The 57,671-nt window shown below is 42.8% G+C and carries 54 protein-coding genes, 1 tRNA gene, 1 rRNA gene and 1 other RNA gene (1 of these 57 running past the window's edge); 10 read left to right on the forward strand and 47 right to left on the reverse strand.

Going from position 1 to position 57,671, the window contains the following annotated elements:
- The 4 genes from H8Z82_RS06030 to H8Z82_RS06045 form a co-directional block, all read right to left on the reverse strand.
- Nucleotides 1–225 (reverse strand): 16S ribosomal RNA (locus H8Z82_RS06030); the annotation flags it as partial.
- Between the two features lie 465 nt (nucleotides 226–690).
- Nucleotides 691–1,398 carry a CvpA family protein gene (locus H8Z82_RS06035; protein WP_186994580.1) on the reverse strand — a complete coding sequence of 236 codons (708 nt, stop codon included), beginning with the start codon at nucleotides 1,396–1,398 and terminating at the stop codon, nucleotides 691–693.
- A 10-nt stretch (nucleotides 1,399–1,408) separates the two neighbouring features.
- Nucleotides 1,409–2,623 carry a DUF5711 family protein gene (locus H8Z82_RS06040; protein WP_243176405.1) on the reverse strand — a complete coding sequence of 405 codons (1,215 nt, stop codon included), beginning with the start codon at nucleotides 2,621–2,623 and terminating at the stop codon, nucleotides 1,409–1,411.
- A 141-nt stretch (nucleotides 2,624–2,764) separates the two neighbouring features.
- Entirely contained in the window at nucleotides 2,765–4,021 is a 1,257-nt protein-coding gene (locus H8Z82_RS06045; RefSeq protein ID WP_186994581.1) for a LysM peptidoglycan-binding domain-containing protein, read from the reverse strand.
- 220 nt (nucleotides 4,022–4,241) lie between these two features.
- Between H8Z82_RS06045 and yyaC the strand changes: the two genes are divergently transcribed.
- Nucleotides 4,242–4,787 (forward strand): spore protease YyaC, encoded by a 546-nt coding sequence (gene yyaC / locus H8Z82_RS06050; protein WP_186994582.1) that lies wholly within the window; start codon nucleotides 4,242–4,244, stop codon nucleotides 4,785–4,787.
- On the opposite strand, the gene H8Z82_RS06055 is transcribed toward yyaC, so the two are convergent.
- From H8Z82_RS06055 to H8Z82_RS06090, 8 genes are all read right to left on the reverse strand, one after another.
- Nucleotides 4,760–5,698, reverse strand: coding sequence for a transketolase family protein (locus H8Z82_RS06055; protein WP_019160571.1), 939 nt, complete (start codon nucleotides 5,696–5,698; stop codon nucleotides 4,760–4,762). The genes yyaC and H8Z82_RS06055 overlap by 28 nt on opposite strands.
- Nucleotides 5,686–6,525 carry a transketolase gene (locus H8Z82_RS06060; RefSeq protein WP_186994583.1) on the reverse strand — a complete coding sequence of 280 codons (840 nt, stop codon included), beginning with the start codon at nucleotides 6,523–6,525 and terminating at the stop codon, nucleotides 5,686–5,688. The genes H8Z82_RS06055 and H8Z82_RS06060 overlap by 13 nt, the downstream gene beginning before the upstream one ends.
- 15 nt (nucleotides 6,526–6,540) lie before the next feature.
- Nucleotides 6,541–7,194 carry a fructose-6-phosphate aldolase gene (gene fsa, locus H8Z82_RS06065; protein WP_019160569.1) on the reverse strand — a complete coding sequence of 218 codons (654 nt, stop codon included), beginning with the start codon at nucleotides 7,192–7,194 and terminating at the stop codon, nucleotides 6,541–6,543.
- A 299-nt stretch (nucleotides 7,195–7,493) separates the two neighbouring features.
- The gene (locus tag H8Z82_RS06070) at nucleotides 7,494–8,606 is read right to left on the reverse strand and encodes a LacI family DNA-binding transcriptional regulator (RefSeq protein ID WP_173742616.1); all 1,113 of its coding nucleotides are present in this window, start codon (nucleotides 8,604–8,606) and stop codon (nucleotides 7,494–7,496) included.
- A gap of 18 nt (nucleotides 8,607–8,624) precedes the next feature.
- Nucleotides 8,625–9,224 (reverse strand): recombination mediator RecR, encoded by a 600-nt coding sequence (gene recR, locus H8Z82_RS06075; RefSeq protein WP_019160567.1) that lies wholly within the window; start codon nucleotides 9,222–9,224, stop codon nucleotides 8,625–8,627.
- A complete protein-coding gene (locus H8Z82_RS06080) occupies nucleotides 9,224–9,580 on the reverse strand; it encodes a YbaB/EbfC family nucleoid-associated protein (protein ID WP_026076869.1) in 357 nt (118 codons plus the stop codon). The genes recR and H8Z82_RS06080 overlap by 1 nt, the downstream gene beginning before the upstream one ends.
- A gap of 35 nt (nucleotides 9,581–9,615) precedes the next feature.
- On the reverse strand, nucleotides 9,616–11,226 hold the full coding sequence (gene dnaX / locus H8Z82_RS06085) for a DNA polymerase III subunit gamma/tau (protein ID WP_186994584.1): 1,611 nt from the start codon (nucleotides 11,224–11,226) through the stop codon (nucleotides 9,616–9,618).
- A 48-nt stretch (nucleotides 11,227–11,274) separates the two neighbouring features.
- Entirely contained in the window at nucleotides 11,275–12,357 is a 1,083-nt protein-coding gene (locus H8Z82_RS06090; RefSeq protein ID WP_019160564.1) for a 6-phosphofructokinase, read from the reverse strand.
- Between the two features lie 219 nt (nucleotides 12,358–12,576).
- Here H8Z82_RS06090 and ffs point away from each other — a divergent pair.
- Nucleotides 12,577–12,831, forward strand: an RNA gene (gene ffs / locus H8Z82_RS06095) — signal recognition particle sRNA large type.
- 95 nt (nucleotides 12,832–12,926) lie between these two features.
- Here the strand turns inward: ffs and H8Z82_RS06100 are convergent.
- From H8Z82_RS06100 to H8Z82_RS06110, 3 genes are all read right to left on the reverse strand, one after another.
- Complete coding sequence (locus H8Z82_RS06100; protein WP_019160563.1) at nucleotides 12,927–14,294, reverse strand: MATE family efflux transporter; 1,368 nt, start codon at nucleotides 14,292–14,294, stop codon at nucleotides 12,927–12,929.
- Nucleotides 14,291–14,869 carry a tRNA adenosine(34) deaminase TadA gene (gene tadA, locus H8Z82_RS06105; protein ID WP_081584334.1) on the reverse strand — a complete coding sequence of 193 codons (579 nt, stop codon included), beginning with the start codon at nucleotides 14,867–14,869 and terminating at the stop codon, nucleotides 14,291–14,293. The genes H8Z82_RS06100 and tadA overlap by 4 nt, the downstream gene beginning before the upstream one ends.
- Before the next feature lie 16 nt (nucleotides 14,870–14,885).
- Nucleotides 14,886–14,959: transfer RNA gene (locus H8Z82_RS06110), tRNA-Pro, on the reverse strand.
- Between the two features lie 139 nt (nucleotides 14,960–15,098).
- Between H8Z82_RS06110 and H8Z82_RS06115 the strand changes: the two genes are divergently transcribed.
- Nucleotides 15,099–15,989: a DUF6128 domain-containing protein gene (locus tag H8Z82_RS06115; protein ID WP_186994585.1), complete on the forward strand. Its 891-nt coding sequence runs from the start codon at nucleotides 15,099–15,101 to the stop codon at nucleotides 15,987–15,989.
- Here the strand turns inward: H8Z82_RS06115 and H8Z82_RS06120 are convergent.
- The 5 genes from H8Z82_RS06120 to H8Z82_RS06140 form a co-directional block, all read right to left on the reverse strand.
- Nucleotides 15,963–16,658, reverse strand: a complete 696-nt coding sequence (locus H8Z82_RS06120; protein ID WP_186994586.1) for an anaerobic ribonucleoside-triphosphate reductase activating protein — start codon at nucleotides 16,656–16,658, stop codon at nucleotides 15,963–15,965. The genes H8Z82_RS06115 and H8Z82_RS06120 overlap by 27 nt on opposite strands.
- 13 nt (nucleotides 16,659–16,671) lie before the next feature.
- Nucleotides 16,672–17,952: a PcsB-like coiled-coil domain-containing protein gene (locus H8Z82_RS06125; protein ID WP_186994587.1), complete on the reverse strand. Its 1,281-nt coding sequence runs from the start codon at nucleotides 17,950–17,952 to the stop codon at nucleotides 16,672–16,674.
- A gap of 173 nt (nucleotides 17,953–18,125) precedes the next feature.
- Nucleotides 18,126–18,419: a septation regulator SpoVG gene (gene spoVG / locus H8Z82_RS06130; protein WP_019160558.1), complete on the reverse strand. Its 294-nt coding sequence runs from the start codon at nucleotides 18,417–18,419 to the stop codon at nucleotides 18,126–18,128.
- A gap of 103 nt (nucleotides 18,420–18,522) precedes the next feature.
- Nucleotides 18,523–19,641, reverse strand: a complete 1,119-nt coding sequence (gene glgD / locus H8Z82_RS06135) for a glucose-1-phosphate adenylyltransferase subunit GlgD (RefSeq protein WP_173742625.1) — start codon at nucleotides 19,639–19,641, stop codon at nucleotides 18,523–18,525.
- Nucleotides 19,638–20,915: a glucose-1-phosphate adenylyltransferase gene (locus tag H8Z82_RS06140; protein ID WP_019160556.1), complete on the reverse strand. Its 1,278-nt coding sequence runs from the start codon at nucleotides 20,913–20,915 to the stop codon at nucleotides 19,638–19,640. The genes glgD and H8Z82_RS06140 overlap by 4 nt, the downstream gene beginning before the upstream one ends.
- A 297-nt stretch (nucleotides 20,916–21,212) precedes the next feature.
- Here H8Z82_RS06140 and murC point away from each other — a divergent pair, with 297 nt between their 5' ends.
- Entirely contained in the window at nucleotides 21,213–22,592 is a 1,380-nt protein-coding gene (gene murC, locus H8Z82_RS06145) for a UDP-N-acetylmuramate--L-alanine ligase (RefSeq protein WP_186994588.1), read from the forward strand.
- On the opposite strand, the gene H8Z82_RS06150 is transcribed toward murC, so the two are convergent.
- Nucleotides 22,564–22,803 (reverse strand): hypothetical protein, encoded by a 240-nt coding sequence (locus tag H8Z82_RS06150; RefSeq protein WP_186994589.1) that lies wholly within the window; start codon nucleotides 22,801–22,803, stop codon nucleotides 22,564–22,566. The two genes, murC and H8Z82_RS06150, sit on opposite strands and share 29 nt — an antisense overlap.
- A gap of 300 nt (nucleotides 22,804–23,103) precedes the next feature.
- Here H8Z82_RS06150 and H8Z82_RS06155 point away from each other — a divergent pair, with 300 nt between their 5' ends.
- The 3 genes from H8Z82_RS06155 to H8Z82_RS06165 are packed head-to-tail and all read left to right on the forward strand — an operon-like array spanning nucleotide 23,104 to nucleotide 26,359.
- Nucleotides 23,104–24,144, forward strand: coding sequence for a DnaD domain protein (locus tag H8Z82_RS06155; RefSeq protein ID WP_019160553.1), 1,041 nt, complete (start codon nucleotides 23,104–23,106; stop codon nucleotides 24,142–24,144).
- A 42-nt stretch (nucleotides 24,145–24,186) separates the two neighbouring features.
- A complete protein-coding gene (locus tag H8Z82_RS06160; protein ID WP_186994590.1) occupies nucleotides 24,187–25,170 on the forward strand; it encodes an ATP-binding protein in 984 nt (327 codons plus the stop codon).
- Nucleotides 25,171–25,174: 4 nt separating this feature from the next.
- Nucleotides 25,175–26,359 carry a ribose-phosphate pyrophosphokinase gene (locus H8Z82_RS06165; protein WP_019160551.1) on the forward strand — a complete coding sequence of 395 codons (1,185 nt, stop codon included), beginning with the start codon at nucleotides 25,175–25,177 and terminating at the stop codon, nucleotides 26,357–26,359.
- 271 nt (nucleotides 26,360–26,630) lie between these two features.
- Here the strand turns inward: H8Z82_RS06165 and H8Z82_RS06170 are convergent, their stop codons facing one another.
- The 8 genes from H8Z82_RS06170 to H8Z82_RS06205 all read right to left on the reverse strand — a co-directional run bounded on the left by H8Z82_RS06170 (nucleotide 26,631) and on the right by H8Z82_RS06205 (nucleotide 38,872).
- The gene (locus H8Z82_RS06170; RefSeq protein ID WP_186994591.1) at nucleotides 26,631–28,385 is read right to left on the reverse strand and encodes a metallophosphoesterase; all 1,755 of its coding nucleotides are present in this window, start codon (nucleotides 28,383–28,385) and stop codon (nucleotides 26,631–26,633) included.
- A 47-nt stretch (nucleotides 28,386–28,432) separates the two neighbouring features.
- Entirely contained in the window at nucleotides 28,433–29,824 is a 1,392-nt protein-coding gene (asnS, locus tag H8Z82_RS06175) for an asparagine--tRNA ligase (RefSeq protein WP_019160549.1), read from the reverse strand.
- Between the two features lie 151 nt (nucleotides 29,825–29,975).
- Nucleotides 29,976–32,432: an InlB B-repeat-containing protein gene (locus H8Z82_RS06180; protein WP_186994592.1), complete on the reverse strand. Its 2,457-nt coding sequence runs from the start codon at nucleotides 32,430–32,432 to the stop codon at nucleotides 29,976–29,978.
- A 61-nt stretch (nucleotides 32,433–32,493) separates the two neighbouring features.
- The gene (gene galT, locus H8Z82_RS06185; RefSeq protein ID WP_186994593.1) at nucleotides 32,494–33,984 is read right to left on the reverse strand and encodes a UDP-glucose--hexose-1-phosphate uridylyltransferase; all 1,491 of its coding nucleotides are present in this window, start codon (nucleotides 33,982–33,984) and stop codon (nucleotides 32,494–32,496) included.
- Between the two features lie 41 nt (nucleotides 33,985–34,025).
- Nucleotides 34,026–36,485 (reverse strand): hypothetical protein, encoded by a 2,460-nt coding sequence (locus H8Z82_RS06190; RefSeq protein ID WP_186994594.1) that lies wholly within the window; start codon nucleotides 36,483–36,485, stop codon nucleotides 34,026–34,028.
- A complete protein-coding gene (locus H8Z82_RS06195) occupies nucleotides 36,482–37,660 on the reverse strand; it encodes a class I SAM-dependent methyltransferase (RefSeq protein WP_186994651.1) in 1,179 nt (392 codons plus the stop codon). Before H8Z82_RS06195 ends, H8Z82_RS06190 begins: the two co-directional genes overlap by 4 nt.
- Before the next feature lie 69 nt (nucleotides 37,661–37,729).
- Nucleotides 37,730–38,122 (reverse strand): hypothetical protein, encoded by a 393-nt coding sequence (locus tag H8Z82_RS06200; protein WP_243176406.1) that lies wholly within the window; start codon nucleotides 38,120–38,122, stop codon nucleotides 37,730–37,732.
- 51 nt (nucleotides 38,123–38,173) lie between these two features.
- Nucleotides 38,174–38,872, reverse strand: a complete 699-nt coding sequence (locus H8Z82_RS06205; protein ID WP_019160543.1) for a 5'-methylthioadenosine/adenosylhomocysteine nucleosidase — start codon at nucleotides 38,870–38,872, stop codon at nucleotides 38,174–38,176.
- Between the two features lie 223 nt (nucleotides 38,873–39,095).
- Between H8Z82_RS06205 and H8Z82_RS06210 the strand changes: the two genes are divergently transcribed.
- Entirely contained in the window at nucleotides 39,096–39,341 is a 246-nt protein-coding gene (locus H8Z82_RS06210) for a TIGR03905 family TSCPD domain-containing protein (protein WP_186994595.1), read from the forward strand.
- 54 nt (nucleotides 39,342–39,395) lie between these two features.
- Here the strand turns inward: H8Z82_RS06210 and H8Z82_RS06215 are convergent, their stop codons facing one another.
- Both H8Z82_RS06215 and H8Z82_RS06220 read right to left on the reverse strand, forming a co-directional pair.
- Nucleotides 39,396–41,003, reverse strand: a complete 1,608-nt coding sequence (locus H8Z82_RS06215) for an MBL fold metallo-hydrolase RNA specificity domain-containing protein (protein WP_186994596.1) — start codon at nucleotides 41,001–41,003, stop codon at nucleotides 39,396–39,398.
- Nucleotides 41,004–41,376: 373 nt separating this feature from the next.
- Complete coding sequence (locus tag H8Z82_RS06220; protein WP_186994597.1) at nucleotides 41,377–41,778, reverse strand: hypothetical protein; 402 nt, start codon at nucleotides 41,776–41,778, stop codon at nucleotides 41,377–41,379.
- Between the two features lie 126 nt (nucleotides 41,779–41,904).
- Between H8Z82_RS06220 and H8Z82_RS06225 the strand changes: the two genes are divergently transcribed.
- Nucleotides 41,905–42,966, forward strand: a complete 1,062-nt coding sequence (locus H8Z82_RS06225) for an undecaprenyldiphospho-muramoylpentapeptide beta-N-acetylglucosaminyltransferase (protein ID WP_186994598.1) — start codon at nucleotides 41,905–41,907, stop codon at nucleotides 42,964–42,966.
- 20 nt (nucleotides 42,967–42,986) lie between these two features.
- Here the strand turns inward: H8Z82_RS06225 and H8Z82_RS06230 are convergent, their stop codons facing one another.
- Both H8Z82_RS06230 and H8Z82_RS06235 read right to left on the reverse strand, forming a co-directional pair.
- The gene (locus H8Z82_RS06230) at nucleotides 42,987–43,502 is read right to left on the reverse strand and encodes an RNA polymerase sigma factor (protein ID WP_186994599.1); all 516 of its coding nucleotides are present in this window, start codon (nucleotides 43,500–43,502) and stop codon (nucleotides 42,987–42,989) included.
- A gap of 1 nt (nucleotide 43,503) precedes the next feature.
- Complete coding sequence (locus tag H8Z82_RS06235; RefSeq protein ID WP_019160537.1) at nucleotides 43,504–43,917, reverse strand: HIT family protein; 414 nt, start codon at nucleotides 43,915–43,917, stop codon at nucleotides 43,504–43,506.
- Between the two features lie 113 nt (nucleotides 43,918–44,030).
- Between H8Z82_RS06235 and H8Z82_RS06240 the strand changes: the two genes are divergently transcribed.
- Nucleotides 44,031–44,711 carry a sensor histidine kinase gene (locus tag H8Z82_RS06240; RefSeq protein WP_019160536.1) on the forward strand — a complete coding sequence of 227 codons (681 nt, stop codon included), beginning with the start codon at nucleotides 44,031–44,033 and terminating at the stop codon, nucleotides 44,709–44,711.
- Here the strand turns inward: H8Z82_RS06240 and H8Z82_RS06245 are convergent.
- The 14 genes from H8Z82_RS06245 to yicI form a co-directional block, all read right to left on the reverse strand.
- On the reverse strand, nucleotides 44,703–45,359 hold the full coding sequence (locus tag H8Z82_RS06245) for a rhomboid family intramembrane serine protease (RefSeq protein WP_019160535.1): 657 nt from the start codon (nucleotides 45,357–45,359) through the stop codon (nucleotides 44,703–44,705). The two genes, H8Z82_RS06240 and H8Z82_RS06245, sit on opposite strands and share 9 nt — an antisense overlap.
- An 81-nt stretch (nucleotides 45,360–45,440) precedes the next feature.
- Nucleotides 45,441–46,778: a DUF6382 domain-containing protein gene (locus tag H8Z82_RS06250; RefSeq protein ID WP_207724633.1), complete on the reverse strand. Its 1,338-nt coding sequence runs from the start codon at nucleotides 46,776–46,778 to the stop codon at nucleotides 45,441–45,443.
- A 25-nt stretch (nucleotides 46,779–46,803) separates the two neighbouring features.
- Nucleotides 46,804–47,238 carry a TadE family protein gene (locus H8Z82_RS06255; RefSeq protein WP_019160533.1) on the reverse strand — a complete coding sequence of 145 codons (435 nt, stop codon included), beginning with the start codon at nucleotides 47,236–47,238 and terminating at the stop codon, nucleotides 46,804–46,806.
- A gap of 4 nt (nucleotides 47,239–47,242) precedes the next feature.
- Complete coding sequence (locus H8Z82_RS06260; RefSeq protein WP_019160532.1) at nucleotides 47,243–47,659, reverse strand: prepilin peptidase; 417 nt, start codon at nucleotides 47,657–47,659, stop codon at nucleotides 47,243–47,245.
- 86 nt (nucleotides 47,660–47,745) lie between these two features.
- The gene (locus H8Z82_RS06265) at nucleotides 47,746–48,324 is read right to left on the reverse strand and encodes a hypothetical protein (protein WP_243176407.1); all 579 of its coding nucleotides are present in this window, start codon (nucleotides 48,322–48,324) and stop codon (nucleotides 47,746–47,748) included.
- A gap of 253 nt (nucleotides 48,325–48,577) precedes the next feature.
- Complete coding sequence (locus H8Z82_RS06270) at nucleotides 48,578–50,059, reverse strand: DUF5702 domain-containing protein (protein ID WP_186994601.1); 1,482 nt, start codon at nucleotides 50,057–50,059, stop codon at nucleotides 48,578–48,580.
- A gap of 30 nt (nucleotides 50,060–50,089) precedes the next feature.
- A complete protein-coding gene (locus H8Z82_RS06275; protein WP_019160529.1) occupies nucleotides 50,090–50,269 on the reverse strand; it encodes a Flp1 family type IVb pilin in 180 nt (59 codons plus the stop codon).
- A 46-nt stretch (nucleotides 50,270–50,315) separates the two neighbouring features.
- A complete protein-coding gene (locus tag H8Z82_RS06280) occupies nucleotides 50,316–51,347 on the reverse strand; it encodes a type II secretion system F family protein (RefSeq protein ID WP_044997119.1) in 1,032 nt (343 codons plus the stop codon).
- Nucleotides 51,348–51,355: 8 nt separating this feature from the next.
- Nucleotides 51,356–52,129: a type II secretion system F family protein gene (locus H8Z82_RS06285; RefSeq protein WP_186994602.1), complete on the reverse strand. Its 774-nt coding sequence runs from the start codon at nucleotides 52,127–52,129 to the stop codon at nucleotides 51,356–51,358.
- Nucleotides 52,126–53,316, reverse strand: coding sequence for a CpaF family protein (locus H8Z82_RS06290; protein WP_019160526.1), 1,191 nt, complete (start codon nucleotides 53,314–53,316; stop codon nucleotides 52,126–52,128). Before H8Z82_RS06290 ends, H8Z82_RS06285 begins: the two co-directional genes overlap by 4 nt.
- A complete protein-coding gene (locus tag H8Z82_RS06295; RefSeq protein ID WP_019160525.1) occupies nucleotides 53,313–54,323 on the reverse strand; it encodes a P-loop NTPase family protein in 1,011 nt (336 codons plus the stop codon). The genes H8Z82_RS06290 and H8Z82_RS06295 overlap by 4 nt, the downstream gene beginning before the upstream one ends.
- The gene (locus H8Z82_RS06300) at nucleotides 54,320–54,835 is read right to left on the reverse strand and encodes a prepilin peptidase (protein WP_186994603.1); all 516 of its coding nucleotides are present in this window, start codon (nucleotides 54,833–54,835) and stop codon (nucleotides 54,320–54,322) included. Before H8Z82_RS06300 ends, H8Z82_RS06295 begins: the two co-directional genes overlap by 4 nt.
- A 215-nt stretch (nucleotides 54,836–55,050) precedes the next feature.
- On the reverse strand, nucleotides 55,051–57,015 hold the full coding sequence (locus H8Z82_RS06305) for a glycoside hydrolase family 127 protein (protein ID WP_186994604.1): 1,965 nt from the start codon (nucleotides 57,013–57,015) through the stop codon (nucleotides 55,051–55,053).
- 2 nt (nucleotides 57,016–57,017) lie between these two features.
- Nucleotides 57,018–57,671, reverse strand: the end of a protein-coding gene (gene yicI / locus H8Z82_RS06310) for an alpha-xylosidase (RefSeq protein WP_186994605.1). Its footprint extends 1,701 nt past the window's final position; 654 of the gene's 2,355 nt are visible here — the last part of the coding sequence; its start codon lies beyond the right edge, outside the window — the gene reads right to left on this strand; the stop codon is at nucleotides 57,018–57,020.

Genomic DNA, 57,671 nt, shown 5'->3' on the forward strand with positions numbered 1-57,671 from the left:
TTTTTCGCACTGAGCCATGCAGCTCTGTGCGCTTATGCGGTATTAGCAGCCATTTCTGACTGTTATCCCCCTGTATAAGGCAGGTTACCCACGCGTTACTCACCCGTCCGCCACTAGAATTAAATTAAATCGACCGAAGTTTCAATAAGATAATTCCCGTTCGACTTGCATGTGTTAAGCACGCCGCCAGCGTTCATCCTGAGCCAGGATCAAACTCTCTGATAAAGTGTTTGATTACTCAAGACAACCAACTAGCTATCTCTCGTTTTACTGTTTTTGGTTTATTCAACCGTTCTCAAATAATGAAGTTCGTTTCTTACGAACCGAACCGCATTCGCATCTTTCGATGCTCATGTGTAAAGAATTTTCGAGAATCGTATGTGTTTCACTGTTTAGTTATCAAGGTTGTCTGTCTTTGCGACAGCTTTTACATTATATCAGCCGATTTCCATGTTGTCAAGAACTTTTTTATTTATTTTTCAAATTCTTTTTCAACAGTTCGCATCAGCAACTCTGATATAATATCACATTCATTTATCTCTGTCAACAACTTTTTCAACTTTTTTTAGTTTTAATTTTGTTTCTGAGAAAATAGAAATCCGCCTCATTCAGAAGCGGATTTATCATACCATTGTTTTTCGTCTGCGTCAAGCACCTTTTTACATTTATTTACATTTATTTTTTATTTACTTATTTTCCGTAAAATATATTCATAAAGATTTTAATCAGAATATCCTTATCATACAAATAATTTAACAAAGGATCCTGCATGATAAGTTTCAGGGCAGTATCTCCCAGTTTCGTATTGCACAGAACGGTAAATACTAAAAACAAAATCCAGATCATAATCACAAATTTTACGCCTCCCAGCAATCCCCCTGTGATTTTGTTTACCCCACGGATCACAGGAAGCCCAGCGATCAGATTTGTAGCCCAGGTAATACATCTTATGAACAAAGTTGCCAGTATAAAAGAAATCAAAAAGGAAATTCCATTTACTACAATTTGCGCCAGGTATCCAACGACATAATCTGAAAATGTATTCACCGAAAGATATTGATAAACTGATGAATTATTATTCTCTGTCAGCCCGCCGGACAACAGATCCGGGAACTCCAGATCAGATATGGCGTTCTCCTGGCTTTCTTCTGTCACAGTCTGGGCTTTTATTCCCTTTTCTTCTGCAAATTTGCTGCAGTTTTGCTGTATGGTTTCATATATAGATGTGTTTTCGCGGATATAGTTGTTCACATAAGGATTAATAAACCACACCAGAACAATAGACAGGACTACACATATCAGTGAAACTACTTCACGGATCAATCCGCGTCTGTAACCGTGCAGGCAAGACAGGATCAAAATTGCAATTGCAATAATACCAGGCCAGGTTATATTCATATTATTCCTCCTATCCCAGCTTGATCACATCTACACCACTATCCAGAACGAGCAGATATCTGTTCCACCCAATCTTAAAGAAATCCTTAATGGTGCCGTCCACTGATCCCATATATTTCTGAACTCCTCTGCTGTTCATTACACATATCTGTGAACTGTTATACATCAGAATATTCCCACCGCTCAGTTTAATTGTAGTATATGGAATATTAAAATTCTGTTTGAATTTCAGATTACCATCTGTAGAATACACTTCCATCGTGTACTGCTTATCCTTGCTGTCATTCTTAAATACAAGCCCTATCATATCGTCATCGAAAAAGGTGCTGACAATTTCCTTTTCCACTTCCACCGTTTTACCTTCTTTAGGAATCTGGCTTCCCTGGTAAAGAGTAAATCCATTATCTTTAAGCGCAACAGCGCGTCCCTTTTCCAGATATTGAATTTGGGGAATCACCACACCTTCATATTTATAGCCACTGACAATACGGTCATCTTCATTCTGGCCTACATCCCCAAAATTATAAAAAGCCACATAGCTGGTCGTATCATTCCCATCCACAAACTGGTAAGTAACCATCATGATAACCCCATCATCTGAAATAGCAACATCCAATGGATAACCAGGATCATCTACTTTCGTCTGGTTTTCTGCGATCAGACTTCCGTCTGTACTATAGAAATCAATCCAAGTGTCATCGCCTCCATCCAAAATTGCAGCAACCAGACCGCTTTTGGACACTCTGGCTTTTATAATACTGTAAGAAGTAGTAACGCTCCCTGTTTTGCCGGATTTATCGTAAATCTCCAGGGTAGTCCCATCTTTATCTGCTATTACTGCACGATTTCCTTTCACATCAGCCACAGGATTCTGCATTTGATACGTCTCACTCCAGATCGTATCCATACTATCCGAAACCAGAGACACTCCATCCGGACTATACCGTAAAATATCTCCATTCATTTCCACATAGCTGGTAGATACCACATCCTCCTGCTCACTGGATTTAACTATCTTATAATTATGGTAACTTCGTTTCTCCACATAAACAGCCACAGCTGTCACAGCCGCTACGAGCACAGCTGCTATGAGCACAGTTTTTTTCACAACACTTCTTTTGTAGCCGTTATGCGAATTTTCACCATACTCCCGTCCTGTGCTTCCCTGTTCTCTGGCAAGCCTTGCTTTTTCGGCAGCCAGTTTTTTCTTTTTATGTTTTCTCATCATTTTTTTTATTGTATTTGCCATTTTACCCTTACCCTGCAGTATTTTAGTCGAACGGATATACTCCGCATTTACCTATCATCATTGATCATTCTGCAATCTGCAGCTGCCACAATCCGGAATTTATTATAACACATATATCTAAGGTAATACAATTACTTGTCCGGGATAAATGATTTCATCTTCTTTTATACCATTCAAAGCACAAATCCGACTTATTTCCTTTGCATCACCATAACGTTCCAGGCTAATCTGAAAAAGAGTGTCTCCCGGCTGTATCACATAAGATTCATGGACAGATTCTGAAGCAGCTGTTTCGTTTTCCTTTTGCAGCTCCTCCCGCATTCTTTTCTGTGCTTTTCTCGTATCTGCCTCTTCTCTGTAAATCTGCTCTGTTTTATCAGACTGATCAATTTCTCCTGTCTGATTCGCTGGTTTGGGAGTCTGTTGTACAGAAACTTCCTTTTTTTCATTTTCCTTACTCTTTATGGTTTTCTTTTTTATTTTTTCGTTATCTGTAGATTTCTTTTCTATCTTCGGGGTTGGTGATGGCGTAATTTCTTCTATAATCACAGAGGACGCAGTTTTACTTTGATCCTGAGAATATCCAGGGTTCTGAAAATTCCTGTAAAAATTCATTCCCACCGTCAACACAGCAATTGCCAGACACACAGGCACTGCATAGGAGAAAACTGAAACTGTATTTTTTTCTTTTTCCTCCTTTGTTTTTTCCGTAATGATCTTTCTGAAATCCTTCACAGCCCTGTCTTCATATTTTTCTGTCAGGTCCAACTGAAGCTTCTCGTTTTTCTCCACCATATAATTTTGCATACAGATATTTTTCTCATAATACAGATAATAACCTTCCAATCGTATCATAGTATTGTTCTCATAACGAAAAAAAGCATCTTCGCTTTCCTGAGGTTCCATAAGCATCAACACCTTTTCTCCTCCGAAATGCTTCAGATGTACTTTTTCCAGAAGTTCTGTTGCCTCCATAGATATCCGTGGTTGAGAAAAGAACCAGCCAACAATCTCCTGATCTTCAAAATATTTCTTTTGGTCTTCGTGAATCTGTTTCCATACCTGTCCGGAAAAGTCCACATGATCTACAGCAGCCTCCATATCTTCTGCCATAACAGCTCCTCTGATAAACAGATATGCTGTTCCTGTCTTCCATTTTATTTCTCCTATAAGTACAGCAACCCTTCCCTTCTGTACCTCCTGGTTTTCTTCTGTCCTGGCCAGCCTTATCAGAAATGTATATACATAATCCTCCATATAGATTTTGTATTTTTCTCCTGCCACTCCTATCTGCCTTATATTTCTGGGCAGGCAAAATCCTTCCTCCCCCTCTTGTATATCTGGATTTTCCTCCTTATAAATTACTTCTATCATTTCCAAATCACCCCTTCGGCTATCAGAATAGCATACAGAAACTGCGGATTTTATCAGATTGTAAGAGCAATCTCCAAAAACTTGCCGACAGATTTTGCATCATGCATAAATAGCATTCATTAAGGATATGATAAATCAGACAGAGACTCTCTTGATTTCTCTGTTCACAGACATATAAGCAAAAACAATAGTAAAGCCGTAAATAAACAGGAGAAATTTTATGGTGTTTTATGTAAACTCTCAAAAAAAAGAATCCTCTAGCGAAATTGCCTTTCTTCTAAGAAAATGCATTCTCCATCATCCGGGGCCATGGTCTGAACTGGTCTTTCTCTGCATAGGCAGTGACCGCGTAACCGGCGACTGTCTAGGGCCTTATATCGGTCATCAACTGAGCCAGAAGGAAATACACGGAGTTTATGTCTACGGAACTCTGTATCATCCTGTGCATGCTCTGAACCTGGAAAAGGCATCCGACTTTATCCATACCCATCATCCCCAGGGCCTTGTCATTGCCATCGATGCCTCTCTGGGCAAAAAAAAGCACCTGGGATACGTGACCATCGCAGATGGTGCACTTTACCCAGGTGCCGGAGTCCAAAAAGAACTTCCTCCTGTAGGTGATATCCATATCACAGGAATCGTAAACATTGCAGGTATGCTAGAGCAACTGACGCTTCAGACAACCCGGCTGTCTACAGTGATCTCACTGGCAGATACCATTACACAGGGAATCTTAAATTATACAAATTCTTTGATCTGTTTGTAGATGCCTTCTGCATCCAGACCATATTTCTCAAGAAGAGCTGTTGCTGGGCCGGATTCTCCGAATACATCATTTACACCGATACGCTTTACAGGCACAGGTGCTTTTTCAGACAGGCATTCGCATACAGCTCCGCCAAGTCCGCCAATTACAGAATGTTCCTCTACAGTTACAACTTTACCTGTTTCTTTGGCAGCTGCAACTACAAGTTCCTCATCCAGAGGTTTAATTGTGTGGATGTTGATCACTTTTGCATCTACACCGTCTGCTGCAAGCTTCTCTGCTGCTTCAAGGGCAGGAGCTACGCAAAGACCGTTTGCAATAATGGTAAGGTCTTTTCCCTCACGAAGAACAATACCTTTACCTAATTCAAATTTATAGTCCGGTCTGTCATTGATAACAGGAGCTGCCAGACGTCCAAATCTCATATATACAGGTCCAACATGCTCATAAGCTGCTTCTACCATAGCTTTGGCTTCAATATCATCAGAAGGGCAGGCAACAACCATTCCAGGAATTACTCTCATAAGAGCGAAATCCTCACAGCACTGATGAGTAGCACCATCTTCACCTACAGAAATTCCACCATGAGTAGCACCGATCTTTACGTTGATCTTCGGATAAGCAATAGAATTACGAACCTGCTCAAAAGCACGTCCTGCTGCGAACATTGCAAATGTGCTGGCAAAAGGAACTTTTCCTGTTGTAGCCAGACCAGCAGCAATACCCATCATATTGCACTCAGCAATACCGCAGTCAATATGACGTTCCGGGAATTCTTTTTTGAACATACCTGTCTGAGTAGCTGCAGCAAGGTCAGCGTCCAGAACAACCAGGTTCTCATGTTTCTTACCTAATTCAACCAGTGCAGCACCGTAGCTTGCTCTTGTTGCGATCTTCTTTACTTCTGACATAATGCTTCACCTACCTTTTCTAAGTCTGCCATTGCCTGTGCATACTGCTCATCATTTGGAGCTTTGCCATGCCATCCGGCCTGGTTTTCCATGAAGGAAACGCCTTTTCCTTTAACAGTTTTCATAATGATTGCTGTAGGCATTCCTTTGGTAGCCTTAGCTTCATCAAAAGCTGCCTTTAACTGACCCATATCATTTCCGTCTGCAACGTTGATCACATGGAAGTTAAATGCTTCAAATTTCTTATCGATCGGGTATGGAGAACATACATCGTCAATCTTACCATCGATCTGAAGTCCATTGTTATCTACGATCACTACAAGGTTGTCCAGTTTTCTGTGGCCTGCGAACATAGCAGCTTCCCATACCTGGCCTTCCTGGATCTCACCGTCACCTAATAAGGTGTATACACGATAGCTTTCGTTGCTTAATTTAGCGGAAAGTGCCATACCTACTGCTGCAGAAATTCCCTGTCCAAGAGAACCACTGGACATATCAACACCCGGGATATGCTTCATATCCGGATGTCCCTGTAAATAAGATCCCAGATGACGAAGAGTCTTCAGGTCTTCTTTTGGGAAAAATCCTCTTTCTGCAAGTGCAGAATAGTATCCTGGTGCTGTGTGGCCTTTGGAAAGTACAAAACGGTCACGGTCAGCTTTTTTAGGATCCTTAGGATCAATGTTCATTTCTTCAAAATATAAGTATGTGAATACATCTGCTGCAGACAGAGATCCGCCCGGATGTCCTGCTTTTGCAGCATGTACTGCTGTAACGATATCCTTGCGGACTTCGTTTGCAATTTTCTGAAGTTCTAATTTTTCCATTATTATAAATTCTCCTTATTCACCAAATACGGCTTTATAGTCGTTCTGGAATTTCACAATACCAGCATCTGTCAGAGGATGTTTTGTCATCTGGACAATTACATTGTATGGAACAGTTGCAATGTCAGCACCTGCAAGTGCGCAGTCTGTTACATGGATTGGATTTCTTACGCTTGCAGCGATGATTTCTGTCTCAATTCCTGCTACTTCGAAGATCTCAGCGATCTCACGGATCAGATCTACACCTCTTGTAGAAATGTCATCAAGTCTTCCAAGGAACGGAGATACATAGGTAGCGCCTGCTCTTGCTGCCAGAAGTGCCTGGTTAGCTGAAAAGATCAGAGTAACGTTTGTTTTGATTCCTTCTGAATGAAGAACTTTAACTGCTTTCAGGCCTTCTACTGTCATAGGAATCTTAACTACCATGTTCGGATGGATTGCTGCAATAGCACGTCCTTCTTTGATCATACCTTCAGCGTCTGTTGTTGTAGCTTTTACTTCACCGCTGATCGGTCCGTCCACAATAGATGTAATCTCTTTAATTACTTCTTTGAAATCTCTTCCTTCTTTTGCGATCAGAGATGGATTTGTAGTAACACCACAGATCACACCCATATCATTAGCTGCTTTAATATCCTCTACTTTTGCTGTGTCAATAAAAAATTTCATCTTAAAAACCCTCCTGTTTTTTGCTTGATTACGTTGATATCCAGAATTTCTCTGTTGATAACTTCATTATAACAAGCTTCCGGAAAAGGTCAATCCCTGTGAAATTTTATTAATAATTTTTGTATTAATAATGTATGTTTTTATAAATAATGATTTCTACCTGTTCCTATGCATTATTTCTGTCCAACTGATAATTCTATATGTCAGACTGGGACATTCTGCGCAGCTGTTTGAAATAGTTTTTATCAGTTCTTACACCAGCCCTTTACATTATTAATAATATTTTTTTGAAAACATATTTAATTATTTTTTTCCAAAGGGTTATTTCTGACATGAGCATAACCTGTAGTGCGTCTTGCCATTAGTTTAGGAGTATACTCAATATTATACAGGCTGATAGGAGCTGTGTCTGTAAGAAACTGCTCCTTCGCATCAATTTTGCGGATTATGATATCGCAGGCATCCTGTCCCTTAAGTGCTACAAAATGATCAATGGTAGTCAATGAGATCCTGCGGATCCCGGAATAAAAAATATTGTCACATCCAATCACCGACACATCTCTGGGAACATGCACCTTTGCCTCATGCAGTGCATCCAGTGCACCTATAGCCATCATATCATTCTGTCCTGCAATAGCAGTAAACTGGCGCCCCTCCTGCAAAAGCTCCATGGTAAGCTCATAGCCCATAGAATATTCAGAATCCATTCTGGGGATCTGCGAATCTATGGACTCATCTGCTGCTTTAATGATCACATGATCCTTCAGCCCCTCTTTTTCATATTCTTTTACAAAGCCATTCACCCGTTTGGTTCTCTGCCATTGTCTCTTTGTCAGTGGCGGTGTAATAAATGCCACATCCCTGTGTCCCAGATCCAGCAAATGTCTTGCCATAAGTCTGCCCACCACGGTATTATCCTGATTAATGGCATCTACAGTAGTAGTTTTCTCTTTGTTACTGATAATAACAAGGGGAATTGTCTGTGCCATTTCCTCTACCTGCAACTGAAAATCCGGATTTGGGTTGCAGCTGTAGATAATTCCCTGAGGCTGCAGTGTCTGCATCATCCGCAGATATTTTTCCTCCAGCCTGGGGTCTCTCTGGGTATTACAGATAAAAACTCCATACCCCTGTTTATCCGCCACTGTCTCAATCCCCTGTAAAAGCAATACATAATAAGGATTGGTAATGGTAGGGCAAAATACAACGATCAGCCTGTCCTTTTTACTTTCTTTTTTGTTTCTGCGGCCAGGAAGCTGATATCCCAATTCTCTGGCTGCCATCTCCACTTTCTCTACGGTTTCCCTGGAAAAAGAAACATTATACTTTTTATTCAGTACCATAGATACCGTAGCCTGAGACACACCAGCCTTTTTAGCCACATCAGAAGATGTTGCTTTTTTCTTTGCCAAAGGGCTCCCTCCTTTGCATCAAAGTTCCACTCTTCCTTCCAGGGCACGAAGCAACGTCACTTCATCAATATACTCCAGGTCTCCGCCTACAGGTACTCCGCTGGCAATCCGGCTCACTCTGATTCCGGTAGGTTTGATCAGTTTACTGATGTACATAGCTGTGGTTTCACCTTCCAGGCTGGAGTTCGTGGCAATGATCACCTCTTTGACCTCATCTTTGGTAAGGCGCTGCATCAGTTCCTTGAGTTTGATATCATCCGGCCCTATTCCCAGCATAGGAGAAATAGCTCCGTGAAGCACATGGTAAACTCCTTCAAATTTTCCCGTCTTCTCATAAGCTGCCAGGTCTCTGGTATTCTCCACAACCATGATCACAGAGTGATCACGTTTGGAATTCGCACAAATAGGGCAGATTTCTTTATCTGTCAGAGTATAACAGCATTTACAATACTGCACATTCTCTCTGGCATTTACAATGGATGCAGTAAGCTGTTCAACCTGATCTCTGGGCATATTCATAATATGAAAAGCCAGCCGTTGGGCTGATTTCGCTCCAATTCCCGGCAAATGGGAAAGCTGCTCGATCAGCCTGTTAATATGACTGCTGTAATATTCCATCAGAATGGAAGACCTCCTCCAAGTCCGCCCAGTCCTCCTGTAAGTTTGGACATCACTGCTGTAGATTCCTCTTCCACCTTACGAAGCGCTTCATTGGTCGCTGCCACGATCAGATCCTCCAGCATTTCAATATCGTCAGGATCTACAACCTCTTCCTGCAGTTTTACCTTTATCACTTCTCTTTTACCGGAAATAGTCACTTCTACAGCTCCGCCGCCTGCAGCAGCTGTAAATTCCTTTTCTTCCAGTGCTTTCTGGTTCTCTTCCATCTGGCGCTGCATTTTCTGCGCCTGTTTCATTAAATTATTCATATTTCCCGGCATACCCATGCCCGGAAATCCTCCACGTTTTGCCATGGCGGTATCCTCCTCAATTTCATTCACTTTCATTTTTATTCTATTTCATCAGGATCCTCTTCTGTGACTATATCCATATGGATATTCTCGCGAATCGCCTGATCTACGCTTACCTGTGCCAGGTTGGTATGCTGATGCTTATTGGCCACCAGCATCTGGATCTCTACGGATTTTCCTGTCTGTGCTGCAATAATATCCTGCAATTCTTTCACTGCTTCCGGATTATCCACATAAGTCTGTCCCAGAAAATCCTGAAACTCTACATACAGAACAGATTCTCCTGTCTCTCCATTGTATTTCGGCACAGATTTCTGCAGCATCTGCTTAAACATTCCTGTAGTCTGTCCGATAATCGTTCTCCATCCGGTTACGATTTTCTGCAGATCCTCCGGAGCTGCTTTAGCAGGTGCAGCCTGATGGTTTTCAGGGTTATCTCCTGATATATCCGGTCTTTTTTCTCCACTGCTCTGAACGATCACCTGCTGTACCGGTCTTTCATCTATACGCTGTTCCAATACTCTCAGACGATCCAGAACTGAATCCAGATTGGTCTCCATTGCAGGACGACATAGCTTGATCAGGGCAATCTCCACCAGGACTCTTTTCTGGGCAGCATAACGGATCTGATTCGACAGATCCGAAAAGATACGGATATAACGCATCAGTGTTTCCACATCCAGCATTGTACTCTCTTCTTTCAGAAGCTTCATATTTTCAGAAGAAACATCGATAGCCTCCTCTGGTTCCTCGGAAGTTTTTACAAGAAGCAGATTTCGCATATACCACGTAAAATCCCCTACAAACTGTCCTAATTCTCTGCCGCCTACAATTAGCTCCTCCAGAATATGGATAGAGCCGGTCACATCCCCCTGGATCACTCGCCGAAGGAGTTTGCTGAATACCTCTGTGTCCACAGCTCCTAGGACTTCCAGAACCTTATCATAGGTCAGGGTCTGTCCCAGATAAAAGGCAATACACTGATCCAACAGACTGAGAGCATCTCGCATAGAGCCATCTCCGGCCTTGGCAACATACCGGACTGCCTTCTCTTCTGCCTCCACTCCCTCAATATTCAGAAGTTCTTCCAATCTGGATGCAATGGTATCTATGGTAATCCTGTGAAAATCATACCGCTGACACCTGGACAGGATCGTAATAGGAATCTTGTGTGCCTCTGTTGTGGCCAGAATAAAGATCACATAAGATGGCGGCTCCTCCAGTGTTTTCAGCAGAGCGTTAAACGCCCCTGTGGAAAGCATATGAACCTCATCAATGATGTAGACTTTATATTTTCCCTCTGTGGGACGGTAGGATACCTCCTCCCTGATCTCACGGATATTATCCACACCATTATTGGAAGCAGCATCGATCTCTATCACATTCATGGCAGTTCCTGCCTGGATTGCCTTACACATGGCGCACTCGTTGCAGGGACTTCCATCCACAGGATGCTCACAGTTCACTGCCTTTGCCAGGATCTTAGCTACTGTGGTTTTACCTGTACCTCTGGTTCCGCAGAACAGATAGGCATGACCAATACGATTATGCTTAATCTGGTTTGTCAGGGTAGTTACTATATGATCCTGACCCTTAACATCCGCAAAATTATCTGGTCTGAATTTCCTGTAAAGGGCAGTATAACTCATGAATTCACTCCTGTTCTATAACATTTCTGATAAACCATACAGTCAGAATCAGTCTCCAAAGCTGATACCGATCTGCTTGGCAGCAAGTACCAGCTGATCTTTCGGAGAAACCATTTTCAGCTTGCCTGCACATTCCTCCAACGGAATACGTTTGATCTTGCCGTTAACCACACCGATCATCACGCCGTAAGCTCCATCCACAATAGCCTGGGCTGCTCCTGCACCGATTCTGGTGGAAAGAACACGGTCATAAGGGCAGGGCTCTCCGCCTCGCTGTGTATGTCCCGGAACAGTAACACGCACTTCGCTTCCAATCTCCTGGAAAATCTGATCTGCGATTTCATAGGATACAGATGGGTATTTCTTTGCTCTTGCTTCCAGTTTTTCTTTGTATTTCTTTTTCGGAAGTTCTGCATCTTCTTTGGAAATCGCACCCTCAGCAACTGCAAGAATAGTAAAACGCTTGCCTGCTTTCGCACGTTTCTGGATTGCTTCGGTAACCTTCTTGATATCATAAGGAATCTCAGGGATCAGAATGATATCTGCACCACCGGCCACACCTGCATGAAGAGTAAGGCTTCCAACCTTATGTCCCATGATCTCTACAATAAACACACGGCCATGAGAAGAAGCTGTGGTATGGATACAGTCAATGGCATTGGTCGCAATGTTAACTGCACTCTGGAAACCAAAGGTCATATCTGTGCCATAAATGTCATTATCGATGGTCTTCGGAAGATGAATAATATTCAGCCCTTCCTCACGAAGAAGATTGGCTGTCTTCTGCGTACCATTACCTCCCAGGATAACCAGGCAATCAAGGCAAAGCTTATAATACGTCTGCTTCATAGCCTCAACTTTATCCAGTCCATTTTCATCCGGAACACGCATCATCTTGAATGGCTGTCTGGAAGTACCCAGAATAGTACCTCCCTGAGTCAGTATGCCGGAAAAATCTTTAGATGTAAGCATACGGTACTTTCCATAGATCAGTCCCTTATATCCATCATCAAATCCATAAACTTCCAGTTCATCCACACTATTGGACAATCCCTTAACAACGCCTCGCATAGTTGCATTTAAAGCCTGGCAGTCGCCACCGCTGGTAAGCATACCAATTCTTTTAATCATGATAGTATCCTCCATTTCATCCGCTTTGCTACTTGCCCATAACCAAATAACTGCTTGCAGCTGATTCGGTTAAATTTCTGTATGATCACAGAAACAGTAGACCGCATGTACTCTCAATATTATATAATATTTCCCTTTTTCACACAATAGCGTTCCAGAATTTTCTGCAACTTACCCTGAATGTATTGACAAAACGCTCTCCAGACTATATAATAAATTCCGCGCAGCCGGGGAGATAGCGGTGCCCTGTACCTGCAATCCGCTACAGCAGGGGTGATGCCAATCTGAGGCTTGTATCTTGTGGAGCTGCCCTCTATAAGTGGCGTTGACGTTTGGGTCTTACGCAACAGGAATCTGTGAACCGTGTCAGGGCAGGAATGCAGCAGCACTAAGCAGAAGCTCTTGTGTGCCGTGAGGGTGCCTGGACTGAGTTAACTGTAGAGGTAACGTCTGTGAGACCATTCCGAGGTGCGGCGCGCAAAAAAGAATATTCATGATGCGAATCATCATATAAAATAAAAAGCATTCTAGATTTTATCTTTACGATAATCTCCTGAATGCTTTTTTCTTTAATCTTCCACAGCTTGCACCCTGCTTTTATTTTTGTACTTCTTCATCACATGAAAATAGTATGGAACCAGCGGTACCAACGCGGCAATCCAGGCTGCTGGATCAGCCATGCAGACTCCTGCAAAAGAAGTATGTCCCGCGATCAGTACAACGATTCCTGCTCTTGCTACCAGTTCGAATACGCCACCTATCATTGGCACAAGTCCATATCCCATTCCCTGAAGGGTATTTCGATATAAAAAGATACTTCCAAGAAATGGATAAGCCCAGAATACCGTTCTGAAATATGTAACGGATACCTGCACTACATCCTGTTCTGACGGATCTACGAAAAGGTAGGTCAGATATTTTCCAAAGAAAAACATCAGGAGCATGACGAAGATACTCCATCCCCAGATCATTAACTGCGTATAGCGCACGCCCAGTTTCACACGATCCATTTTACCGGCGCCACGATTCTGTCCCACATAGGTTGCAATAGTTGCACCAAAGGATGTAAATACTGTGACAAAGATATTCTGAATCTTACCTGCCGCAGAGAATCCTGCCATATGTATAGGTCCGTAAATATTGACCGCACCTTGAACGATAATCGTTCCGATGGCAGTGATGGAAAACTGTAGTCCCATAGGTATTCCAAGTTTCAGAAGTCTGCTAAAACTATCCCAGGATATCTCGAAATTCTTTCTCTCCAGGTGAAGGATTGGAAATCTTTTTACAATATAGATCAGACAGCATACTGCCGAGATTCCCTGCGCGATCACCGTCGCATATCCGCAGCCTTCCACGCCCATTCCAAATATTACTATAAATACAACATCAAGAATTACGTTGATCACTGCTGAGATAATAAGAAAGTACAGTGGTGATTTCGAATCTCCCAAAGCTCTTAAAAACGCCGCAAGAGCATTGTAAGCACCTGTAACAATAAGTCCGGCGTAAATAATTCCCATGTATGCAGTTACATCATTAAATACTTCTTCCGGTGAATTCATCAAATGCAGGATCGGTTTATTTGCCAGACCGAATCCTATCGTCATTGCAATAGAAAATGCTGCCATCAGGTAGATGGACATTGCGACATAATGTCGCATCCTGTCAAACCTTTTAGCGCCAAACATCTGCGCTACAATAATTGCGAATCCACTGCTAAGCCCATTCAACCAGCCTGTTACAAAAAACATCAAAGATCCGGTGCTTCCAATTGCCGCAAGTGCATTTACGCCGATAAATTTTCCGGCAACGATCGAATCCGCAATGTTATAAAACTGCTGGAAAAGATTTCCCAGACACATGGGAATCATAAATTTTATGATCAGACTCACCGGATTGCCGATTGTCATATCATTTGTTGTATCTCTTTTCATTCTTTCGCCTCAAGCCTCTCCTGTTCTAATTTTCGCGCTGCTTTTTCCTGTTTCTTTTTCTCACGAAGTCTTTTGAAGAAATCAGACAGCATTGTGGAGCATTCTTCTTCCAGAACACCCTGCGTAATTTTTACCTGGTGATTAAACCCCTCTACCTGCAGAAGATTCATAACTGAACCCGCACAGCCTGCCTTAGCATTCATACAGCCAATCACAACTTCATCAATTCTGGACTGCACAAGCGCTCCGGAACACATCTGGCATGGTTCCAGAGTTACATACATCGTGCATCCTTCTAACCGCCAGTCTCCCAGCTTTCTGCTGGCCTTGCGGATTGCATTTAATTCCGCATGAGACAAGGTATTCTTGTCCGTATTCCTCCTGTTATATCCTCTGGCTATGATTTTTCCCTCATAAACAATCACACAGCCAATGGGAACTTCATCCAATGCCTCCGCCTTTTTTGCCTGACGTATAGCTTCTTTCATAAATTTTTCCTGTTCCGTCACCTGCTCACCCCCTGTTCTGTCAATGATTCCAAGCACAAAAAAAGCCTGAACACATAATGTCTTCAAGCTTTCTTCCACGCAATCGAAGCGACGGGATTCGAACCCACGACCTCTGCGTCCCGAACGCAGCGCTCTACCAAACTGAGCCACGCTTCGCTAATGCAAAAACTATTATATTAGTATTTTATTCTTTTGTCAACAAGTTTTTTCAAGTTTTTTATTTTTTTGTTTTTTTCGAATATTTTCCCATGAATTACATATACATTACTGAATCAATGAGCATGGAGGTTTTTTCATGTCCGGATATCGACGTTTTGTTGCATATGTATATGAATATCTGAAAGGAAAAAAAGAAAACAACTGCGGATTTATCAAAGTCGAAGAGCGGGAACAGCAATGTAAAATAGAGCTGCATCTGCATTGCCCGGGACTCCCGGCAGACCTGCCGTGTAAAATTTACGGTTTTATCCGCAAGGATGGTCTGATGAATGGAATCCTTCTGGAAATCCTAAATACCAGACCAGATACTATTGAGGGTTTCATTGAAACAGATTCTGCCAGTATGAACGCTTCCGGAATATCTCTGGATCAGTTAAACGGAATGCTCTTCCTCACAGAATCCGGAAGCTTTCTAGGAACCCAATGGGATGACCTGCCTATCCGTCCAGAAGATTTCCGGGAAATAAAACCTGATCATCAGTCCGAACCGAACGTTGCGGCAGCCGAACAGTCTGAAGATCAGTCCGAAGAGCCACCAGAATCCCCGGTAGTTCTGACCCAACAAAGCGCAGAGCAGATGGTTTCCTCTCAATCGGCTGTTCCTCAGGAATCCACAGTATCCTTTCCCTATTCACTTCAGGATTCTTTTGTACCCTTTACAGACGGCTGGCTTACCAATGCCTGGAAAATCCAGCTAAACGATCTGCGGCATTTTCCATCGCAGCATAACTCCCTCCGGAATAACCGTTTCATACAATACGGATTTTACAATTTCGGGTATCTGCTGCTGGGTATTACCTGCCAGGGACAATATATCCTTGGCGTCCCCGGATGCTACAATCAACAGGAAAGTTTTATGGCAGGTATGTTTGGATTTTCTTATTTCCGGGAAAGCAGTCAGATCCAGCTTCCTCATTCCAAAGGAGGATACTGGTATTGCTCACTCTATCCCCCGGATTTCCACTAAGGATATTGTCTCTTTTAAAATTTTCCGAAAGGCCTGCAATTCCGACAGGGTATAACTTCCAAATCCAGGTTTAAGGACTCCGTCCGAGTCCTTATATGCCTGGAGATAATATTCCTTTGCGCCCTTGAGCCACTGTCCGATCTCCCGGAAATCCTCCTCAGTATGAAGCTCTTTTACCACAGTGGTCCGGAACTCATAATCTAATTGTCCATGAAGCAAAAAATTCACTGTTTCGCTGACCTTGTCAATTGCCGGAGCTGAAACCCCGGCTAATCTGGAATAATGATCCGGCCCGGATTTAATATCAACAGCAACCTTGTCAATGAGCTTTACTTCTGCCAGATGCTTTACCACCTCCGGTCTGGTACCATTGGTATCCAGCTTAATCAGGTATCCCAGATCTTTGATTTGTTCTAAAAATTCTTCCAGGTCTGCTGCTAATGTGGGCTCTCCTCCCGAAATGCATACTCCATCCAGAATCCCTTTCCTTTTTTTCAGAAAAGCCAGGATATCCTCTCTGGCATAATCCGGTTGTTCCTCCGGATGCAGCACCAGTACACTGTTCTGGCAGAAAGGACATCGGAAATTACATCCTCCCAGAAATATGGTACTGGCTACCTTTCCCGGATAATCCAGTAAGGTTGTTTTATTAAATCCGCAGATTCTCATGATATCATTCTCCTTAGTTCAGCTGGTAAACCTCTGCAGACTGAAGTCCAAAGCTCAAAGCATCTGAATGATTATCAAAGAAGATATCTACATGTCCGTAGGGAGTTCCCAGATCCTCTACTGTATACACATTTCCGTTGATCAGAAGCTGAGTGCCAAAAGGAACTCCCGCCATAGCAACAGTACGTCCGGCTGTGGGAACTGTTCCGCTGGCTGTCAGATTACCTGCTGTACCACAGCACTGCGCACAATTACAATAGGCTGTCAGAGTAAAATTCCCAAGATACTTACCCTGTCCGGAATTCGTACTTTCTGAAGAAGACTGGTTCTCTGAAGCATCTGAGCTGTCCTCTGTGTTTTCTGAGGACTCCTCTGTATCTGAAGTATCCTCTCCGGAGTCCTGGCTTTCATAGTTCTCCTCTGCATCGTTTTCCTCTGTGGTATCTTCCTCATAATCCGCTGTATCTTCTGCTGCGTCTTCTTCAGTGGTATCCTCCTCACCGGAAGCTTCCTCCGCAGCAGCTGCTTCTGCCTCAGCTCTTTCCTGGGCTGCTTTTTCCGCCTCTGCCTGCTGGATCAGCTGTGCAATACTATTGTCTGCACTGTTGATCTGCGCTGTCAGTGCTGCCGCTTCCTCCTGGCTGGCACTGATCTGTGCTATATAAGAAGAGATATTATCGCTGGTACTTGCAGCCAGTTCCTGCACTTCCTGCTGTTTAGCAGAACGCTCCGCAAGAAGATTGTCAATCGCTGTTTTCTCTTCCTGGGCTGCCGTTTTCTGCTCCTTAATCGTCTCCTGAAGCTTCTCATATTTATTCAGCATAGTTCTGTCATACTGGGAAATCTTTGAAACACTCTCTGCTGTATTGAGAAATTCTGCCAGATCTTTGGAAGAAAGCAGTGTCTGCAATGCTGTAGTTCCTCCATTTTCATACATATACTGAATACGCAGCTTCATATCTTCATACTGCTTATCAGAAGCTTTCTGGGCTTTCTTTAATTTCTTCTGAATATCTTTTAACTGGTTTTCTTTTTCACCTGCCTGAACGCTCAGATCAGAAATCACATTGGTAAGCTCCTCATACTGCGCATTCAGATCTGAAAGATAATCCTCCAGTTCCTGTTTCTTGCCTTCCATTGCACTGATATCAGCCTGAGCCTGGGCAAGTCCTGCCTCTGCCTGCTGTTTCTGTGCCTGCATATCTGCAATTTCACCTTCTGTGGCATATGTAACTGTTATATTAGAAAGAACAAACAAACCTGCCAACAGCAATGAAATAATCTTTTTCTTCATAAACAAATCACCTTTCAAGTTTTTCTGAAGGTAAGTATAACATAAACCGTAAAAAAATCAACACTTTTCCTTAATTTTTGTAACAAATACGTAACATTTTCTGCATAAAAAGACTGCTGTGATTGATTTTTCGTCTCCTCACAACAGTCTTTCTAAAGCAATTATTCTTTTATTTATTCCTCTGCAGCAACAGCTTCCTCTTCCGGCTCAGCCAGTATAGCTTCCTGATATTTGCTCAGAATGATAGTCTGAATCCGGTCACGGGTTCCGGAATTAATCGGATGGGCAATGTCCCTGTATTCTCCATCTGCTGCCTTTCGGCTTGGCATAGCAATAAACAGACCTTTTTCGCCCTCGATCACCTTAATATCATGTACCACAAACTCATCATCTATGGTAATAGACACAACCGCCTTCATCTTTCCTTCTTTTGCTACCTTCCTCACGCGCACATCAGTGATATTCATAATGTTTACTTGCTCCTTTCAATCTGCCAGACATTTCTGACGGTTTTTATTTCATTAGTCAAACGGATAAAATCATCCGCTTCGCCACATGCTCATAACCGATTTACAATACATAACGATCGTTTTTCTCTACAACGATTTTTACTTCGCCCTCACCACAGTAATAGGAGTTGGCACGAATCGTGTCTCTGCTTTCCACAATACAGTTTTCAATATGCGTATTGTCTCCCAGATATACATTATTCAGAATAACAGAATTCTTGATCACACAATTATTTCCCACAAAGACATCTTTAAAAAGAACAGAATTCTCAACTGTCCCATTAATAATACATCCACTGGCCACCAGACTGTTCTTCACCTGGGCGCCCGGATTATATTTTGCCGGAGGCAGGTCATCAATCTTTGTCTTCACGGTTGGCTCCTGTTTAAAGAAATAATTACGGATTTCCGGCTTCAGAAAGTCCATATTTGTTTTATAATAAGCTTCTGCTGTAGAAATATTGCTCCAATAAGAATCAATCTTATATCCATAGATTCTCTTCAGGTTCTTGTAACGGATAAGAATATCCTTTACAAAATCATGGCGTCCCTCTAAAGCAGCTCTCTCGATCAGCTCAATCAGCTGTCTGCGGCGGATCACATAGATTCCTGTGGAAATTGTATTATAAGAAGACACCATAGGCTTCTCTTCAAATTCCTCGATTCTGCAGTCCTCATTCATACGGAGTACACCAAACCGCTCAATCTCCGCCGGATCCTCACAAGTAGTGCATACCACTGTAACATCTGCCCGTTTTGCAATATGATATTCCAGTACTTTATTGTAGTCCATTTTATAGACACAATCACCGGACGCAATTACCACATAGGGCTCATGGCTGCTTTTCAGGAATTGGAGATTCTGATAGATTGCATCTGCAGTGCCCTGATACCAGAGGCTGTTTTCCTTGGTAATCGTAGGTGTGAATACAAAAAGTCCTCCCTGTTTTCTGCCAAAATCCCACCATTTGGAAGAACTCAGATGTTCATTCAGGGATCGGGCATTGTACTGTGTCAGCACTGCTACTTTCTGAATATGAGAGCTCGCCATATTGCTCAACGCAAAGTCAATGCTTCGATAGCTTCCGGCAATGGGCATAGCTGCAATTGCTCTCTTATTTGATAATTCTCTCATGCGGTTATTATTGCCGCCCGCTAAAATAATACCTATTGCTCTCATTTCCCGTCACCATCCTTTGCTGTGATCACCTGTCCGCCTGCCAGTTCTCCATTCGGATAATCCTCCGGGGTAGTCACACCTGATATAGCAGTGTTTTTACCAATTTTTACATTGTCCGGAATCACACTGCGTTCACCTACAGTGGCAATTCCAAAGGCATAAACTGCCGGCTTTGCCACATTGGGAGCTTCCTCTCCGCAGCCCAGAACAACATGATTACCTATAATAACATCTTCTGCAATGATCGCTTTGTCCATCTGTACGTTCTCTCCCACCACGGAATTGCGCATAATAATGGAGTCACGGATCACACTACCCTTTCCAATAACAACATTAGGGCCAATCACAGAATTATGTACTTCACCATAGATCTCAGAACCTTCACCTATAAGGCACCTGTCTGTAACAGCCTCTGCTGAAATGTACTGAGGCGGAATAATATCCCCTTTTGTATAAATCTTCCAGAACTCCTCATAAAGATTAAATTCCGGAATAATATCGATCAGTTCCATATTGGCTTCCCAATATGAGCCAAGAGTCCCTACATCCTTCCAATATCCGTTATATTCATAAGCAAAAAGTCTCTCACCTTTTTCCTTACAATACGGAAGAATATGCTTTCCAAAATCACAGCCATTCTGATCCTTCAGAGAGACCAGTGCCTCCTTCAATGCAGGCCAGCTGAAAATATAAATACCCATGGATGCAAGATTACTGCTTGGATTCTCTGGCTTCTCCTCAAACTCGGTGATCCTTCCCATATCATCAGTCACCATAATACCGAAACGGCTTGCTTCCTCCATAGGTACAGGCATACAGGCGATTGTCACATCTGCTTTATTTGCCTTGTGAAAATCAAGCATCACCTCATAATCCATCTTATAAATATGGTCACCGGACAAAATCAGGACATAGTCCGGATTATACTGTTCCATGTAATCCATATTCTGAAAGATCGCATTGGCCGTTCCTGTGTACCACTCACTGCTTGTACTTTTTTCATATGGGGGAAGTACAGTTACACCACCCTCGTTTCTGTCAAGATCCCACGGAATACCAATACCTATATGTGTATTAAGCCTCAACGGCTGATACTGTGTTAATACGCCTACTGTATCGATACCCGAGTTAATGCAGTTACTTAAAGGAAAGTCTATGATACGATACTTTCCGCCAAAAGCAACTGCAGGTTTTGCTACTTTTTCTGTCAGTACGCCCAGCCTGCTGCCCTGGCCGCCAGCTAAAAGCATGGCTATCATTTCTTTCTTTATCATGCAATCACCTCTTGTATGTTATGATTTTCTCATTATACCACACTTCCTATAGTTAGTGAACATTTTTTACAATTTTTCTTTCTGTTTTTTACTATTTTTAGAGCTATTGTATACGTCTTTTTTTGACACGCTTCGATTTTTCTTATATTTATTATGCATTTTTTCTATATATTTATCTGTTTTTTGTATTTTTTTGCCATATCCTTGCCATCATAAAAAAAGATATAAGCGAAAGACTTTTCATTTTTCTTTTCCGGGAGTATAATAAGCCCAAACCAAAATAAGGAGAACCATATTATGTATCAGATAGATTTTCACAAACCGCTGCATATCCATTTCATTGGCATCGGCGGAATCAGCATGAGCGGTCTGGCCGAGATTCTTCTCCAAGAGAATTTCATTATCTCAGGTTCCGATTCCAAGTCCAGCCCTCTGACACAGGCACTGGAGAAAAAAGGTGCCACTATTTACTACGGTCAACGTGCTTCCAATATCAGTGATCAGGTAGAACTGGTAGTTTACACTGCTGCCGTTCATCCGGATAATCCCGAATATGCCTGCGCAGTACAAAAGGGACTGCCAATGCTTACCCGTGCAGAACTTCTGGGACAGATCATGCGCAATTACGAAACTCCCATTGCCATTTCCGGAACTCACGGTAAAACAACCACCACTTCCATGGTATCTCACATTCTCCTGGAGGGAAACTGCGATCCTACCATCAGTGTCGGCGGCATTCTCCCTGCGATCGGAGGCAACATCCGTGTAGGCGAATCTGAAACCTTTGTCACAGAAGCCTGCGAATATACCAACAGCTTCCTGAGCTTTTTTCCAAAAATCAGTATTATCCTGAACATAGATGCCGATCATCTAGACTTTTTTAAGGATATCGATGATATCCGTCATTCCTTCCGCCGTTTTGCCCAGCTTCTTCCTGCTGACGGAACTCTGATCATTAATGCAGACACGCCCAGATACGAAGAGATCATCCGCGACCTTCCCTGCAATGTGATCACCTATGGTCTGGAACAGGATGCAGATTATCAGGCAGGGGATATTACCTATGATAAATATGGTCACGCTTCTTTCTCTGTTCTTCGTCATGGTGTAAAAGTAGGAAGTTATTATCTGAAGGTACCGGGTATCCATAATGTATCTAATGCATTGGCAGCAATTGCCCTGGGACATCTTCTTGGACTTTCCGAAGATGTGATCATCAAGGGTCTTGGAAGCTTTACCGGTACTGACCGCCGTTTCCAGTATAAAGGCCAGGTGGTAGGTGTTACTATTATTGATGATTATGCACATCACCCAACAGAAATCGAAGCTACCTTAAACGCAGCCCACAACTATCCTCACAATAAAGTATGGTGCGTATTCCAGCCTCATACATATACCCGTACCAAAGCACTTCTGCCGGAATTTGCCAAAGCACTTACTCTGGCTGACCATGTAGTTGTAGCCGATATTTATGCAGCAAGAGAAACCGATGATCTGGGTATTTCTTCCGCAGATCTTCAAAAGAGGATCCAGGAACTTGGCACTCCCTGCGAATACTTCCCGACTTTTGATGAGATCGAGAATTTCCTTCTCTCCAACTGCCAGGAAGGCGATCTGCTTATCACTATGGGAGCCGGCGACGTGGTAACTATCGGCGAACAACTTTTAGGTAAATAGAGTTCTGTTCTGCAAACCCGGTACAAAAAATCAAGGGACCGTCAGGATTTTCATATCCGGCGGTCTCTTTTTTACTCCCAAATTCAGAATCACTTTTTTCAATTTCCGGTATATTTATCCCAAAGTTATAAACAAATTGTTCCACATCTTCTGCCTGTGTTTTTTTCCTCTTTTTTGCACTTATCCACATTATCCACATGGTTATACACATTTTATGTCTCCCATTATTGTGGATTTATATGTGTATAAATCATTTAACATAATTCGACAGTTTTCTTAACGTAAATTCTATGTTCTTCGCCCAAAATCGTTATTTTTCAAGTTTCCAATAATCATTTGCATTTTTGCTTTTCCACATTATCCACATTATCCACATTACTACTCTCTTCCTTCTCAACAGCGCCACTTCATCAATCTTTCCTCTGGCACAAAAATAAAGGTTGTGCTATAATTCAGATGATATTAGGGTCAAAAATCAATATGACCATAAAACAGGAAAGTGAGCAGATTCATGACATCCATCACATTACAGACTGCTTCCCCCCGGGAAGTCACAGTCCTAACCAATGATTTTATAGACAACTATATGCCCAGAGCCAACGGGGAATTTGTAAAAGTATACATCCATCTTCTCCGTCTGCTGTCTGACGGAACCACTCCGTTCAGCCTGGAACAGATGGCAGATCATTTTTTCTGTACAGAAAGAGATATCCTCCGCGCCCTGAAATACTGGGAAAAGGAAAAACTCCTGATTTTAAATTGTCAGGACAGCGGCGAAATTTCCTGTATTACCCTGACCGAACCCAAAAAGCAGAATAAAAATTCCATCCTGCCTGCACCTGACCCCATCCCTGATTCTGCACCGGCTTCTGTTTCCTCTCTGACCCCTGACCGTGTGAAAGAATTGAAACAGAACGATGAGATTGTTCAGTTACTCTATATTACAGAACAATACCTGGGCAAAACTCTGACTCCCACAGAAGTTAAAAAGATCATGTTCTTCTATGATGAGCTTCATTTTTCCCCGGATCTCATAGAATATCTGATTGAATACAGTGTCAGCAGAGGACATAAGAGTATTCGATACATAGAAACTGTGGCGCTTGCATGGGCCAAAGAAGGAATCTCCACTGTTACCATGGCTAAGGAAACAAATTCCCAGTATAACCGAGAATATTACATCATCCTGAAAGCTATGGGGATCAGCGGCCGAAATCCTGTAGAAAACGAAATTTCTCTTATGGACACCTGGCTGAAGGATTATGGTTTCACACTGGACATTGTCCAGGAAGCCTGCAGCCGTACGGTTCTGGCAACCGGTCAGCCCAGCTTCCCCTATGCAGACAAGATCCTCTCTGGCTGGAAGGATAAAAGTGTCAAAAATCTTTCCGATATCCGCCAGTTGGATGCCCAGCGTCAGCAGCGTAAACTGGAAAAAGCATCTAACAAAAAAGACACAGCTGCTAAACCTGCCAGTCAGAACCGATTCAATAATTTTCATCAGCGAAAATACGACTTCAACGAATATGAAAAGAAATTACTGAACCAGTAAAGAACCATATCACCTAAAGATATACAGAAAAGGAGGCAGTTCATGCCTTTACAGAACTATCAGTACGATAAGATTATGAGGGAATACAGCAAGACTCAATCCAGAAACCGTCGTCTTCTGGAAGAGCATAAACAGGAGATCTACGCCAAAATCCCCCGGATCAGAGAAATCGATGAAGAAGTGGCTACTTTAAGTACACAGAAAGCCAGAGCCTTGCTAAGCGGACAGGCTTCCGGTACCGAAGACCTGAAAGCAGCAATCTCTCTCCTGTCTCAGGAGCGGACTGCCTTACTTGTATGCAATTCTTATCCTGAAGATTATCTGGAGCTTCCCTACACCTGCTCCCTGTGTCAGGACACGGGTTATGTGGGAGATAAAAAATGCATCTGCTTCAAGAAGGCTGAGATAGAATTACTCTACACACAGTCCAACTTAAAAGAAATTCTCAAAAAAGAAAACTTTGAGCACTTTTCTTTTGACTACTATTCTGATACAATGAGAAACGAAGCTACGGGATTGACCGAAAGAGAAACCGCCAAAAAGGCTTTCGATACCGCAAGAAATTTTGTAAGGACATTTGATTCTTGTTTCGAAAATCTTTTTCTCTACGGAGATACCGGCGTAGGCAAAACCTTTCTCTCCCACTGCATCGCACAGGAATTACTGGATACAGCCCACTGTGTCATGTACTTCTCTGCCTTTGATCTTTTTGATCTCCTTGCAGATTCCAAATTTTCCAGGGAAAAAAACGAGGGTGCAGAATTTATACTTGACAGTGATCTGCTGATCATCGATGATCTGGGAACCGAACTGACTAACAGTTTCGTATCTTCTCAGTTGTTTTTATGCATAAACGAGCGAATCATGCGCAGAAAATCAACAATTATTTCTACAAATCTAAAACTTGAAAATTTCTCGGACACCTATTCCGAGAGAACCTTTTCCCGGATAGCCAGCAATTATCGTATGGTAAAGCTGGAAGCCAAAGATATCCGGATACAGAAAATATTCTTAGGAGGAAAATAAAATCATGTCACAGGCAAATACAAAGGATTTAACTACACTTCCGGTGGGCAGACTGGGTCTGATCCCACTGATCAGCTGTAAGGATCTGGGAGAAAAAGTCAATGACTGGCTGATCCAGTGGCGCAAAGAACGTTCCCATGATGAACTGGGCTCCTTTGCTTTCGAGGGTTATCAGAGAGATTCTTATCTCCTCCCTGTCCAGACAGCACGTTTCGGTTCCGGAGAGGCCAAATGTACTATCCTGGAATCCGTCCGCGGCGATGATATCTATATCATGGTAGACGTATGTAATTACAGCATCACTTACAATATCGGACCATTTACCAATCTTATGTCCCCGGATGATCACTTCCAGGACTTAAAACGTGTGATCGGCGCAGTCAGCGGAAAAGCCCGCCGAATAAATGTAATCATGCCATACCTGTATGAAAGCCGCCAGAACATCCGTAACGGCAGAGAATCCCTGGACTGTGCAACTGCACTTCAGGAACTGGTAAGCATGGGGGTAGAAAACATCATCACATTTGATGCCCATGATGCCCGTGTCCAGAACGCAACCCCTATGCACGGATTTGAAACCATCCAGCCTTCCTACCAGTTTATCAAAGCTCTCTTAAACCATGAAGATGGCCTTCACATTGACAATGACCACTTCATGATCATCAGCCCTGATGAAGGAAGCATGAACCGTGCTATCTATCTGGCCAATATCCTGGGGGTAGATATGGGAATGTACTACAAGCGTCTTGATTACTCCAAACGAGTGAATGGCCGCCATCCAATCGCAGCCTACGAATTCCTTGGACCAAACCTTAAAGGCAAAGACATGATTCTCATCGATGATATGATTTCCTCCGGAGATACAGTACTTAAAATTTCCTCTCTCCTCAAAGAAAGAGGTGCAGGTCGAATCTATATCTGTTCCACCTTCGGTCTCTTCACCGATGGTCTGGAAAAATTCGACAAAGCCCACAAAGATGGCGTCTTCGACAAACTGCTCACCACTAACCTGATCTACCAGTCCCCTGAGCTCCTTGCCAAAGACTACTATATCACCTGCGACATGAGCAAATACATTGCCCTGATCATCGACACCCTTAACCACGACCAGTCCATCAGCCAGCTCCTTAATCCTGTGGACCGAATCAACCGCTGTGTAACCAACTACATGTCCCGCTATACTAAATAAACTAGCTTTCCTTCCCAGCAGGAGCGAAGCAATCTGCGCCCCCCAATAGAGCCTCTGCCAAAGCACAGCCAAAAGCGGCAGTTCCTCTGGGGCGATTTGTGCAGGGAGCGTAATAACTCTTAGGTTCGGGAAATCGGCGTTATAAAAAAAATCCGCAACTGTCTGAGCCCATATGGGCGAGTTTTGCGGATTTTTTTATGCAGTTAGCCGATTTTCCAAACCTTAGAGTTATTAGCTCCCGAAACCATGAGCCCCAGAGGAACCGCCGCTTTTAGCGTCCCCCAGAATACTTTTTAATAACTCCCATAGCCAGATTCAATGCCTTAATATCTATTTCTTCCCCTGCAGTCAGACAAACCCTATCCTCATACTCCCTGTATTCCTCCTGCAGATTTTCAAGGGAAACTTCCCTTTCACAATACTCCTGCTGCAGCTCCTCCCTGTTCTTCTTCAGCTCCTGCTGTCTGGACAGCCATTTTGCCTTCATGCGTCCTCTCTTCTGCAGTTCTCTGGCCCCCTTCATCCTTCCGGTTCCAAAGACACATACACCTAAAGCCGCAATCACAAGAATACCTAATCCAAGAACAGCACTGTCCGAAAACACAGTAGCTGCCACAAGCAGAATAATTCCCAGAACAGCAGACAGGATCATCCCTGCAGTATAAAAATCTCTCTTTTTCCTGGCCCTTTCCGTCTTTCTGTCCAGAATAGCTACTCCCGTCTCATCTCCAGGCCGCATATGAAGAGAATTCTCTTTTTCCTCAATCTGATTCAGATTACCCTTAAGAGTATTCATCTCTCTCTGGACATGCTCCACATTTGTCAAAAGCTTCTGCAGCTCCCCTTCCTCATCCCTGTGCCTTCTCTCCTGCTGAACCAAAAATCCCTTTCTGGACATTTTCAACATCTGCATGGCACGCTCCAGATTCAGCGAATCTCCGGCTTCCTTTTCAGGCTCTCCCTTCATCCCGGAAAACCTGCCAGTCTCCATCAATGCCTGAATTCCATAATATAAGGCTTTCTCCTCTGTTTCTGTTCTGTTCTTTTCAGGAAAATATCTGATATAATCTCCGATCAGAGTCCCGCTGTATTGCTTTTCCATCATCTCCAGGTCATAAGATGGTCTGGACTCATCTACAACTTCTGAAATAATTCCAAAGGTTTTCAGCTTTTCCGGCAGAAGCCAAAAACCGGGAGTCCGGTTTCCCCTGATAAAAATTTTATAAATATTCATTCTGCCCTTTTGAGCCAAATCTGCCTTCAGCATATTTTCCGCAGATGCCTGTGTAGAGTCCTCACGCAGCATCAGCGTGATCTGCTCATAAGAGCGGCAGGCAAAGGGAACAAACCTGATTTTCAGGCTTCCATTCTCCAGTTCTCCCTCCATATAGCCATGAGGTCCCATATCTTCCCTGTCCACAGGTTCCAGTGCCCCTGCATAAGCAGCTTTGTCCGGAATCAAGATCTGAGGCTCATGGATATGCCCCAGTGCAATATAATCAAATCCTGCACCGGATACTGCTCCCATATTTACAGGAATATGCTTTGCATCTCCCCCATGAGCCAACAGAATATGGATTCCCTCCTCTGCCCGTGGACTGACAGAATCATAAAGGGGTTCCTCTATTTCCTGGTGTTCATAGCTGAGCCCATAAATATAGACATCCAATTTCTCATCCTTCACACAGGTTAGCTCTTCTTTTTCGAAAAAAACCACGTTAGACGACCACTGAAATCCTCTGTAAAAAGAATTTTCTTTCAGGTAATCATGGTTTCCCGCCATCAGATAAACCCGGGTATCCGGTATGGAAGAAAACAAATTATTTACTTCTTTTAACTCACGCAGCAGCGGCTGACGATGGAACAAATCTCCTGCTATAAATAACAAATCCACCGGATTCTCGCGGATGCCCGCAATAACCCGGCGGAAAGTTTCCCAGATTTCTTCCTCTCGCCTGCTGCTCCAGGAACAGCCTCTGTCAGGGACTGCACCTAAATGTACATCTGCAAGATGGATAAATCTCATGCCAATCTCTCTTTCTAAATCAAACGGATAAAATAATCAGACTATACTTACAGGTCGCAATTCTTAACAGTTCTTGGGAATGGGATTACGTCACGAATATTTCCCATGCCGGTAAGGTACATTACGCAGCGCTCAAATCCCAGCCCAAAACCTGCATGACGGGTAGTACCATATTTACGGAGATCCAGATAGAAATCATAATCTTCCTTTTTCAGACCCAGTTCATCCATACGCTTTTCAAGCTTCTCCAGATCATCCTCTCTCTGGCTTCCTCCAATGATCTCTCCAATTCCCGGTACCAGACAGTCCATAGCTGCAACTGTTTTATTATCCTCATTCATTTTCATATAGAAGGCCTTAATTTCCTTCGGATAGTCTGTGACAAATACTGGTTTTTTGAAAATTTCCTCTGTAAGATATCTCTCATGCTCAGTCTGCAGGTCGCAGCCCCAGAATACCTTATAATCAAATTTATCGTTATTCTTCTCCAGAATCTCTACAGCCTCTGTGTAGGTAACATGGCCAAACTCAGAATTTACCACATGATTTAATCTGTCCAGAAGTCCCTTATCTACGAAGGAATTAAAGAAATTCATTTCCTCTGGGGCATTCTCCAGAACATAACGGATCACATATTTCAGCATAGCCTCTGCCAGATCCATATTGTCATTCAGATCAGCAAATGCACATTCCGGCTCTATCATCCAGAACTCTGCTGCATGGCGGGTAGTATTGGAATTCTCAGCACGGAAAGTAGGACCAAAGGTATAAACATTGCGGAATGCCTGAGCAAAAGTCTCGCAGTTTAACTGTCCGCTTACTGTCAGATTGGTCTCTTTTCCAAAGAAATCCTGAGCATAATCAATTGCTCCCTTATCATCCTTTGGCACATTATTCATATCCAGTGTAGTAACCTGGAACATTTCTCCTGCTCCCTCGCAGTCACTTCCTGTAATCAGAGGAGTATGCACATATACAAAGCCCTGTTCCTGGAAGAATTTGTGAATTGCATAGGCACAGAGAGAACGAACGCGAAATACTGCCTGGAAAGTATTGGTACGTGAACGAAGATGTGTGATCGTTCTCAGATATTCCAGACTATGACGTTTCTTCTGCAGCGGATAATCAGGTGCTGAGGTTCCCTCTACAACAACCTCTGATGCCTGGATCTCAAAGGGCTGCTTAGCCTGTGGTGTAGCTACAAGGGTACCCTTTACAATGATGGCAGCACCTACATTCAGTTTACAGATCTCTGCAAAATTCTCCATAGTATCATGATAAACAACCTGAAGGGTCTCAAAAAAAGTACCGTCATGAAGCACAATAAATCCAAATGTCTTGGAATCACGTACGCTTCTGACCCAGCCGCCTACGGTAACCTCTTTATCCAGATACTGTTCTCTGTTTTTATAAATTTCTTTTACTGTTGTTAATTTCATCTCAATATTTCCTCTTTCTCCCATTATCAAACGAATATTGCTAAAAAGACGAAACGCTGTTAATTCCCACAGCCGTCTCGCCTTTTAGTATAGACTATTCCCTGATTTCACGCAAGGAGTAATCTGATATTTTACATTGTTTTAATTTATCTTAATGCCTATGCCCCTTCAGAGAATTCAGACATCTGGCATAAATTCTCTTATAAGTGGCAGCTGTATAGTGGAGTCCGTCATCTATCGTCCCCGCACCATAATGATCGCTGGCGAAGCTATACCCAGTACTCTTCAAATAACTGTACATATCAATATATGTATAGGCTGAAGACAAATTTTCCCTGAGATAATCATTCATTCTTCTGAGTTCAGCCTCACTTCTGTCCGCCCTGCCTGTATTGGAAAGCATTTTTCTGTTCATAGGGTTCACCGACATAAAATACAGCTCACATCCCTTACTTGTAAGAACAGGTGCAATGAAATTATAATAAGCCGCATATTCCTTATATTTTTTCAGGTCATTTACCCCAAAATTAAAGATCACCGCTGTTTTTTTCTGTACAATACTGTTAGTATCATGCTCTACCAGACGGTACAGTTCCTGATAACCGGTGCTGATCAGCCACTCGTATCCTTCGCCTCTCTTGCACACAAATTTCACATTCTCAGTCACATTCGCCGGCATGTACTTTAGCACATTACTCATAAATTCTGTGCGGGAATCTCCTACAAATACCACCTGCTTGTACTGATAGGGATTTACCTGAGGCAGTTCCTCCGCCGGCAGGTTTTTCTCTGAAGAATTCTTGAATACCACAGCATACAGATTCATATTATCATCCACTACAATCTCCTGCTCTGCCTCATATTCAGGACTTGTGTTCTGTCCCTGCCTGGGTGACCATCCCATAAATGTATATCCGGCTGCATCCTTCACACCAGGCAGAGTATAAGTATCTCCCTTTCCAAGAGTTACCGTAGAGGATATCACTCCGTTGTTTGTATAAAAGGCAATCTTCACTGCCTTTTTCTGAACAGCATACAATTTAAGATTCTTCTTCACCGTATAAGTAGTTCTGCTGGTAGCTTTATCTGCATTCTTCTTTGTGGACCAGCCTTTATTCACATATCCGGTTCTGGCCGGCACCAATGGGAAAGTGATAGTGGTTCCCTCTTCAACCTTCATATTCAGCTTCTGGTAAGAGGCATTGGTTTTCCCATTTCCCAGGAGAAACTGTACGGTATAATATTTGCTCTTTCTGCGTACTGCATAATAAGTAGTATTTTTTGTAACCTTTACCTGACTGCCTGCTGCATATACCGGATCTTTCCCTCCCTTTGTGGTAGTCCAGCCCAGATTAATATAACCCTTTGCCTTGGGAACCTCCGGAAGAGTGATTTTCTGGTTTTTTGCTGCATACAGATTCAGGGAAGTATAGGTTTTGCTGGTACTGGTCCCACTGTTATTATTAAAGGTTACTTTATATGGCATCTTTTTATAAACTGCATAGAAGTTAAGATTCTTCTTTACAGTAATCACTTTACCTTGCGCATAAGCCGCTTTAGATGCATTTTTGCTGAGAGCCCAGCCCAGAGCCTGATATCCCTTTCTGACCGGCACCTTGGGAAGCTGTATCGTCAGCCCTTTTCCAACTGTCTGATTCAGCTTTGCAAATGTGCTGTTACTTGCTCCGCTCTGGGAACAAAAAGTCATACGCAAAGCTGTACGGCGGACAATGTACAGAAACTGGTCTTTGTTTACTGTATATTGAGAATTCAGTTCATATTTTACCTCTGTGCATCCCGGTTCATCTGTCCATCCGTAATTTACGTACTTTGTTCCTCCGGGATCCGGTAATGTCACAGAATTGGTCTCATAGGCTGTCAATGTCAGTTGGGAAAAGGACGCTGTTCCGGAATTGTTATAAAGAACCACTTTACATTTCCTGGGCATATAAAAAGTCAGCACACCATCTTTGAGAAACTTGGGCCAGCTTTCTGTCTTTTTTAAAGTCAGCTTTTCACCGCCATTAAAGGTAATGCCATCAGCAAGCATCTCATTTTGCTCCAGCTTCCACTTATCAGGTGCTGCAGAATCCGGCACATGGGGAAACAATACCGAATCATCCCACTTTACCACTGTCCTAAGATTTTCACACTCAATACCATCACCATCCATAAAACGAATCTGCACTTCTTTCGCAGGATCAAAGGGTACCGGAGTAGGTGTTGGTGTTGGCGTTGCCGTTGGTGTCGGTGTCACTGTTGGTGTTGGCGTCACTGTTGGCGTTATGCTTGGAGACACCTCAGGGGTTACTGTTGGAGATACTTCCGGAGTTACAGAAGGCGACACCTCAGGGGCCGGTGAAGGTGATACCTCAGGAATCACTGTTGAAACAGGTGTAGGTGTAACCTGCACTGCAGTCTCACCCCTATCACCGTTTTCCCCCACATATCCTGTATAAGCATCATCCTCACCAGAGCTAAACAGCCCTGCATCTGCGCAGGGAGCCTCAAACTCCACTGCCTGTACCGGAATTCCTGCTGTTATCACTGCCGCTGCCAGAAAAAGGCAGGCCAGCCGTTTTCCTCCTTTGTGTTTTCGTCTGTCCATACTTTATTACCTCCATTTTACAAAACCCTCAGGCACACTGCAGGACATCCTGCAGCAATACTTAGAGTCTGTCAATAAATTTCATAAACGCTGTTCTGCCCTCTGGCGTGCATTTATAAACTCCTGCATCCTCAAGAACATGAACAAAAACATTTCCCACTTCTTTGCGAAGCACTTCCTGGATATTTTCTTTATCCAGATGTTCGTATTTTGGCAGGAATTCTGCCACCCAGTCTGCATGCTTTTCTATCTTTTCATTAGAAGAAACATCCTTTCCTTCCAGAATATATTCTCCCAGAAGCTCCAGTTCCTCCTTCAGTCTTGCAGGAAGTACTGCCAGACCCATTACCTCAATAAGACCAATGTTTTCCTTTTTAATATGGTGATACTGGGCATGAGGATGATATACTCCCAGAGGATGCTCTTCTGTAGTAATATTATTTCTCAGTGTCAGATCCAGTTCAAAGGTATCACCTACCTTACGCGCGATAGGTGTAATTGTATTATGAGGTTCTCCATCTGTCTCTGCAAAAATAAATGCAGCCTCATCTGTATATCCTCTCCACACCTCCAGAACATGTGTAGCCAGATCCACCAGACGTTTCTCATCCTTATGACGAATTCTCAGTACGGAAAGTGGCCATTTTACAATTCCTGCCTCCACGTCCTCATATCCTGGGATGGTAACTTTTTTCTCAATAGGTGCCTTTGCCATTGCAAAGGTATAATGTCCTCCCTGGAAATGATCATGACTGAGAATAGAGCCTCCTACAATGGGCAGATCCGCATTGGAACCCAGGAAATAATGAGGGAACAATTTTACAAAATCAAATAATTTGATAAAGGTATTTCTCTCTATCTTCATAGGAACATGACTGCAGTTAAATACGATACAGTGCTCATTATAATATACATAAGGAGAATATTGGAATCCCCATGGACTGTCATTTACAGTAATTGGAATAATTCTGTGGTTTTCCCTTGCCGGATGGTTTACTCTGCCTGCATACCCTTCATTTTCAGGGCAAAGAAGACATTTTGGATAACTACTTGATTTCACCAGTTTTGCTGCTGCAATGGCTTTTGGATCCTTTTCCGGTTTGGACAGGTTAATTGTAATATCAATTTCTCCATACTCGCTGTCCACTGTCCATTTCTGGTCTTTTTTTACCCGATAACGACGGATATAATCACTGTCCTGGCTAAGCTTGTAAAAATAATCTGTAGCTTCTACAGGATTCCTGGAATATTTATCCCAGAATTCCTTCTGAACCTGTCCCGGACGCGGCATCAGACAGTTCATCAGTCTGGTATCAAACAGATCGCGATAAACCACACTGTCCTCAATCAGTCCTCTCTTCACCGCTTCATCCAGAAGTGCTTTCAACACTTCCTCCAGATCAATATTACCATAATCTTCCTCCGGCTCTGTATATTCGTCTTCCTTAAATACATCCAGCAGAAGATTTGTGGCATAATTTTTTTCACACGCAGGTGTCAGCCCTGTCTCTATTCCATACTGAACCAGCTTCTTGATATTTTCATATAACATATCCTTTTTCTCCTTTATCTTTTACATTTCATTCTTTTTCTTTATTTCTGCACTGCCTGCACCGCTTCAATATATGTGATAAATATATTTCCCGCTTTCTGGAACAGGTCTGTACTGTCATTCATACCATACGGATATGTCTCCTTTTTTACAGGATCATACAGATACGTATTGTACTCATCATATCCTACAATCACCACACTGGTGTTATCTCCTGTCTTGGCAATCACAGGCCTCTGGGCACTTACCTCATACAGCACACTGTCAAGACTGCACCCTGAAAGATCGGTCACTGTACCAGTCTTTCTCAATTTCTTTTTCAGTACTTTTTTATCCAGAGTCCCCTCCAGTACTATATCAGGGATTTCCATGGTATCCAGCTGTATCTTTGTTTTTTTGTTACCTCTCTCCCATACATACTGCTGAGCACGGTTCAGAACAACTCCTCCCTGTTCATCCGCTCTCTGTACAGCTTTTGCCGGATCTGTCCAGGTACTGTCAAGCCCACCTCTGGCATATACATAGTAAGTTGATTCCTGAGGGATCTGCTTATCAAGACTGATGAACTCTTCTTTTGTATTACTGATCTTTGCATAGAATGCAAGAGGATTTTCTGTCTGAGCAGTTTCACTGAGCACCAGCTTTACCCGCACCCCTGTGCGTGATGCAGAAATGAGCTCAATCTTAACATTATTGGCTGCTACCTTTCCGTTATTCATAATCGTATCTTTTTTCTGCACAGTATAGGTATCCCCGGATTTTGCCGAAAGCTCAAATTCTATCAATGTATTTCCCACAGAAATATTAGTAATATACAGACCATCCCTGTGATATTCCTTCTTCACATTTCCATCAAAATCCTCAATACGCAGAGTTTGAATTCCCTCTGATCTATGTCCGTTGGAATCCGTAAGAATATCGGACTTCTGCAAAATTCCATAAACCAGATCTTCATTGATAAACCCAGCTGTCCTAAGTCTCTGTCCTTTCTCGTAGGTAATCGTACGGATCTTTTTCGTATCAAAATCAATTTCCCGGATACAGCCTTTTGAGTCTCCCTCTGTGACCAGCCATGCAGCATGATCATTATTATCAGAAGCTACAAAATTATCATATTTAATGCCTTCTTCCAGAATCTCGTAGGAATTACCTTCTATGTCCACCTTATACAGATTCTGGGCAAAAAGAAGGAAAAGCTCATTTTGCTCATTTACATAGGATAATTTTCCCAGATCTCTTTTCAAAAACTCATAGGATTCGGATATAGGAATAAATGCCTTTTCCTCCACCACATTCTTATCACTGTTAAAATGATATACGACCAAACCTTCATAGCCTTCATGAACTCCCCGGTTCATATATCCATAAAGAACAAAATCTATATCCCCCTCATCACTGACTCTCACAATCTTGATATTGTGTTGATTTCTGGAATCTCTGAAATCCCCATCCTCCAACTTCCGGAAACTGAATACCCGATTTACTTTACTGCTCCCCGGAGCATAGGACCACAGGTCTCCCTGCTGTGTAAAAGCAACTACTGTACCACTGTCATTTGACAAATACTCTACATCCTTATTTCGCACTCCCAGAATCACACCATCTTCTGAGAACACCGCTGTTTCCGGATCAAATATCTGATTCGCTGACCTCTGGAAATCCAACAGCCGGATTCTGGAATCCATGTATCTCATTCTGTAAAATTCCTCTACATCATATACTTCTGTAGTCTCATTTTCATTCTGAGAAGTAAACTGATAATCTATGGAAATACTTGCAGTGGTCTCATTAATATCCTTGATAACAGGGATTCCTTCTTTATATATCTGCGGCTTCAAGGTTCCCCAGCTCACCTCTCCCAACGTAGAATTAATACTGATATTGGAATAATTGGTAGCTACACCTGTTGTATCCGGTTCCAGATAGCTGGCCAGATCATCTGCCGCATTTTTATCCATACTGGTCTCGCAGAAATACTTTACAAAAGCTACATATTCTCCTGCATGCACCTGAGCTCTTGCCACTATTCTGGTATAATAATATATTTCGCGTCCCCCTGTCACCAGAGTAATCTGCATGGAATACTCCTGGTTCATTCTCAGGTCACTTCCGATTTCTACGGAAGCCCGAAGGTTCTGACCATCCGGCTCCAGCGCTTTGATCTTTTTATTCTCCAGGACCTTGCTTCCATCCGATGTACGGATTTCATAAGAAAAGCTCTGAACCTCTACCCCATATGGATTTACCACAAAAGTCAGCTTCTTAGACGTATCCAATGGTGTTACACTATCTCTGGTGAAATCCGCCTGCATAGGCTGGGCATATCCATACATCCTGTTTGCCAGCGTACCATCCAGATCTACCATAACCTCAGGAAAAGTAGCCTCATTAAAGTCCGAACGGTCATCTGTAGCCGTTCCATTCAGCAGCAGAGCTGTTCCCGACACTCCGGCGAGAAAAATACAGAACAGGATCAATATTCTGGCAATCACCTGTTTCATATCATCTCCCCTTCCTCAATTATTTCCAAGAGCCTGTCCAGAGTTGGATGAATCTCCAGTTCTTTCATCATCCTCTCTGTTTTGTTCTTTGCAGAAACTTTTGGATTCCCTGCAGACTTTTGGGTTTTCACTGCTCTGATCAGCAGATTTTTAGGCGTATGTTCCATATCTATAAACTCCAGAAGCTGTGTTTCATAACCTCTGCTCTCCAGGAGATTGGCACGTACCCCGTCTGTGATCAGTGCTGATATTCTCTCTTTCAAAATACCGTACCGCAAAACCGGTTCCAGCATTTCATTTTTTATCTGTCTGTTCACCTCATGCTGGCAGCACGGTACAGAGAGGATCACTCCTGCTCCCCACTGTACTGCCTTAGCCAGTGCATAATCTGTAGCCGTGTCACAGGCATAAAGAGTTACCACCATATCTACAGAAGATACGCCCTCATATTCAGCAATATCCCCCTGGTAAAAATGCAGCTTCTCATATCCATATTTTTCTGCCAACTTATTACATTTTTCAATCACATCTGTTTTCAGATCCAGACCAATAATATTTACGTCATACCCCTTTATTTGCCGGAGATAATAATACATGGCAAAGGTCAGGTAGCTTTTTCCGCAGCCAAAATCCAGAATTGTAATTTCTCTGTCCCTGGCAAGCTGGGGCAGAATATCCTCAATAAACTCCAGAAACCGGTTAATCTGTCGGAATTTGTCATATTTTGAAGTAATAATCTTACCATTCTCATTCATTACACCCAGATCTTCCAAAAAGGGCACCGGAACCCCCTCTTTCAGGATGTACTGCTTCACCCGATTATGGGCCTGAATCTGCACAGGTTCACTTACCGGATGTTTTTTTGTTTTTACAGTCATTTTCCCCTTTTTACTCACCAGAACCGTTCCATCCAACCGTCTTCCCCTAGCCTGAAACTGTCCAAAATGATCTGTGATCTCTTTTTCCAGATATTCGATCAGCTGCCCTTGAGTATAATTTTTATGAAAAATCTTTGTACCCTCAGTAGCAGAAGCCTGATAGCAGATTTGATTTTTCAGCTTTACCGGTCGGATTTTCACCTTGGAGGGACCTGAATCACTCCGACTTCCGCTTAAAACAGCCTGTATCAGGTCTTCATTCATTTGTTCTTCTAAATATTCTCTTAAATTCTTCATCATTTCTTTATCTATATCAATAAATCTGTAAGTTACTGTCTGACAGAACATGCAGACAATGCAATGTTCTCACCAGTGATAAAAGGTTCCTCTGCAGCGTTTTCTTCTGCAGCGTCTCCTGCAGATTTCCTGTCCCAAAAGCACATGTATCAGTTCATCCAGAAAGCAGCTCTGCTCTGCCTGAGCTTTTATCTCCGGTTTCATACTCTCTTTAATCTTGCTGCACAGATGATAAAACATATACTTATCCGGATATTCATCATATATCCTGCTTCCCTCATAATCCAACAGACGGCATTCTTCCTCCACCCTCTCCTGAATTTCCTGTACGATGCGGGGATAATAGGATTTCATCAGTTCAAATTCCTTTTCCTGCATCCTTTCCCCCTGATACAACATTGGATTGGCATATGCAGCATAAAACGGAAAATATTCATCATAATACATATCGAGATCCTGCATTTCTTCTGATGATCTATTTCAGTATATGTAATATTTACCGTAAAGTGCCTGTTACAGTTTCTGAATCATTCTGACTGTAAGCTTTACGCTATGCTCAATGGCTGCCATTTCAAATTCTGCATAGTCCATATGAGCGCTTCCATCTGCCTTGTCAGAAATAGCGCGGACTACCAGGAAGGGAATTCCATTGAGATAAGCGGCCTGTCCAATAGCTGCACCCTCCATTTCCACTGCAAATCCGCCAAATTCAGAGACAATGGCATCCTTTACTCCTTTATCAGAGATAAACTGGTCTCCTGAGCATATTCTTCCTTCAAATACATTGATCTCAGGATTTACTTCCCTGCACACCTCCATTGCCAGCTTGCGCAGTTTCTCATCTGCAGGGAAGGAAAATTCCTTCATCTGCGGAATCTGGCCTTTTTTATAGCCAAATCCCACTGCATCCATATCATGATGCAGCACATCTGTAGAAAGCACAATATCTCCAATATTAACATCATTATTCAGACTTCCTGCAATTCCTGTATTGATCACAGCTTCTGCTCCATAAATATCTGCCAGAATCTGTGTACACATTCCTGCATTCACTTTGCCAATTCCGGAGCGTACAACTACAACTTTCTTTCCTTCCAGAATTCCTTCATAAAAATCCATGGATGCCTTTGTTGTAATTTTTACTTCCTTCATCATTTCCTTGATTCTTGATACTTCCTGCTCCATTGCGCCTATAATACCGATACATTTCATAATCAAAACACCTCTTCTTTTTTTATTTTTACGCCTGTCCGGTTCAGGACAAACAAATATAAAGTACTTGTTTACACATTGCATTTCCTATTATAACAAAAGTTTAATTTATATGGAAACTTTTTTTATATTCTGCTATAATATTCAAGGTTGTAAATATAACTTTTTCTGCCAGGCAGAGAAAGGACAACAGAAAGCACTATTTTTCACAGGAGGAAAAATCATGACATACAAAACTAAGGGTGTCTGTTCACAGGCAATTTATTTTGATGTAGATGAGAATCATAAGGTTCACAACGTTCAGTTCGAAGGTGGATGTAACGGTAATGCCAAAGGAATTGCCGCTTTAGTAGAGGGCATGGATGCCAACGAAGTAATCAACCGTCTGGAAGGAATCCAATGCGGTTTTAAAAACACTTCCTGCCCGGATCAGCTTTCCCAGGCATTAAAACAGGCTTTAAACCAGTAACTCAAGAAATAAAACACAGGCAGGTCGGAGAATTCTCTCTTTCCTGCCTGCTTTTCATCTGTCCCATTTGTCACACAACGACTGAATATCTCTGGAAAAACGTTCCAGGTCCTTATTGGGAATTCCCTCGTTTTTCTTAATAACAGCCAGGAGACGATAACCAAGAGAAAGAAGCTTTTCAAAAGCACGGGCAGCCTTGGATGCTTTCGGGGAAGCAGAAACCTTTTCTATCTTCACACCTGTAGCCTCATAAACACAGGTATTCTCTGTCAGGTCATAGATGGTTCCGCTAAAAGGTGCCATCGTATCATAACCCAATTCTTCATGCAGACGTTTTGCAAAAATTTCTGTCACTTCGTCATTTCCATGAGTAACAAATACCTTCTTTGGTTTTTTCTTAAATGCCTTCGCCCATTTCATCAGTCCATTCACATCCGCATGTCCGCTGATTCCCGGCATAGTGCAGATGTGTGCCGCCACATGGATAGACTCTCCAAAAAGCTTTACATCCTGTGCACCTTCCAACAGGGCTCTTCCCAGTGTTCCTATGGCCTGATACCCAACAAACATCACTGTACATTTTTCATTCCACAGATTATGTTTCAAATGATGCTTAATGCGGCCGGCATCACACATGCCACTGGCTGAAATGATCACCTTAGGTTCATCATCAAAATTGATTGCTCTGGAATCATCACTTGTCACAGAGATTTTCAATCCCGGAAAGCTGATAGGATTAATTCCTTTATTGATCAGCTCCATTGCCTCTTCATCAAAACAATCATACTTATGCTCTGAAAAAATAGTTGTGGCTTCATTTGCCAGGGGACTGTCCACATATACCTCAAAACCATCGTGCCCATGTATCCTTCCTTCCTCTTTGATCTGGCGGATAAAATACAGCATTTCCTGTGTTCGCCCCACTGCAAAGGAGGGAATCACCAGATTTCCACCCCTGTCAAAAGTTTCCTGGATCACTTTCGCAAGAAGCCCTACATAGTCTGGTTTCTCTCCGTGGCTTCTGTCTCCATAAGTAGACTCCATAACTACGTAATCTGCCATATCCAGATACTCCGGATCCTTAATCAACGGCTGGTTTATATTTCCGATATCTCCGGAAAAAACTATTTTTTCTTCCTTTCCATTCTCTGTCACTGTCAGCTCAATGCTGGCAGAACCCAGTAAATGTCCTGCATCAATAAAACGTACAGAAATTCCCTCTGCCGGACTGAAAGCCTCGTTGTACGGACGCCCTACAAAATTCCGGATCACTCCCATTGCATCTTCCATGGTATACGCAGGTATATATTCCGGTTTCCCCTGTCTTTTTCCCTTTCGGTTTCTCCATTCTGCCTCGAACATCTGAATATGGGCACTGTCACGAAGCATAATATCACATAGATGGCTGGTAGCTTCCGTAGCATATACAGGTCCCTGAAACCCTTTTGCATAAAGGGCCGGCAAATTTCCCGAATGATCCATATGCGCATGAGTAAGAAGAACAAAATCCAGTTCTCCTGGTGCTACGGGAACAGGAACATTTTCATAATAATTCGGACCCTGCTCCATTCCATAATCTACCAGAAATTTTCTCCCCGCAGCCTCCAGATAATAACAGGAGCCTGTTACTTCATGGGTTGCACCAATAAAAGTAATCTTCATAAAAAACCTCCTTTCGGACTTTTCTTCCTTATTGTATATATTATACACTACAACAAAAATGATTAACAGTTTTTTTCTGAATATTTCTAACATAAAAAATGGGAACTGAAAATATCAGTTCCCGATTTTCTATGTCTGCCGCGGATTTTTATAAAACATTGCTGGTATTTTAATAAATTCTCACGCAGCAGACACTTTGGGACAGAACGGTAATAGATTTTTGCAGATATCCGGCCATTGATTTCATTCTGCCTGCGAACGTTTTCTCTAAGTGACGTTTCCGCATAAAACAAAGTTTTTCATAAAAACAAGCCGGAATTTTACCACTGTAAAATACCACTACATATATTATACGAATAAAACCACCTAAATATCACACAATCGTAAAAAAATTTTTTATATTTGCCAGTAAAGTCATTCCTGTAAGAAAAGCCATCATAAACCCTGCTGCCAGAACCCCACCTCTTTTTACCAGCAAATGGGTTCTTTTTCGTTTTTCTGTCTCCAAACGCAGGGCTTCCATTTTCCTGTTCCAATCTTCAAAATTTATGATCGCATCTTCAGAATATCTTTCTCTGTACTGACCTTTTCTCTTCAAGCTTGCCATCAGGTGATCATATCCGGCCTTAATTTTCTCCTCAGCTTCCGGTTCTGATTCCTCCTCAGGGTCTATACCAGCAGACCGTAATAATACTGCTTCCATCTCTTTCGCTTCCCGGATATATTGCTCTTCCAACAGTTTGTCTGCTTCTTCATCACTTATTTTTTTTCTCATTTTATACTCCCTTATCCCTTCTGTGCTTTTTCTTGACATTTTCTCCCCATAGGTTCATATTAGTAAGAGAGATACAGCCTGCCTTCAGGCTGACTATTGTATTCAGAAATTATCAGGAGGCTTTTTATGAAACATATCGTACTCACCGGCGGTGGCACTGCCGGACATGTTACTCCAAATATTGCACTCATTCCACGACTGAAAGAACTGGGATATGAAATTTCCTATATCGGTTCCTATGAAGGTATCGAGAAAAAGCTGATTGAAGACATGCACATTCCCTATTACGGAATCTCTTCCGGCAAATTAAGACGTTACTTTGATGTTAAAAATTTTACTGATCCCTTCCGCGTTATAAAAGGATTCGGTGAGGCAAAAAAATTATTAAAACAGTTAAAACCGGATGTGGTTTTTTCCAAGGGAGGATTCGTAACCGTACCGGTTGTAATTGCAGCCCGCAAATGCCATATTCCGGCCATTATCCACGAATCAGACATGACACCCGGACTGGCAAATAAATTATGCATTCCTTCTGCCGCAAAAGTATGCTGTAACTTCCCTGAAACCGTGCAAAGTCTCCCTGCTGACAAGGCAGTCCTCACAGGTACTCCTATCCGCGCAGAACTGTTAAATGGTGACAAAGAGGCCGGACGAAAATTCTGCGGTTTCAGTTCCGATAAACCAGTTCTGATGGTTATCGGCGGCAGTCTGGGTGCAGCATCCGTTAACCAGAATATCCGTCTGATCCTTCCTGAACTTTTAAAGGACTTCCAGGTAATCCATTTGTGTGGCAAGGGCAAACTGGACGAAAGTCTTGTCAATACAGAAGGTTATGTACAATATGAATATATCAGGCAGGAACTGGCTGATCTGTTTGCTCTGGCCGATGTTGTCATCTCCCGTGCCGGTGCCAATGCCATCTGTGAGATCAAAGCCCTGAATAAACCTAACCTTCTGATTCCACTCTCTGCAAAGGCAAGCCGCGGAGACCAGATCCTCAATGCCCGTTCTTTCCAGCGTCAGGGCTTCAGCATGGTTCTGGAAGAAGAAGAAATTACAGACAAATCTCTTCTCAACGCAATCAGAGAACTTTACCATAACCGCCAGTCTTATATTGATGCAATGTCCGGCAGCAACACCATTGATTCTATTGAAAAAATCACTAACCTGATCCAGGAATTATCATAAGACTGCAGTTCACAGCAATACTATAGCTTCTGATATTCTTTTAACAGCCATCGCTTCGTTCGCAGAACAATATTATTCACATTATTTTCAGTAGTGTGAAACTGCTCTGCGACGATGCGTGATGGAATATGATAGATTTTCACCCTTACATATATTTCATAATTTCGCTTATTTTTCTTTCGAAGCTTCCGGAAGATAAAATGTAAACCGTCTTTTGTACTTAAAGCCTCCATGCTCTCTTCCACATTATCACAGCCTGATATCGCTTCGTTATTTTCCAGCAGCTCAGAACTGGCATACTCATGCTGCCTGTATGCTTTTTTACAATAATCCTTAGCTCTGTTTACAGACATTTCCCTGATCATCGCACCCATGGTTTGCCTGTTAACTTTATCTTGCTCCATGTGGTATAAGGTTTCAAATATATCCTGACAGACATCCTCTGCCTCAGCTTCGTTTTTCAAGATTGTCTTCGCCGCACGCAATGCAATACCACGGTATCTGGCATAAAATTCCCAAAATTCCGCGTCATCCATATCAATTAAACTGTGCCTTTACCTTCTCCATAATTTCCTCTTTTACCTCATCAGTAAGAGTTCCCGGTGTCCATGTAATTCCTACAGAATCTCCATTATATCTCGGAATCAGATGCATATGAAAATGGAACACTGTCTGTCCTGCACATTCTCCATTATTCTGCACAATATTAAAGCCATCACAATGTAATGCATCAGTCATGACACGTGCCATTTTTTTTGCCAGGATCATTGCTTTTGCTGCCAGTTCGTCTGAAATCTCATAAATATTTGCGGCATGAGCCTTTGGCAGGATCAGTGCATGTCCCTTGCTTGCAGGGCCCAGATCCAGAATCACTCTGAAATTCTCATCCTCATAAAGAGTTGCTGCCGGAATTTCTCCACCGGCGATTTTACAGAAAATACAATTATCCATTTTTAATTCCTTCTTTCTATTTTTCTGTGTCGATTTTGTACGAATTTTCCACTGCGAAACAGATTGCGAAGCTTTGGTCTGCAATGATACACTTTTTTCTGAGGTGATCATATATGCAGACAGAAACTATACAAGAGTCAGCAAAATTAAAACAGAATTTTCAGTTCACACTTTCCAGGCTTGGACATGAAATCCGTAATCCCATAGCCCTCATAAGCAGTGAACTTCAGCTCATGGCCTCTTCCCATCCGGAAGTATGCCGGTTTGAACAATGGGATGATCTCATGGACAATCTGGATTACATAAAAGAGCTATTAAATGAGCTGTCAGATTTCAGTCATTCAGGAACGGTCTCCCTTACCCCGGTAAATATCACAGAATTCCTCAGTACAATCATCGCCTGTGAAAAACATACACTGGATTATCTGGGTATCACTCTGGAAACTCATCTGGAACCCATCTCCTCCCCTGTACTGATTGATCGTATAAAAATGCGTCAGGCTCTGCTGAATCTCTTCCGGAATGCCTGCGAAGCCATAGCAGCACCAAGGGGCAGAATTACTGTCCGCCTGACAAAAGCTGATGATTGTATCTGTATCTCTGTGGCAGATAACGGATGCGGGATGACCAGGGAACAGATACAGAAAATCTTTACACCCTTTGTCACCTACAAGCCATCCGGCACTGGTCTCGGCCTGGCAGTAACAAAGGAAATCATCACTGCACATCACGGAAGTCTGACCGTAGACAGCGCCCCAGGCCAGGGCTCTGTCTTTAGGATTTTCCTAAAATAAATCCTCACTATTCCGAAGACTTTTTCCCGGATGATACAAAAGCATGCATAAGAGAAAGCCACAGATCATACCACCCACATGAGCCGCATTATCCACTCCCTCACTGGCAAATCCAAAGTAAAGAGAGAATCCAGTCATAATAAGGATCTGCCTGAGGGAAAGATCCTCCAGCCTTCCTCTGCCCCGGATCACCGCATAGACCATGGCTCCCATCACTGCAAAAACAGCGCCGGAAGCTCCTGCCGAAACACCAAACTCTCCGGTACCCATTTCCAGAAACATACTAAGGATATTCCCTCCGATTCCACCCAGAAGATAGATCAACAGATATTTAATCCGACCGGCTGTACGCTCCATACGCCCACCCAGTACAAATAATACCAGCATATTATTCCCCAGATGCCTCGGACCAAAATGAAGAAACATACTGGTAAACAATCTGTAGAACTCTCCATTGATCACTGCAGGCGTATACGCAGCCCCACACTGAAGCATATGTCCGGTGTTTTCTGTTCCACCGGTAAATTCTACAACCAGAAAAACCAGTACATTAACAAGGATCAGAAATACTGTCACTGGTTCTTTTTTTAATTCTTCCACACCAGACCTCTTTTCATCCTGTTTTATCCTGCTGTCACAGCAATTCATAAATATCAGATCAGGGAGCAGATACCTTACATCCCTTCCCTCATCATATAAATTGTATCAAAAAATCCTGATTTTTCAATCTTATTTCAAAAATATATATCTTGCCTGGGCAAAATCTACCTCATCCTCTTCCTGCAGACGATATTCTTCCTCAGGGAGCAGAAGTCTTCCGTTCACAATCGTCCCGTTTCTGGAGTTCATGTCAGATAAATAATATTCTTCCTCTCTTTTCCTTATTTTGGCATGAATCCGGCTTACTGTAGGCAGATCGATCACTGCATCACAGGCGTTTTCCAGTTTTCCTATCACTGTCAGTTCCTCCTGCAGATAAATAGGAGCCAGTTCCCCAGGTTCTCTGCTCACCAGACTTGCCGGTCCCGAAACAACTCCTGCAGAAAGTACCACCGTCTCGCCAAAATCCTCCTCCCTTTCCCTGTGTAGACTTTTTTTCTCCATCATCGTTTTTATGGAATCATCTGAACCCTCCTGCAGTATTTCGTTTACCGGCGGCCGGACAAACTTTTCCGATAACTGCGGCTTTTCCCTGCTCTCCCTCTGTGGTTGTTTATAAACATCTTTTGCCTTTCGGATGATCAGTACAGCCAACATAATCCCACCCATTCCTGCCAGTACAACACCCAAAAGAACGCTTATATCCTGATGAGGAAGATATCCTCCGGAAATCGCCATGGTAACACCTGCCAAGGCCAGCAATATCAAAACAAATACTGCCACTTTTTTTCCAAATAATTTATGGCTGTCTGTTTTTTCTGTCTTCTCTTCCCGCCAGAAATTTTCCGACATTCCAGATGACTGCATAAGGCTTTCTTCCCCGGTTTCCTGTACAGATATTTCCCGGGAATCCTTTTCTGTTTCTGTCTTTATTTCTTCTTTATTATTCTGTTTACGATATAATTCTTCTTTAATGTGCTCCAAATGAAAGCTGTTTTCCATAGTTCTTCTGTAAACACCATACCCAAGGATCACCGCCTCACTGTCTTCATGGTCAATCTTCGGCAGTATATACTCCGTCAACAGCTGAAACTGTTCCTTAATATCTTTGTCGTATCCCGGCATCAGACAGAAAAAAAGCTCTTTTTTCTCACAGTCTGCAAAAATATACTGTGGCTTCAGAACCAGCTGTGCAGGATTGATAAGGTATTCTGCTGCTTCCTCCATAACTCTGACAAATCCTCCAAAAATCAGCCGAAGATCTTCATTTCCCAGTTTTTTCTCTTCATATAAGGTGCTGACCGCCTGTTTTGAGGTGATATCAAAATACATCATAAATTTTCCATCCACACCCTGAATCCTGCATTTCAGAAGAGAAGGTATAATATTTCCTACCAGCATACGAACCTGATAAGAATCCGTATTAATATCTTTCTCGCCATATAGAATCAGATAGTTATGATTCATATCTCTTTTATATTCTGCTTTCACCCTACTCCCCCGTTCCTTCAAACACTGCTTTTGCAGCTCTGATCTTGCGGATATGACTTACAGGATCTATGATTTTGGCTTTGCCCTCTGTTCTCATATGCCAGTTCAGCCCTCCATAAACAGATATTGTATCCAGATCATAAGTAACCTGTACTTCCTTTCCCACATTGGTCTGAGTTGTCAGGTCTTCCGCTCCGAAAAATCCGGTACTTCCCAATTTCTCGCTACACATTCTGGCAGTCTCATATACCTGTCCGTTTTTCTTATTTCCTTCCATGCTCCCGCTCAATGCAGACTCATAGGCAGCCGCTGTAAGCCATGCTCTATTATGGACAAAAAAACTCAGATAAATCGTGCCAAAAAGTACCAGCAGAATTAAGGGCATAACGCATGCAGCTTCCACTGTAAAACTTCCCTTTTTTATCTTTTCCACCATATTCCTACCTCCACAAAAACAGTTTTCCCAGATATCCCAGCATCAAAAAGGGTACAAATGGAATTTCTGTATTTCCTTTTTTACGAAACAACCATAACAGAATGCCTGCCCATGCCGCGCTGATCAGCATAGCTGCAAACAGCATGGAAAAAAATTCTTCAGGCATCAGGACTGTGCCCAGAGCAAGCAAGATCCATCCGTCTCCCATTCCCATAGCCCCTCTGGTGATGACACTTATTCCAAGAAAAGAAACACCTGTCATTATGGGCAGAAGCCGTTCTATAGAAACGGTTCCCCTGTATACAGTCCAGATCATTCCTGTTGCCGCCAGCATAGTAGCCAGTACCAGTGATATTTCTCTTCTTTTAATATCCATCCAGGAATTCAGGCCCAAAAAGACCAGCACGCAAAACTCTCTCATAATTCCGCCCCATCTCCCATCATTTATAACTATTCTCTCAGATATGACTTACGTCTTCTCAACTCTGTCTCTGCAGTCTGTTAGTTTCAGCCGCATCTGCTGCAGCATTTCATCCCTGAAGTTTCCGTTTCCTTCACCATCCGGACTGTACGCTTTAAGCCACTGCAGGTCTCCAGGTTATGATAACGGTTTCCCTGCTCTGTAACAAAGACCACACCTGCAGGCTTTTGATTTCTACTGCAGGTCTCACAGGCAGTATAGTGTTCTCCATACTGATTATTTGCAGCCAAAACAGAAGTACCGGGAATCTGTTTTAACGAAACATTCAGATAACTACACCCGGGATCCTTATGATATACACTTCCGGATTCTGTAATATAAACCATTTTTTCCGGTGTACTTTCATTTCCACTGTCCCCTTCAAAAATTCTTCCTGTCCAGGCATGCACTTTTACATGATTGTAAATTACAACTTTCGGCAGGGGAACCAGACCGCCAAAGGGCTCATAGCTGTAAATATCCGGCAGAGTAATATCCTCTGCACCACTTTCTCCTGTAAGGTATGCATACATTCCAGCCTGTTTCGCCTTTGTACATAACTGACTAAGATGCTCCGTCTGCACCTTATAGATATCCATAAAGCAGATCATGGTCAATATTCCCATAAAAAACAGCGGTAATACAAATGCAGTCTCAACTGCCAGACTGGCTCTCCGCCAGCCAGAGATGCAAAAAGATGCCTTTACAGAAAGCTCACATCTTTTTTTCGGGGGGAAAAAGAACAGATTTGTACGAAAACTTAGAGAGCGGTTTCTCCTTTCATAGATTATTTCCTTTTTCAGAACATTTCTTATACTTAGTTTATTTCTTCTTTTCTTCTTTTCTTTCTGTAAAAGCACCTTTTTGCACCTCTTTTCACTATTCATAACAATATTGACGTATCACCTGAAAATCTTTCTTTTTATTTGCTTTCACATCAGCAAACGCTTCCAGTGCCACAATACAGGAATCCATACAGAAATTCTTTCTTCCCTTCTCCCGGATTGTATTCTCGATCATATCCATAGCACGCATTGCCTTTTTTTCTTTGGATACTGTCAAAACCAGCACCTGCAGATAATCTTTATAAGACATTCCCTTTTCGTCATTTCTTCGCATAGAATCCAGTCCTTCCATAAGATCCGGAAGATTTCCCAATGAAATCTGCCAGTCCGCAGAGGATTTTACCAGCGGAATCCTTCCCCCTGCAAACAATTCCCTGACGTCCAGCACACTTTCTGCAAAGGCCCAGCACAGAATCAGGGCTGCCTCAATAATTACAGCTGCCGGCGGAACCAGAAATCCTGACGCAATGGCGGTTGCCAGCGCCTGAGCTTCTGACCTTTTCACATTATCTGCCATTAAACATGCAAAATTCACTCCCTCCCGGATAAATAATAATTTAGATGCTACTGCTTTCAGATTGTCCTCGTCACTATTTTTTCCTCCGAAAACATATTCCATCTGATATGCCAGTCCGGCCGAAGAAGGCTCTGCATAGCTTCCCAGATGCTCCATAAGATACTGCTGAAAAAGGACTTCTGAAGTATAACTGTTTTCAACCGTCATTCCATCCGGCATCTCCATACCCTGCTGCAAACCTCGCCCGGAAACAAGAGTTCCTTTCTCAATCTCCTTTGTTGACAGCCCATTTCCACCTGGCAGTACTAATTCCAGGACTCCCCTTTTCATAATTCTTTTCATAATAGTGATGGGATTTTTTGCAGGTGGAGCCTGTGGAGCAACCTGTGTATCTCCGCTTCCAAACTCTTCTCCTCCCTGCTCCTGATTTCTGGCTGCTTCTTCAGCCGCCTGCTGACTTTTTTCAGATGCCTGATTCATCTCTGAATCATATCGATCAATAGACCCTTTTGATTGTGCCTGATTTGCAGACTGATCTGCCTGAGCTGTTTTTTCCTGTCTTTCTGACATTCTGCCAAGGAGGAGCTGTATCCCCTGACTTCCCAGTGTTTCCTGCATATACCCTACAATTTGCTGATAAAATGCTTCTCCGTTCTGATCTGTCAGTAACCGATATCCTGTCAATCCGCTTTGACATAGCGTAAGCTTCTGACTGTTCTGCTTCAAGACAGGATTCATATAAGCTTCCAGCTCATCGCAGACAGCAGCCAGATCCAGCTGCCCGCCTCCTCTGGAACCATCCAGGGCAAACAGATCATAATCTGCCAGCAGCTCTTTATCATATTGTCCAAACAATGAATATAATCCAATATCCATACCATTAAGGATCTGGGTTCTGGCTGATGCCATACGTACTGACTCAATACTTGCACATATCAGTGACAACAACAGACTGAGGATCAATGTCAGAAAAACGGTAACGCTTCCTTTTTTTCTCATACAGAAAATACACCTCCTCCTTGCTGTACATCAGATGGAATTACTTTGTTTCGCTATCTTGGAAAGAAGACTGTTTACCAGATTTGTGATCTGCTCTTTAAATATAATTACAAGGCCGATCAGCACCACCAGTATAAGTATAATCTCTACTACACCCACAGCATCCTCTTCCTTAACAAAATCCCATACCCATTCTTTCAGTTTCTTCATTTCTCTACTCTTCCTCCGTCTTTCTGCAGGCATCATCCTCTGATTCCTACGCACCTCCATAAAAAGAAAGAAATGCCGGAATCATCACGATTGCCATTACTACAATCAACATCAGCATCATAGGAAACAACAGCTTAGTTGCAGCCGCCTCTCCCAGCACCCTGGCCTTTCGTTTACGTTCCTCCCAGGCTTCCACAGACTCCCGTTCCAGCATATCTGCCATCTGACGGCTTCCTTTCTGCAGATTCTGGATCAGCAGCGTAGCCAGAGTTTTATATTTTACCTGTCCACATCTTTCTCCAAATCTTCGATAAGCTTCTCCTTCGGAGACACCGCTTTCCATCTCATAACAGACTACACGGATTTCCTCATAAGCTGCCCTTTTTATAGATTTTTTCTTTCTTCCGTAATCCAGGGCGATTTTCTGAAATGCTTTTCTGACTGTCATTCCCGCCTGTACCAGCAATGTAAATTTCATGATCAGCCCCGGATAATCCATCAGAAGTTCTTCCTGTCTTTTCTGGAGCTGAACCTGTTCTTCTCTGCCTTTCATTACAAGCACTATCATAGCAGCGATCAGAAATATTCCTGTCAGCATTTTACCGGACGTATCAGCAGGGCTTATCCACTGAAGCTTTTTCCCATTCCACTGCTCTGGCAGGTAATAATAATCAGGATCTCCCTTTTCTTCATTGTAACGGGCAATTTCTTCCATGATGTCCTTCTGTTCCTGCTCCTTTGCCGTCAGCTTCTGAGTCTGTTCCTGTTCTTCCTGTTCCTGTACCTCTTTCTCCGGTATCTGTACATACAGGGTGCCTGTCTTTTCTCCATCCACGGATACCACAAACTTCTTCTCATATGATCCCGTATCCTCCTTTTCCAGTCGATATCCCCGTGAATACACCTGTTCACCGCTTCCGGCTGTAAGCATCATCCCAAGAAGATTGCCTGCAACAGCTACCATTGTGAATAACCTGATTCCTTCTTTTCCGCCAATTCCGGAAGAAGGGATCCACTTCATTCTCCACCCCAGCAGCAGAAGCAGAATAATAACAAATATAACAATATGTACCCACATCTCTGTCATTACACCTCAATATCCACGATTTTTCTACCCATCCAGTATGCAGCAGCATAAATAACCAGGCAGATACTCATAGCGGCAATTCCAAAGGGATTTCCATAAAGAACGCTTAAAAAACCAGGGGAAGTCATCTGAAGATATACAATGATTCCCGCAGGCATCAGGCTCATGATCATCTGTTCCGATTTCTTTGCAGCCAGAGTAGCTTCTATCTCTTTTTTTACATCAATCTTATCCCCCAGCATTCTGGACACCTTTTGCAGTACCTGATTCATATCTCCACCTGTACGCTTGGCTGTGTAAAAAACAGATGCAAAATTCTCAATATCTTCTACCTGGCTCCGCTCTCCAAAATCCAGAAACAGCTCCTCCAGAGGTACACTGACATGCTGCTGACTTTCAATATAGCGAAACTCTTCTACCACATCTGCACCCCTGCCATAAAGCCGTTCCAGATCCCGGGTACAGGCTTTCACTGCACTTTCCACAGAATATCCGGCATGAACTGCCACACTTAAAGATGTCAGTGCATCTTTAAACTGATAATTCAACCTTTTCCGTCTCTCCCGGATCAGTCGGCTCTGCTGCCATTTCAGATAAAACAGACTCACTGGTACCATAAGCACAAGAAGCCACATACTTCTGTAAAACAGATAATCTACTGCCATACATAAAGCAGCTGCCTGTCCCAGATATTTCACACTCTCTTTTAATGAAAAATGGTAATGATCATAATCCTTCTTTGCATAGCTTTGTTCTTTTCTTTTCCCTTTCATAGTTCAATCCCCGCTCTTTCCAATTTTTCCATATGCAGAAGATCTGCTGTTTTTACCAGCCCTTTTCCCTCCTGCCACTGGTACAACGGCCTTGTCTGAATTTCTCCTTTTTCAAAACCGCAGACCTCTGTTACTTCCAGCAGCTTTCTCGATCTGTCCCGCATTCTTCCCAGATGTACAAGGATATCTACCCCTGAGGCAATCTGTCTGCGGATTGCCTCCAGAGGAAGATCCACACCCATCAGAACCATTGTCTCCAATCGTGAAAGCATGTCACGGCTGCTATTGGCATGGGCAGTGGAAAGGGAGCCCTCATGCCCTGTATTCAGTGCCTGAAGCATATCCATTGCCTCTCCTCCCCTCACCTCACCCACAATGATCCTGTCCGGGCGCATTCTCAATGCCGACCGGATCAGATCACGGATAGTTACGGATGCTGCCCCTGCCATATTGGCCATTTTGGCTTCCAGCCGCACCAGATTGTCAATTCCCCTGATACGAAGTTCTGCGTTATCTTCTATAGTAATGATTCTTTCATCCCGGGGAATATATTCCGACAAAGCTGCCAGGAAAGTAGTTTTACCGCTTCCTGTTCCTCCGCCGATAACCATGGAATATCTTGCCTGCACCAGCTTTTGCAGAAATCCGGCACATTCCGGAGTAATACTGCCCAGACTGGTCAGCTTCTCCATGGTAATAGGATGCTCCGGAAAACGCCGGATCGTCAGGATTGGTCCGTTTAATGCCACCGGATAGATGACCGCATTAACTCTGGAACCATTCTCCAGTCTGGCATCCACAATAGGCATGGATTCATTTACTACTCTGTTACACTTGCCAACAATCTGTTGGATTACATCCTCCAGTTTTTCTCTGGAGGTAAAACTTTTGTGCCATTTCATCAGTTTTCCCGCCCGCTCCACAAAAATCGTATCCGGGCCGTTTACCATAATCTCTGTCACAGTTTCATCGTCCACCAGTTCCTGCAATACATCCAGCTTGCGGACAGAATAAAACAGCTCCTGCCGCAGCCGCACCTTCTCCTTTAATGCAAGCCTCATGCCTTCTGTCTGATTCAGGATCAGTTCATCGATCACATCCAGGATTTCCTTATCTGACAGTTCTCTGGAAAGATCCAGCTGCTCCATCAGCATCTGCCGCAGCCTTCCAAATATTTCTCTGCTCATTCTCTTTCCTTTCTCAATATCTCCCTGACATAATCTCCCAGCTCACTCCACATCAGCTGTTCCATATAGTTGGGAGAGGGTGCTGTAGCCATATGAAAGGGCGGTTTTATTTTCACTGTCTTTTCCAGGATCTGCGGAAAGTCCCAGATACGTACCAGATTCTCAAACTGCGCGATCTTGCACATTGAGACAGCATCAGACAGTACAGGCATATAAATCCTTCTACACAGGTCAAGAAGCTGAAAATTATCATCAATTCCACTTCCCATATCCAGTACGACCACCTCGTAAGAGCTTTCCGTGGTGATCATCTGAATCAGCTGCTCCCAGTCCTGCCAGGCTGTTCCCCTGATGTCTGCCGGCATCTGCACAGGGGGAATGTAATCCAGATTGCCTATGGTCTGCACCATACTGTTCATCTTGTGAAGCAGATTCTGATTATCCTGTCTGACATAATAAAGAAGATCGCTCAGATTATGAGCAAATCCTTTTCCCAGCAGCTCTTCAAACCCTGAATATTCTTCCATATTCAGATATAGAACTGCCTTATCTTTTGCCAGTATCTGTCCAAGCGTCAGTGCAAAGGAGGTTTTCAGGCAGCGTCCCAGAGGTGAAAACACTCCCAGTATTTCTGTGGTCTTTTTTAAGACCCTATACTGAGGTGTTGTTTTCTTTTCTGCTCCATAGCATTCCATCACTTCACGTATCACATCTGAAGAAGACTGATATTTATATACACTGGGATATTGATCAAGCTCCGGAGGATGTACTCCCTCCGAAAGTATAATGATTTTCCCGATATCTAATTCCCGAACCTCCCGGCACATAGCCCGTCCGGAAATCAACAGCAACTCTATATGTGTTTTTTTTCCATAGGAGATCAGGTTCTCTACTGCTGTAAAAGCCTGAATCTCAAAAGGAATATTCTTCTTCTGATTCAGATAGTCCATGAAATTCAGGGCATAGTCTACCTCCAGGTCACAGACTGCGAATATATTCTTCTTCAATAGATTCCTCCTGCATACAACAAAACACTTAAAAATATGGGAACCGTAAAATGGAAATTTTCAGGAAGTGAAATATCTTTTTTTCCATAGGAAAGAATTTGCTTATTTTTTACAGTATTCTCAAGATAGCTTATAAAATATCGGATTCTTTCACAGAAATTGTGCTCAGAAATCAGAATAGCCAATGAAATGCAGGCTCCGATCATAAAAGAAATACAGATACACTTCAGAATTTCAGAAAAACCCATCACGCTTCCCAGCGCACAGAAAAGTTTGATATCACCAGCTCCCAGCATTCCAAAAACAAACAGAAAGGCCAGAAACAACGGAACTCCGCTTCCCATAAGGAAAAAACGGATTCCCGAAATTCCTCTTTCCCGGATGCAAAGAACAAATCCCACAAACATAGAGAACAGGATCCATCCATTATCAACCTTTGCCGTCCGAAAATCCATGGTCATTGCGGTACCGGCAATCACTACGGGAAAAAGGTAACTAAAATCATTCAGCATCACCTCGCTTTTTCACATATCCTGTAAATATGCGCTATTTTCCCTTTAAAGACATAAGATAATCTATGCCCGTTTTCTCTTTTGTATTTTAAATTAAAAATAGGAATTTCCCGCCGAACCGGCGGATATGATTACCAGAAGATCTCTGGTGAGTTTTATTATAGGGCCGGACTTTTGATTTGTCCAGCCCTTTTTTCATAAAAATAATTAAAAAATTATAAACCTGTTTTTATCCAGACCTGCATCTCCCCTGTTCCTCTGTTATTCCAGAGATAATAAGGCACTGCAACAAGCTCTGTACTTTCTCTGGAAGCACAGTAGGTAGTGTAAAGCTTATCTGTATCAGGTACCTGTGTTCTGCTACCTCTGGCCTTCAATGCCACATAGCCTCCCAACTCAGGTTTTTTCTCTTCTGTAAGTCCTGCGTCTGTATCCACTGTCAGCTCCGCCAGATATTTTCCGTTGTCTGCCTCTTCCAGACAGTAGACTAAAGGTCCCCGCATGATCGCAGCTCTGCCCAGATCATAATGAATTCTTCTGTTTGCACAGATGAAACGTGGCTGCATATCAAATTCCAATTCAATATGAGCAGATTTTGTCCAACAGCGTGAAATCAATGCATACCCATTTTCCACCTGATCCGGGGTAATCTCTTTGCCGTCCAGCCGCAGAGTATAATGTTCTGCCCATCCCGGGATACGGAATGCCAGTCCGATTTCACGGTCTGAGTCACTTTGTACTGTGAAATTGATCTTTCCGTTTTCCGGATAAGAAGTGCTCTGAGTAATATTCAATATACTTTCGCCAACCTGGATTTTCCCATCTCCTGCTATATAAAGATGTACATTCACCCGATCTTCTGAAGCCGTATAAATATAATCCCATAATCCTCCGATAAGACGTGCAATATTCGGAGGACAGCATGCACAGGCAAACCATTTCTGTCGTTCCGGCTTCACATGATGGCGCTGGGTATTGTCTCTGCATACCTCCGGCACAGATTCCAACGGATTTACGTAAAAGAAACGATTGCCCTCATAATTCATTCCCCCAAGCACTGTATTGTAAAGTGCCTGTTCCATCACATCTCCATAAACAGAGTCAGTCTCTGACATCAGCATTTTCTGAGCAAAAAAGATCAGGCCAATAGAAGCACAGGTTTCTGAATAATTAGTATCATTAGGAAGATCATAATCATTGGTAAAAGCTTCCCCTGAATTAGTGGCACCAATTCCTCCAGTGATATACATCTGCTTTTTCACAATATTATCCCAGATTGTCCGGCAGGCTGCAAACAGTTCTTTATCTCCTGTCTTTCCGGCCAGATCTGCCATGGCAGTATACATATAAACAGCGCGTACTGCATGTCCCACTGCCTTTTTCTGCAGACGTACCGGACTCTGGAACTGATTGTAATAATTATACGGATACTGATTATAATACCTGTTTGGTTCCGGTGTTCTGGCTTTCTCCCAGAAGCTGACATGGTCTCTCTTTTCAAATTCTTCCTCAAAGAAGTGATTGGTTCCTCTGGTATTGATAAAATATCCTGCCAGATTTAAATATTTCTCATTCCCGGACAGATCATAGAGCTTTAACAAGGCAATCTCTATTTCCTGATGTCCCGGATAGCCATGAAGCTTACCTTCCTCAGGGCCAAAAACTCTGTCCAGATAATCCGCCAGTTTATAAGCAATCTGAAGGATTTTCTCCTTTCCTGTTGCCCTGTAATAGGATACTGCACTTTCAATAAAATGTCCGGCACAATAGAGCTCATGGCATTCCAGTACATTCGTCCATTTTTTATCCGGTTCCTCAATGGAAAAATAAGTATCCAGATAACCGTCCTCTTCCTGGGCTTCTGCGATCAGATCAATGACAGAATCTGCTTTTTCCTCCAGCTCAGGATTCCTCTCCAGCATCAGGATATTGCCTACTGCTTCCAGCCATTTATATACATCACTGTCCTGAAATACCTGTCCATAAAAATGCCCTTTCATTTTGCCGCCGGCAATTCTCAGATTGTCAATGGCATGGCTGGGCTCAGCATCCTTTCTTCGGTCATTTAAAATATCCCACTGATAGGGAATTACCATATTTTTTACCAGATCAATATAACGGTTCCAGAAGGAGTTGCGGATTACGCACTCCTCCTTCTGAAGCAATCTGTTTTTATTCATGCCTAGATTGTAACCTCCATCTTGCATCCTTCCGGTGCCAGAATCATTCCATCTTCTGTGTCTTTCACTACACTGCCGCCTGTAACTGCGGAAACTTCATGAATATTTCTGAGAAGATATGTCATTCCCGGATTCTCTTTGGTTGTTTCCAAAATCAGCTTGTTTCCTTCTCTTGCTGCATTTACCACAAATGCTGTCTCACCTTTATTTGTTACTACTTCACAGGAACCAGTTCCGTTCAGTTCGTAAACCTGGATCTGTACATCTTTTTCCAGTTCATAATCAACAGTAGTGTCTACTGCACCTATAGAAAGCAGAGTGTTCTCTCTTACGAATACAGGCAGTGAGAAGAAGTCATAAGTTTCTTCATACCATCTGCCTCCTTCCTTTACTTCTCCGCTTAACAGATGCGTCCATTTTCCCTTAGGCAGATAATATTCTACATGGCTCTCTTTATTGAAGATCGGAGCTACCAGAATACTGTCACCTAACATATACTGCATATCCAGATATTTCACAGCAGGATCATCTGTGAACTCCATAATCATTGCTCTCATGGACGGAATACCGGTTCTGTGTGATTTCACAGCCATAGAATACAGATATGGAAGTAATCTTAATTTCAGTTTGGTAAACTTACGGCAAACATCTACCGC

This window comes from Blautia difficilis (assembly GCF_014297245.1).
Classification (GTDB): domain Bacteria; phylum Bacillota; class Clostridia; order Lachnospirales; family Lachnospiraceae; genus Blautia_A; species Blautia_A difficilis.

Excerpts from the sequence above, each read along its gene's own strand:
- H8Z82_RS06035 (WP_186994580.1), bottom strand. The coding sequence starts at position 1,398 with ATGAATATAACCTGGCCTGGTATTATTGCAATTGCAATTTTGATCCTG.
- H8Z82_RS06040 (WP_243176405.1), bottom strand. The coding sequence starts at position 2,623 with ATGAGAAAACATAAAAAGAAAAAACTGGCTGCCGAAAAAGCAAGGCTT.
- H8Z82_RS06045 (WP_186994581.1), bottom strand. The coding sequence starts at position 4,021 with ATGATAGAAGTAATTTATAAGGAGGAAAATCCAGATATACAAGAGGGG.
- yyaC (WP_186994582.1), top strand. The coding sequence starts at position 4,242 with ATGGTGTTTTATGTAAACTCTCAAAAAAAAGAATCCTCTAGCGAAATT.
- H8Z82_RS06055 (WP_019160571.1), bottom strand. The coding sequence starts at position 5,698 with ATGTCAGAAGTAAAGAAGATCGCAACAAGAGCAAGCTACGGTGCTGCA.
- H8Z82_RS06060 (WP_186994583.1), bottom strand. The coding sequence starts at position 6,525 with ATGGAAAAATTAGAACTTCAGAAAATTGCAAACGAAGTCCGCAAGGAT.
- fsa (WP_019160569.1), bottom strand. The coding sequence starts at position 7,194 with ATGAAATTTTTTATTGACACAGCAAAAGTAGAGGATATTAAAGCAGCT.
- recR (WP_019160567.1), bottom strand. The coding sequence starts at position 9,224 with ATGGAATATTACAGCAGTCATATTAACAGGCTGATCGAGCAGCTTTCC.
- H8Z82_RS06080 (WP_026076869.1), bottom strand. The coding sequence starts at position 9,580 with ATGGCAAAACGTGGAGGATTTCCGGGCATGGGTATGCCGGGAAATATG.
- dnaX (WP_186994584.1), bottom strand. The coding sequence starts at position 11,226 with ATGAGTTATACTGCCCTTTACAGGAAATTCAGACCAGATAATTTTGCG.
- H8Z82_RS06090 (WP_019160564.1), bottom strand. The coding sequence starts at position 12,357 with ATGATTAAAAGAATTGGTATGCTTACCAGCGGTGGCGACTGCCAGGCT.
- H8Z82_RS06100 (WP_019160563.1), bottom strand. The coding sequence starts at position 14,294 with ATGAAAAGAGATACAACAAATGATATGACAATCGGCAATCCGGTGAGT.
- H8Z82_RS06115 (WP_186994585.1), top strand. The coding sequence starts at position 15,099 with ATGTCCGGATATCGACGTTTTGTTGCATATGTATATGAATATCTGAAA.
- H8Z82_RS06120 (WP_186994586.1), bottom strand. The coding sequence starts at position 16,658 with ATGAGAATCTGCGGATTTAATAAAACAACCTTACTGGATTATCCGGGA.
- H8Z82_RS06125 (WP_186994587.1), bottom strand. The coding sequence starts at position 17,952 with ATGAAGAAAAAGATTATTTCATTGCTGTTGGCAGGTTTGTTTGTTCTT.
- spoVG (WP_019160558.1), bottom strand. The coding sequence starts at position 18,419 with ATGAATATCACTGATGTGCGCGTGAGGAAGGTAGCAAAAGAAGGAAAG.
- glgD (WP_173742625.1), bottom strand. The coding sequence starts at position 19,641 with ATGAGAGCAATAGGTATTATTTTAGCGGGCGGCAATAATAACCGCATG.
- H8Z82_RS06140 (WP_019160556.1), bottom strand. The coding sequence starts at position 20,915 with ATGATAAAGAAAGAAATGATAGCCATGCTTTTAGCTGGCGGCCAGGGC.
- murC (WP_186994588.1), top strand. The coding sequence starts at position 21,213 with ATGTATCAGATAGATTTTCACAAACCGCTGCATATCCATTTCATTGGC.
- H8Z82_RS06150 (WP_186994589.1), bottom strand. The coding sequence starts at position 22,803 with ATGTGTATAACCATGTGGATAATGTGGATAAGTGCAAAAAAGAGGAAA.
- H8Z82_RS06155 (WP_019160553.1), top strand. The coding sequence starts at position 23,104 with ATGACATCCATCACATTACAGACTGCTTCCCCCCGGGAAGTCACAGTC.
- H8Z82_RS06160 (WP_186994590.1), top strand. The coding sequence starts at position 24,187 with ATGCCTTTACAGAACTATCAGTACGATAAGATTATGAGGGAATACAGC.
- H8Z82_RS06165 (WP_019160551.1), top strand. The coding sequence starts at position 25,175 with ATGTCACAGGCAAATACAAAGGATTTAACTACACTTCCGGTGGGCAGA.
- H8Z82_RS06170 (WP_186994591.1), bottom strand. The coding sequence starts at position 28,385 with ATGAGATTTATCCATCTTGCAGATGTACATTTAGGTGCAGTCCCTGAC.
- asnS (WP_019160549.1), bottom strand. The coding sequence starts at position 29,824 with ATGAAATTAACAACAGTAAAAGAAATTTATAAAAACAGAGAACAGTAT.
- H8Z82_RS06180 (WP_186994592.1), bottom strand. The coding sequence starts at position 32,432 with ATGGACAGACGAAAACACAAAGGAGGAAAACGGCTGGCCTGCCTTTTT.
- galT (WP_186994593.1), bottom strand. The coding sequence starts at position 33,984 with ATGTTATATGAAAATATCAAGAAGCTGGTTCAGTATGGAATAGAGACA.
- H8Z82_RS06190 (WP_186994594.1), bottom strand. The coding sequence starts at position 36,485 with ATGAAACAGGTGATTGCCAGAATATTGATCCTGTTCTGTATTTTTCTC.
- H8Z82_RS06195 (WP_186994651.1), bottom strand. The coding sequence starts at position 37,660 with ATGAAGAATTTAAGAGAATATTTAGAAGAACAAATGAATGAAGACCTG.
- H8Z82_RS06200 (WP_243176406.1), bottom strand. The coding sequence starts at position 38,122 with ATGCAGGATCTCGATATGTATTATGATGAATATTTTCCGTTTTATGCT.
- H8Z82_RS06205 (WP_019160543.1), bottom strand. The coding sequence starts at position 38,872 with ATGAAATGTATCGGTATTATAGGCGCAATGGAGCAGGAAGTATCAAGA.
- H8Z82_RS06210 (WP_186994595.1), top strand. The coding sequence starts at position 39,096 with ATGACATACAAAACTAAGGGTGTCTGTTCACAGGCAATTTATTTTGAT.
- H8Z82_RS06215 (WP_186994596.1), bottom strand. The coding sequence starts at position 41,003 with ATGAAGATTACTTTTATTGGTGCAACCCATGAAGTAACAGGCTCCTGT.
- H8Z82_RS06220 (WP_186994597.1), bottom strand. The coding sequence starts at position 41,778 with ATGAGAAAAAAAATAAGTGATGAAGAAGCAGACAAACTGTTGGAAGAG.
- H8Z82_RS06225 (WP_186994598.1), top strand. The coding sequence starts at position 41,905 with ATGAAACATATCGTACTCACCGGCGGTGGCACTGCCGGACATGTTACT.
- H8Z82_RS06230 (WP_186994599.1), bottom strand. The coding sequence starts at position 43,502 with ATGGATGACGCGGAATTTTGGGAATTTTATGCCAGATACCGTGGTATT.
- H8Z82_RS06235 (WP_019160537.1), bottom strand. The coding sequence starts at position 43,917 with ATGGATAATTGTATTTTCTGTAAAATCGCCGGTGGAGAAATTCCGGCA.
- H8Z82_RS06240 (WP_019160536.1), top strand. The coding sequence starts at position 44,031 with ATGCAGACAGAAACTATACAAGAGTCAGCAAAATTAAAACAGAATTTT.
- H8Z82_RS06245 (WP_019160535.1), bottom strand. The coding sequence starts at position 45,359 with ATGAATTGCTGTGACAGCAGGATAAAACAGGATGAAAAGAGGTCTGGT.
- H8Z82_RS06250 (WP_207724633.1), bottom strand. The coding sequence starts at position 46,778 with ATGAATCATAACTATCTGATTCTATATGGCGAGAAAGATATTAATACG.
- H8Z82_RS06255 (WP_019160533.1), bottom strand. The coding sequence starts at position 47,238 with ATGGTGGAAAAGATAAAAAAGGGAAGTTTTACAGTGGAAGCTGCATGC.
- H8Z82_RS06260 (WP_019160532.1), bottom strand. The coding sequence starts at position 47,659 with ATGAGAGAGTTTTGCGTGCTGGTCTTTTTGGGCCTGAATTCCTGGATG.
- H8Z82_RS06265 (WP_243176407.1), bottom strand. The coding sequence starts at position 48,324 with ATGGGAATATTGACCATGATCTGCTTTATGGATATCTATAAGGTGCAG.
- H8Z82_RS06270 (WP_186994601.1), bottom strand. The coding sequence starts at position 50,059 with ATGAGAAAAAAAGGAAGCGTTACCGTTTTTCTGACATTGATCCTCAGT.
- H8Z82_RS06275 (WP_019160529.1), bottom strand. The coding sequence starts at position 50,269 with ATGAAGAAACTGAAAGAATGGGTATGGGATTTTGTTAAGGAAGAGGAT.
- H8Z82_RS06280 (WP_044997119.1), bottom strand. The coding sequence starts at position 51,347 with ATGTGGGTACATATTGTTATATTTGTTATTATTCTGCTTCTGCTGCTG.
- H8Z82_RS06285 (WP_186994602.1), bottom strand. The coding sequence starts at position 52,129 with ATGAAAGGGAAAAGAAAAGAACAAAGCTATGCAAAGAAGGATTATGAT.
- H8Z82_RS06290 (WP_019160526.1), bottom strand. The coding sequence starts at position 53,316 with ATGAGCAGAGAAATATTTGGAAGGCTGCGGCAGATGCTGATGGAGCAG.
- H8Z82_RS06300 (WP_186994603.1), bottom strand. The coding sequence starts at position 54,835 with ATGCTGAATGATTTTAGTTACCTTTTTCCCGTAGTGATTGCCGGTACC.
- H8Z82_RS06305 (WP_186994604.1), bottom strand. The coding sequence starts at position 57,015 with ATGAATAAAAACAGATTGCTTCAGAAGGAGGAGTGCGTAATCCGCAAC.